The organism is Mycobacterium sp. SA01, from assembly GCF_041287105.1.
Classification (GTDB): Bacteria; Actinomycetota; Actinomycetes; order Mycobacteriales; family Mycobacteriaceae; genus Mycobacterium.
This window is the reverse complement of the sequence record NZ_JBGGNO010000014.1, coordinates 1-56475: the sequence shown is the minus strand read 5'-3', so window position 1 is coordinate 56475 and position 56475 is coordinate 1. Positions and strand designations below refer to the sequence as shown.

Below are 56475 nucleotides of genomic sequence, written 5' to 3'. Positions count from 1 at the left end.
CCGGTGTCGCGACCGGCCAGCAACAACGCGACACCGTCGGAGTGCACATGGACCCCGGCGTCGGCGGCGAATCCGGAGATGTCGCCGCGGCCGTCGTCGAGGCCGAACAGGAACCTTCCCGGCAACCGCGCCAACTCCGCGTCGGCCTGAATGGCGAGATCCAGCTCGATCACCCACGGCCGCACATCCGCCGCGCCGCCGACCCGGCCGGACAACGGCGAGGCGACGATATTGCGCACCCGTTCGTGCGTCGGCGAGGGCAACAGCCCGGCAGCGGCCGAGGCGTCGGCGACCGCCGCGGTATCCCGCACCCCGCGCAGTTGCAGATTGCCGCGTGCGGTGAGCTCCAGAGTGCCGTTGCCGAATTCGGCGGCGGTGTGCGCCAACGCTTCCAACTGCCGGGCGGCGATCATCCCCCCGGGCAGCCGCAGGCGGGCCAGCGCGCCGTCCGCCGCCTGGTGCACCTGCAGCGCACCGGGGCAGGCGTCGTCGTCACGCAAACGCTTCACCCATCCACCGTACGGGCGTATGTTCGGGCCATGGCGACGGCTGCCACACCGAGGGTGGTCGCACTGGTCGCGCTGATCCTGTTGCTCGGCCTCGCGTTGCGCGGGCACCTCCCGGACGCGCCGCGGTCGCCGCGGACCCCGCCGACCGGCGGAACCGGCAGCCTGCTCGCGCTGCTGACTCTGGTGCTGGCCTGTCTGCTGGTGATGATCGTCGCGTTCGTGGCGAAGCTGCGCGACCCGCAGCGCGCCACGCAGGCCGCGCGAACTCACGTACCCGGAGGCGGTGGCGGCATAGGTGTGCGACGGAGCTGGCGCTTCGTGCTGGTTATCGTCGCGGCGGTGCTGGCGTGGTTGATGGTGGCCGCGCTGTTCACTCAGCTGCGCCTCCCGCAACTGAGTGGAGGTCCACCGCCGGCGCCGCCCATCGCCACGCCCACCGGCACCGCACCGCCAACCCAGGCCGCCCCCCGGCCGCCACCGACACCCGAACCCGCCGCCGCCGACCCGCTCTTCTGGTATCTCCTGGCCGCTTTCGCGGCGCTTCTGCTCGTCACGCTGATCGGCGCGATCGTGCTCCGGGCGCGCGAACGACGTCGGGAGCCGGCGCCACCGCCACCTGACGACCGCCCCCGCGACGCGGTGCCGCCCGGACCCGGATCACTCGCGCTGGCCGCCGAGCGCGGTCTGGCCGAAGTCGGCGACCTCAGCCGTGAACCGCGGGAGGCCATCATCGCGTGTTATGCGGCAATGGAACACGCACTGGCCGGCGCCCCCGGCGTGGCCCCGCAGGAGTCGGACACCCCGTCCGAGGTGCTGGCCCGTGCCGTCGACCATCAGGCGATCCACGCCGGCAGCGCCACCGAACTGGTCACCCTGTTCGCCGAGGCCCGGTTCTCCACCCACGTGATGAACGAGGGACACCGCGAAACCGCCGAACGGGCGCTTCGCCTGGTCCTCGGCGAGCTGCGGAGCCCCGCGTGATCCGGCTGGTGGGAGGCGGCCTCCTGCTGGTCGTGGCAGCGGAAGTGCTGGCGATCGTCCTGAATGCCGGGCGGTGGATCATGCCGGTCGCAGGGCTCGCGGTAGCTGCATTTCTCATCGCCGCCCGGCTGACTGTCGTTGCGGCACAAGGCCGGTCGGTACCCGAACTGCCGTCGGACGACCCGGCGGAGGCATTGTGGCGCTGGCGGTCGCGCACCGAGTCGACAGTTCAGTGGGCGGATGCCACCCGGGAAGACTGGGACCGGCATCTGCGGCCGAAGCTGGCCCGCGAGTTCGTGCTCGCCACCCGCCAGCGGGATCCCGTGGCCCTACAGGCGACCGGGCGCATCGTGTTCGGCGACGAGCTGTGGCCGTGGGTTGATCCGAACAACGTCGAGCGAACCCGGAGCCGTGAACCCGGACCGGGGTACGCCACCCTCGAGGAGATCCTGCGACGGATGGAAAACCTATGACCATGCCCGCTCCGGCGATGACGGCGTACTGCGAAGCGGTGCTCGACGAGATCGAGCGTGCGGTGGTCGGAAAGCGGGCCGCCCTCACACTGATTCTGACCACGGTGCTCGCGGGCGGGCACGTGCTGATCGAGGACCTGCCCGGTATGGGCAAGACACTGATCGCCCGGTCCTTCGCCGCGGCCCTCGGCCTGCGGTTCACCCGCGTGCAGTTCACCCCGGACCTGCTGCCCGCCGACCTGTTGGGGTCGACGATCTACGACATGCAGTCGGGCCGCTTCGAATTCCGGCCCGGCCCGATCTTCACCAACCTGCTGATGGCCGACGAGATCAACCGCACGCCACCCAAGACGCAGGCTGCGCTGCTGGAGGCGATGGCCGAACGTCAGGTCAGCATCGACGGCCAAACCCACCGGCTGCCGGCCCCTTTCATCGTGCTGGCCACCGACAACCCGATCGAATACGAGGGCACCTACCCGCTGCCGGAGGCGCAGCTGGATCGGTTCGCGGTCAAGGTGGCGCTGAAGTATCTGTCCGAGGCCGAGGAGGCGTCGATGCTGCGCCGCCGGCTGGACCGGGGCTCGGCCGAGGCGACGGTCAACCAGGTGGTGGACGCCGAAAATCTGCTGGCCATGCGGGAATTGGTGGAGCAGGTGTCGGTGCACGACGATGTTCTGCACTATGTGGTGTCGCTGGCGACGGCCACCCGCAGCCATCCGCAGGTGGCGGTCGGCGCCAGCCCGCGTGCCGAACTCGACCTCGTCCAACTGGCCCGGGCCCGGGCCCTGGTATCGGGCCGCGACTACGTGATCCCCGAGGATGTCAAGGCGCTGGCGGTCCCCGCGATTGCCCATCGGATCAGCCTGCGACCGGAGATGTGGGTTCGTAGCGTGCACGGATCCGACGTCGTCGAACAACTCCTGCGACGCCTGCCGGTTCCCCGCGCCGGCGCACGATGATGGACGGCCCCCGTTCGGTCGACGCTGTATTGCGTTGGCGCGCATCTAAATTGACGGTGACACTGATGACGTGCGTCGGGGTGGGGCTGGTCGCGGCGGTGATTGCGTCGCGCTGGCAGCTGATCGCTTTCGTGGCGCCGATGCTGGGGGTGCTCGCCTCGATCAGTTGGCAGCACAGACCTGTGTCGGTCTCGGTGTCGGGCTACCCGGCGCTGACCCGGTGCTTCGAGAACGAGCCGGTGCAGCTGCGCGCCGAACTGGCGGAGAACAGCGCGAACGCGACACTGGAACTGGGGACGGTGGCCGGCCTGGACATCGAGATCGTCACCGCCGACGCCAGGGGCGCCACGGTGTCCGCGACGGCGGGGAGGTGGGGCCACTACCCCCTGCGCGCCCGGGTCCGGCTCGACGCGGCCGGTGGACTGCTGACCGGCACCGCCACCGTCGACGCCGCCGACCTGTTCGTCTTCCCGGTGGCGCCCCCGCAACCGACCGGGATTCCGCGAACCGAACTGCCCGACCGGTTGGGCACCCACCTGACCCGCCACATCGGGCCGGGCGTCGAGTTCGCCGAGATTCGCCCCTACCTGCCGGGGGATCAGCTCCGCACCGTCAACTGGGCGGTCAGTGCCCGCCGCGGCAGCCTGCACGTCACCGAACGGCTGACCGACCGGGCCGCCGATGTGGTGGTGCTCGTCGACATGAGTGCACAGCCCGCGGGCCCGGCCACCGCCGTCACCGAACGGGCGTTGCGCGGCGCGACACAGGCGGTGCAGACCGCGCTGCGCAACGGCGACCGTGCCGGCATCGTCGGCCTCGGGGGGCGCCGGCCACGGTGGCTCGGTGCCGATATCGGCCGGCGACAGTTCTACCGGGTGCTCGACGCGGCGCTCGGTGTGGGCAGCGAATACCAGCAGACCGCAGGTACTTTGGCGCCGCGGGCCGCGGTCCCGCCGGGCGCCGTCGTGGTGGCGTTCTCGACGCTGCTCGACACCCAGTTCGCGCTGGCACTGATCGACCTGTGCAAACGGGGACACACCGTGGTGGCGGTCGACGTGCTGGAAGGCTGGCCCTTCGCCGACGACGACCAGCCGCTTCTGCAGCGAATGTGGGCGTTGCAGCGTTCGTCGATGTACCGGGACATGAGGGTCATCGGCGTCGATGTGGTGCCGTGGCCGGCTGACGTGGCGCTCGACCAGGCGATGAGCCTGGTGCCCGATCGTGGCCGGCGGTCGTCATGACGGTGCGGCGGCTGGTGGCGGCATCGTTCGCAGTCGCGATGACGGCGGCGACGGCGGTCGGTGCCGATACCCGCTGGCTCGCTGCGGCGGCGGTGGCGTTGATCGCCATCGTCGTCGGTCTGTTCGTGCGTGCCGCGGCGACGGTGGCCGTTCTGGCGGCAACGGCCTCGATCGTGCTGACTGAACCGCACCCGATGCTGGCCGCGACGTCGGGGGTGTGCGCGGCAGCGTATCTGGTGTTGACCTACGCCACCCTGACCCGGATCACGGCGATCGGGATCGCCGGCTTCGCCGCGGCCGGCGCCCTGGCTGCCGCGGTGCCCGTCGACCTGCCGTGGTTGCCGCTGCTTGCTCCGGTGGCCGTGGTCGCCGTGGTCGGTCTTGCATTGAGCCCGTTCTCGGTGGACTGACCCCGACGTCAAACTGGACTTGACAGTACAGTTTCTGGAGTCGACTCTGTAGTGATGGTGCTCGCTCGGGTCAACCCCGGAGATTGCGTCGAAGCTGATGAATTGCGCACCGTCAACGGCGGCATCGTGGTCGTGCCTGATCCAGATCTGCTGGTGCACCTCCAGTTTCGGCGTTTCGCCGGCTGCCCGATCTGCAACGTTCACCTTCAGTCGGTGGTCAAGCGTCATGCCGAGATCACGGCAAGCGGAATCCGCGAGGTGGTGCTGTTCCACTCCACGCCCGAGGAGCTCGCCACCTACGTGGATGATCTGCCCTTCGACCTCGTCGCCGACCCGGAACGCCGGCTCTACCGGAGGTTCGGCGTGGAGACCTCGATCCGAGCGATAGCCGATCCGCGCTCGCTGGTGCCGGTCGTCAAGGGCCTGATGGACCGGTCCCTGGCCGGGAAGTTGAGGCTGAAGGACGGGATGCATCGGGCCAACGGGGGTCATCTCGGTCTGCCCGCCGATATCCTGATCGACACCAACGGCACCGTCATCGACGCCAAATACGGCGCGCACGCCGGCGATCAATGGTCCGTCGACGAACTGCTTCACCACGCCAAGGCGCGGCGCTGACTGGCGGACGCGCCACGCCGGTGCCGCTGACCGCGCGGGGCCGGCGGACACGCGCAGCGATTCTGGACGCCGCGGCGCTGCTGATCTACCAACGAGGTGTCCGCGCTACCAGTCTCGACGACGTGCTCGCGGTCGCGGGTTGCGGAAAGTCCCAGCTTTACCACTACTTCGAGGACAAGGCTGAGCTGGTCGGTGCCGTCATCGACCGACAGCTGGAGATCGTTCTCGCAGCCCAGCCCGGGTTGACGCACATCGATTCCTGGGCCACGTTGAACGCCTGGATGGCCGGCATCGTGGCGATGCACTCGGCTCCCGGTGGCCCGTTCGCGTGTCCGCTGGGCAAGTTGGCCGCCGAGTTGATGGACGACGAGGCCTTTCGGCCGCGCGTCGACGCGGCCTTCGACCGATGGGTGGGTCTGCTCGCCGACGGGCTGCGCACGATGCAGGAACGCGGCGCATTAAGAGCCGATGCCGAACCGGATCGACTGGCCGCCAACGTTATTGCAGCACTTCAGGGCGGCATGCTGGTCGGCCGGGTGCGGGGGGACATCACCCCGATGCACGACGCCGTCGACGTCGCTCGGATGCAGCTTCGGCAGTGGTGTCCCGCCACCGTCGACCGTGAACCACCAACCCGCTGAGGTACAGGAGCACACCAATGGATGTATTGCGCACCCCCGACGAGCGATTCGCCGCGTTGCCGGACTTTCCGTTCGAACCGCGCTACGTCGAGGTCGACTCCGGTGATGGCGGCACGCTACGGATGCACTATCTCGACGAGGGGCCGTCCGACGGCGAGGTGGTGCTGTTGCTGCACGGCGAGCCGTCCTGGAGCTACCTGTACCGGCGGATGATCCCCGTGCTCGTCGATGCCGGACTGCGAGCGGTGGCGATCGACCTGGTCGGGTTCGGGCGCAGCGACAAGCCCACCAGCCGAGACGATTACAGCTATCAGGCACACGTGGATTGGATGTGGGCGGCGATCGAGCAGATCGGTCTCGCCGACGTCACGCTGGTATGTCAGGACTGGGGTGGGCTGATCGGGCTGCGACTCGTGGGCGAGCATCCGGATCGGTTCGCCCGGGTGGTGGCCGCCAACACGATGCTGCCGACAGGTGATCATCACCCCGGTGAGGCGTTCCTGGCCTGGCAGAAGTTCAGCCAAGAGGTGCCGATGTTCCCGGCCGGGCAGATCGTCAACGGCGGGTCGGTTTCGGAGCTGTCGGCCGAGACGATCGCGGCCTACGATGCACCATTCCCCGACGACAGCTATCAAGCCGGGGCCAGGCAGTTTCCCATGCTCGTGCCGACCAGCCCGGACGACCCGGCGGCCCCGGCCAACCGGGCGGCGTGGGCCGCCCTGGGTCGGTTCGAAAAGCCATTTCTGTCAGCATTTTCCGATTCCGATCCGATCACCGGCGCTGCCGAGCCGGTGCTGCGGGAGCACGTTCCTGGCGCACGTGGGCAATCACACGTGACGATCGTTGGAGCAGGCCACTTCCTGCAGGAGGACAAGGGGCCGGAACTGGCCGAGGCCGTCGTCGCGTTCGTGCACGCCAACCCACGATCCGAATAGGGGCAGCGGGCGCCCGTACGGTACGAATGGTGGGTGCCTCCCACCGTGTTGTTGCTGTCGACGTCGGACACCGACCTGATCACCGCGCGCGCCAGCGGAGCTCATTTCCTCCTGCGCAACCCGGCGCGACTGATCGACGGCGAGCTCACCGAGCTCCTCGCCGACGCCGACGCCGTGGTGATACGGATTCTCGGCGGCTACCGGGCCTGGCAGGACGGTATCGACGCGGTGGTGGCCAGTGGACGACCGACCGTCGTCGTCAGCGGCGAACAGGCCCCCGACGCGGATCTGATGGAGCGCTCCACGGTGCCCGCGGGCATCGCCATGCAAACCCACATCTATCTGGCACAGGGCGGGGTGGAGAACCTCCGGCAGCTGCACGCCTTCCTGTCCGACACCCTGCTGATGACCGGATTCGGCTTCAGCCCGCCGTCGGCCACCCCGGCCTGGGGTGTGCTGGAGCCGCGCTGCGAGGGGTGCGACGGCTGCGGGCTGGAGCGCGGGACCGACCCCCGGCCCACGATCGCGGTGCTGTTCTACCGGGCTCAGCAGCTGGCCGGCAACACCGACTACATCCGCGCCATGTGCACCGCGATCAGGGCGGCCGGTGGTCGCCCGCTGCCGGTGTACTGCACCTCGCTGCGCACGCCCGAACCCGAACTACTCGAGCTGCTCGGCACGGCCGACGCGATGGTCGTCACCGTGCTGGCCGCCGGCGGTGCCCAGCCCGCCACCGCCGGGGCAGGCCACGACGACGAGAACTGGAACGTCAAACACCTTGCTGCCCTTGATGTCCCGATCCTGCAAGGACTGTGCCTGACCAGTTCGCGGGCCACCTGGTCCGACAACGACGACGGCCTGAGCCCGCTGGACGTCGCCACCCAGGTCGCGGTGCCCGAATTCGACGGCCGAATCATCACGGTCCCGTTCTCGTTCAAGGAGATCGACGAAGACGGCCTGATCTCCTATGTGCCGGACCCGGAGCGGTGCGCGCGGGTGGCCGGCCTGGCCGTCAACTACGCCACCCTGCGCCGGGTCGCGCCTGCCGACAAACGGTTGGCCCTGGTGTTCTCGGCGTATCCGACCAAGCATTCCCGGATCGGCAACGCGGTCGGTCTGGACACCCCGGCCAGCGCTGTCGCGCTGCTGCATGCCCTGCGCGACGCGGGGTACCAGATCGGCGACATCCCCGGCGTCGAGGCATCCGACGGCGACGCGCTGATGCACGCACTCATCGAACGCGGCGGCCAGGACCCGGACTGGCTGACCGACGGTCAGCTGGCGGGCAATCCGATTCGTATCCCGGCCGCCCAGTACCGGGAGTGGTTCGCCGCCTTGCCCGCTGAGCTCACCGACGCGATGGTCGCCCACTGGGGGCCGCCGCCCGGCGAGCTGTTCGTCGACCGCAGTCGCGACCCGGATGGCGAAATCGTGGTCGCCGCAATCCAATCCGGCAACATCCTGATCCTCGTGCAGCCGCCGCGGGGATTCGGGGAGAACCCGGTCGCGATCTACCACGATCCCGACCTGCCGCCCAGCCACCACTACCTGGCCACCTACCTGTGGGTGCGGCACGGTTTCGGCGCGCACGCCGCCGTGCACCTGGGCAAGCACGGAAACCTGGAATGGCTGCCCGGCAAGACGGTCGGCATGTCGGCGTCCTGCGGGCCGGACGCGGCGCTCGGCGACCTACCGCTGATCTACCCGTTCCTGGTCAACGACCCGGGGGAGGGCACCCAGGCCAAGCGCCGAGCCCACGCCACCCTGGTCGACCACTTGATCCCGCCGATGGCGCGCGCCGAAAGCTACGGCGACATCGCCCGCCTGGAACAACTGCTCGACGAGCACGCCAACATCGCCGCACTCGACCCGGGCAAGCTGCCGGCGATCCGCCAGCAGATCTGGACACTGATGCGCGCGGCGAAGATGGATCACGATCTGGGACTGGCCGAACGGCCCGAGGACGATTCGTTCGACGACATGCTGCTGCACGTCGACGGCTGGCTCTGCGAGATCAAGGACGTCCAGATCCGCGACGGGCTGCACATCCTCGGCGTCGCACCGGCCGATGAGGCCCAACTCGATTTGGTGCTGGCCATCCTGCGTGCCCGGCAGCTGTTCGGCGGTGAGCAACACCTGCCGGGTCTGCGTCAGGCCCTCGGGCTGGCCGAGGACGGCAGCGCTGATCGCACCGAGGTCGACGAGGCCGAGAAGCAGGCCCGCGCGCTGTTGGCCGGTCTGCAGGCCACCGGCTGGGACGCCGACCGGGTCGCGGAGCTGACCGACGATGACGGTGTCGCGGCAATCCTGCGGTTCGCGGCCACCGAAGTGGTGCCGCGGCTGGCCGGAACGGCCCGTGAGATCACGCAGGTGCTGCGCGCACTGGACGGCCGCTTCATCCCGGCGGGCCCGTCGGGCTCGCCACTGCGCGGCCTGGTCAACGTGCTGCCCACCGGGCGCAACTTCTACTCCGTGGACCCCAAGGCCGTGCCGTCGCGACTGGCGTGGGAAACCGGAGTCGCCATGGCGGATTCGTTGCTCGAGCGCTACCGCACCGATCACGGTGAGTGGCCGGCGTCGGTCGGTCTGTCGGTGTGGGGCACCTCGGCCATGCGCACCTCGGGCGACGATATCGCCGAAGTGCTTGCGCTGCTCGGTGTCCGGCCGGTGTGGGACGACGCATCCCGGCGCGTGGTCGACCTGGAGGCCATCTCGCTGGCCGAACTGGGCCGGCCGCGGATCGACGTGACCGTCCGGATCTCCGGATTCTTCCGCGATGCCTTCCCACATGTCGTGACGATGCTCGACGACGCGGTACGGCTGGTGGCCGGTCTCGACGAGCCGGCCGAGCAGAACTTCGTCCGCGCCCACGCTCAGGTCGACCTCGCCGAGCACGGTGATGAAAGGCGAGCCACCACAAGAATTTTCGGGTCCAAACCGGGAACCTACGGGGCCGGTCTGCTGCAACTCATCGACAGCCGCAACTGGCGTGACGATGCGGACCTGGCGGAGGTGTATACCGCGTGGGGCGGGTTCGCCTACGGCCGTGAACTCGACGGCAGGCCGGCGGCGCAGGACATGTCCGCCCAGTACCGGCGAATCGTGGTGGCCGCCAAGAACACCGACTCGCGTGAACACGACATCGCCGACTCCGACGACTATTTCCAGTACCACGGCGGCATGGTGGCGACGGTGCGGGCGTTGACCGGCACGGCCCCGGCCGCCTACATCGGCGACAACACCCGGCCGGACGCGGTGCGGACCCGCACCCTGTCGGAGGAGACCACCCGGGTGTTCCGGGCGCGGGTGGTCAACCCGCGGTGGATGGCCGCGATGCGCAGGCACGGCTACAAGGGCGCTTTCGAGATGGCCGCCACGGTCGACTACCTGTTCGGATACGACGCCACCGCGGGCGTGATGGCCGACTGGATGTACGAGCAGCTCACCGAGTCCTACGTGCTGGATCCGGAGAACCGCAAGTTCATGAACGAATCCAATCCCTGGGCGTTGCACGGCATGTCGGAGCGGCTGCTCGAGGCAGTCGGGCGCGGCATGTGGGAGAACCCGGATCCGGCGACGCTGGACGGGCTGCGCCAGGTGCTCCTGGAGACCGAGGGCGATCTCGAGGCACGCTAGGTTCGGCCGGGCACCAGTAGATTGGTCGGATGGCTCCCAGCTTCGGCGACGTGATCACGTCCCAGTACGTCTCCCTGACCACCTTCACCAAGGACGGCAGGCCCAAGCCGACACCGATCTGGATCGCTCCGGACGGCGACCGCGCTCTGGTGATCACCGGCAAGGACTCCTGGAAGGTCAAACGAATTCGGAACACCCCGCGGGTGACCCTGGCCGTCTGTGACCGCAGCGGCAACGTCAAGGGCGAAGCGGTGGAGGCGGTCGCGAGCATTCTCGACGACTCCCAGCAGATCCAGCGGGTGTACGACGCGATCGGCAACCGGTACGGGCTGCTCGGCAAGGTGTTCAACTTCTTCTCCAAGCTGCGCGGCGGCGCCACGCGCAACGTCGGCCTGGAACTGCGGGCCGCCTGACCGATGGCACCCACCTTCCACGACGTCGCGCAGGCGAAATACCTGCTGCTCACCACGTTCACCAAGGACGGCACCCCTAAGCCGACGGCCATCTGGGGCGTCCCCGACGGTGACCGTCTGCTGGTCATCACCGACCGGGTGTCGTGGAAGGTGAAGCGGATCCGCAACACCCCGCGGGTGACCATCGCCGAGTGCCACGTGCTCGGCAAGCCGAAGGGGCCGGCCGTCGAGGCCACGGCGCGGGTGCTGCCGGATTCGGAGACCCGCGATGTCTACAACAAGGTGCTGCGCCGCTACTGGCAGCACTCATGGTGGTTCTATCTGCACAGCGTGGTTCGCGGCGGCATCGACAAGGTGCACGTCGCGCTCGAGATCACCGCGTAACCGAACTCTCAGGCTGCTATCAGCGGCAACCGGAACCCGGCCGGTACCCGAGTCGTTGCCAGTACATGGTGATGCGGACGTTCTTCCTCTACGCCGTGGTCGAGCTGGCGGTCCTGGCCGCCCTGACCTGGTCGGTCGGCATCGGCTGGACGCTACTGATCCTGCTGGCGACCTCGGTGATCGGTGTCGCGCTGGCCGGCTCGCAGGTCAAAAAGCAGATCCTCAAACTCCAGCGCACCCGGACCGACCCGCAGGGCGCGGTCGCCGACAGCATGCTCGTCGCGCTCGGCACCGTCCTGATGTTCATTCCCGGTATCGTCTCCACCGCGGTCGGCGCGCTGATGCTGCTGCCCCCCACTCGTCGCGTGGTGCGCCCGGTGGCCGGCATGCTGCTCACCCGCGGTATCGCCCGCCGGGTCAGCGTCATCAACCTGACGGCGCCCGGCTACTCGGGCCGCGGCGAGTACATCGACGGCGAGATCGTCGAGGAACAGGTTCCCGGACCGGTCCACGACGCCAACATCGTCCGCCGGTACTGACCCGTTGCGTCTGTCCCGCAGCTGCGGGGGAGACTGACTGACCGTGACCACACTGCTGCTGGGCGGGCGCATCCACAGCCCGACGCACCCGGATGCCACCGCCATGGCGGTGCGCGACGGCGTCGTCGCCTGGCTGGGCAGCGACGAGGTCGGCCGATCCCAGTTCGCGGACGCGAAGATGATCGACCTCGACGGCGCATTCGTCGCACCCGCCTTCGTCGACAGCCACATCCATGTCACGTCGACCGGTCTGCTGATGACGGGGCTGGACCTCACCGGTGCGACGTCCACACAGCACTGCCTGTCCCTGGTCGCCGAGCACGTCGCCGCCCACCCTGGTCAGCCGGTCTGGGCACACGGCTGGGACGACACCGGCTGGGCCCGTGACCAGGCACCCAGCACCGAGGAGCTCGACGCCGTCGTCGGCGCACTCCCGGCCTACCTGGCCCGCATCGACGTGCACTCGGCCGTGGCCTCGACCGGGTTGCGTGAGCTGGTGCCCGGCCTGCCCGCGGTCGCCGGATATCACCCACAGCGGCCGCTGTCGGCGGACGCTCACCACCTGGTCCGTTCCGAGGCGCGCCGCCTGCTGACCGTCCGTCAGCGTGCCGACGCCCGGCGGGCCGCGCTCGACGCGGTGGCAGCCGCGGGCATCGTCGCCGTCCACGAGTGCGCCGGACCCCAGATCGGCGGAGCCGACGACTGGCAGGAGTTGCGCGCGACCGAACACGGTGTCGAGGTGGTGGGCTACTGGGGTGAGGCGGTGTCCAGCGCCGCGCAGGCGACCGCCCTGATGGACACGACCGGCGCGCAGGGGCTGGCCGGCGACCTGTTCGTCGACGGCGCCCTGGGCTCGCACACCGCGTGGCTGTGCGGTCCGTACGCCGACGCCCCGGACAGCACCGGCAACTGCTACCTCGAACCCGAGGTCATCGCCGACCATCTGTTCGCCTGCACCGAGGCCGGCGTGGCGGCGGGATTCCACGTCATCGGCGACGCCGCGGTGACCGCGGTGGTCGACGCGCTGACCCGGCTCGTCGACCGGTTCGGGGCGCCCGCCGTCGCCCGCTGTGGGCACCGGCTCGAGCACCTGGAGATGGTGAACGCCGAGCAGGCGGCCGTCCTGGGCCGCAGCGGGGTGACGGCCAGCATGCAGCCCAATTTCGACGCTCTGTGGGGTGGTTCCGATGGGATGTACGCCCGCCGCCTCGGTATCGGCAGAGCAGCCGCGCTCAACCCGCTCTCGCTACTAGCATCGGCAGGCGTGCCCTTGGCGTTCGGCTCAGATGCCCCGGTGACCAGCATCGATCCCTGGTCGACGGTGCGCGCGGCCAGCAATCACCAGACCGACGGCAGCTCGATTTCGGTACGTGCGGCGTTCGCCGCCGCCACGCGCGGCGCCTGGCGGGCCGGCGGGGTGCGCGACGGAGTCAGTGGAACCCTGGTCCCGGGTGCGCCCGCGTCGTACGCGGTGTGGGAGCTCGGCGCCGGCGGCCTGGACGTGGCCGCTCCGGCCGATGGTGTGCAGCGCTGGTCCACCGATCCGCGCTCACGGGTGCCCGCGCTGCCGCGGTTGGCGCCCGGTGATCCGCTGCCGCGCTGCCGTCACACCGTGCACCGGGGTGTCGCGCTACATGGCTAGCCGACTGCTGAACTGGATCCGCACCGCGCTGCCGCCACGGATGTTCCGGCTCCTCGTCGCGGTGACCGCCGGGCTGCTGTTGTGCATCAGCTTCCCGCCGATCGGCTGGTGGTGGTCGGCGGTGGTGAGCTTCGCGCTGCTGAGCTGGGTGCTGACCCACCCCAAGACCACGCCGGCCGGTGGCCTCGGTTACGGCTTGCTGTTCGGGCTGGCGTTCTACATTCCGCTGATCCCGTGGATCAGTGGGCTGGTCGGCCCGGTGCCGTGGCTGGCGCTGTCCGCCATGGAAGCCCTTTTCCCGGCCATCTTCGGGCTGCTGGCCGTGGTGGTGCGCCGGGTCCCCGGCTGGCCGCTGTGGCTCGCGGTGTTGTGGACCGCCCAGGAGTGGCTCAAATCGACCGTGCCGTTCGGTGGGTTCCCTTGGGGCGTAGTCGGTTTCGGCCAAACGAACGGACCGTTCCTGGCGCTGGTGCAGCTCGGCGGGGTGCCGTTGTTGTCGTTCGGGATCGCACTGATGGGCACCTCGCTGGCGGCGCTGGTGCTCGAGATCGCACGCTGGTGGCAGCAGAGCAGCGCGGCCAAAACGGCCGGGCACGTGTTGCTGCCCGCGGTGCTGATGCCCGGGCTGTGCATCACCGCGGTATTGCTCACCACCGCGGTTGCCGCCCCGCAGGTGCGCCGCGCCGCCGGGGGCGCAGGCAATGAGCCGACGGTCACGGTGGCCGCCGTCCAGGGCAACGTCCCACGGCTGGGGCTGGATTTCAACAGCCAGCGGCGCGCGGTCCTGGACAACCACGTCCGCCAGACCGTGCAGCTGGCCGACGACGTGCGCGCAGGCCGGGCGCCCCAACCTCAGTTCGTGATCTGGCCGGAGAACTCGTCGGATATCGACCCGATGACCAACGCCGACGCAGCCCAGCAGATCAGCGTTGCTGCGCAGGCGATCGGCGCGCCGATCCTGGTCGGTGCCGTCGTCGCGCGCCCGGACTGGACCCCGCAGAATCCGTACGCCTCGAACACCGTCGTCGTCTGGGATCCGGTCACCGGGCCGGGAGAGCGCCACGACAAGCAGATCATCCAGCCGTTCGGTGAGTACCTGCCCTGGCGGGGCTTCTTCCGGCACCTCTCGTCGTTCGCCGACCGGGCCGGCTACTTCGTGCCAGGCAACGGTTCGGGCGTCGTGCACGCCGCCGGTGTGCCGGTCGGCGTCGCAACCTGCTGGGAGGTCATCTTCGACCGTGCGCTGCGCGAGTCCGTGCGCAACGGCGCTCAGCTACTGGCCGTTCCGACCAACAACGCCACGTTCGACCAGAACATGAGCGAACAGCTGCTGGCATTCGCCCGGGCCAGGGCCGTCGAACACGACCGATACGTGGTGGTCGCCGGGACCGTCGGCATCAGTGCGGTGATCGCCCCGGACGGCGCGGAAATCGCCCGCACCCAGTTCTTCACGCCGGGGTATCTGGACCTGACGATGCGACTCAAGACCAGCCAAACCCTCGCCACGCGGTGGGGGCCGCTGGTGCAATGGGTGCTGGTCGGAGCTGCCATTTCGGTCGTGATCGGGGCCATGCTGCACAATGGTTGGTTCATGCGTCCGTTACGCCGCAGGCGGCGGGAACGGGACGCAGGCAGCATGTCCGGGGGCGAAGACGACGGCGAGAACACGCCGGAGCAGGGCGATTCAACCGCCGCCCTGGCCGGGCAGCACGACAAAGGAGAGTCATGACCGACCGGGGAAACACGGGCGCCGTGCGGCCCAGCCAGCGCACCCTGGTGATCATTCCGACGTTCAACGAGCTGGAGAACCTGCCGCTGATCGTGGGCCGGGTGCACAAGGCCTGTCCTGAGGTGCACGTGCTGATCGTCGACGACGGCAGCCCCGACGGGACGGGCGAGCTCGCCGACGAACTCGCGCTGGCCGACACCGACCGGGTTCACGTGATGCATCGCAACGCCAAGGACGGCCTCGGCGCGGCGTACCTCGCAGGGTTCGCCTGGGGCCTGAGCCGCCAGTACAACGTGCTGGTGGAGATGGACGCCGACGGCAGCCACGCGCCCGAACAGCTCTACCGGCTGCTCGACGCCATCGACAACGGCGCCGACCTGGCGATCGGGTCGCGCTACGTACAGGGCGGCACAGTGCGCAACTGGCCGTACCGGCGGCTGGTGCTGTCCAAGACGGCCAACACCTACTCCCGCGTGCTGCTCGGCGTCGGCATCCACGACATCACCGCGGGCTACCGCGCCTACCGGCGTGAAGTGCTGGAGAAGATCGACCTGTCCGCGGTCGATTCCAAGGGCTACTGCTTCCAGATCGACCTGACCTGGCGCACGATCAACAACGGTTTCACCGTCACCGAGGTGCCGATCACGTTCCGCGAGCGCGAACTCGGGGTGTCGAAGATGAGCGGCTCGAACATCCGCGAAGCAATGCTCAAGGTCGCCCAGTGGGGCCTCGGCGGCCGCCTGGACCGCGCCCGCGGTGTCGTCAGGTAGGGCGGTGTCGCCGGATCAGTAGGCGAGCGATCAGCTGCCGCGGCGCTTCGACTTGATCAGATCCAGACGCTCCTTGAGCAGCTCCTCGAGCTCCTCGACCGAGCGGCGCTCCAGCAGCATGTCCCAGTGGGTGCGCGGCGGCTTGACCTTCTTGGGCTCGGGCAGGTCACCGTCGATGAGGGTGCCCTCGAGGCCGTTCTTGCAGGGCCAGGTGCCGGGGATCTCGGCGTCGTCGGCGAACGGAACCTCGAATTCCTCGCCGTTCTCGGTGCGGTACCGCGCAATCTGACGCGGCGCCAGGTCGTGGTTGCGGTCCGTCTCGTAGCTCACGGCTCCGAGGCGACTGCCTCTCAGGACACGATCAGCCATCGTCAACTCTCCTCACAGTGCAAATAAAAGGGCCGGGGCCCTTTGAAGTCCGGGTAGTTAACGCAAGACCACTGCATACGGTTCCCGACTCGACCCCCCATGATACCGGGATCACTTCGCGATGCCGTCTACAGTCACATGACGTGACGCGTCGTTCCCGCTCCCAGCCGTGTCGGTGGTGTGGACGTGAGGTGGCCGACGTCGGGATGGGCCGGCGCAGGCAGTACTGCCGCCAGTCCTGCCGGCAGCGCGCCTACGAGCAGCGCGCATTGGTCAAGGGCAGCGCCATCCCCGAAGATGCCGTGGTGCTCTCAGCCGACGAGGCCGCCGAATTGTCCGATCGGGTGTTCCAGGTGCGGTGCGCGGCCGAAGACGTCGCGACCGCGGTCGACGAGGGTGCGGCCGCAGCCGAGTTGCGGGAATTGTGCGATGCGCTGGTTCGGGCCGCCAAGGCCGCCGACGGCTGGCGCTGACTCCGCGGATCTTTTCGTCACCACGAATCAAACCCTTAACCGATCGGGTGGGGGTTTTTAGGGTCGATGGACGCGTCGAGTTCGTTTGTTGTCGCGTGCCCATAGTCAGCCACCCACGTGTCATCGGGGGACCCAATCGTGACCACATCAGCCGTGCAGGCTTCCGCGCCGGTTCTGCCGGCCGGTTCACGCACGCCGCCACGCCGCCGCCGGCGTACGTGGGCGATCGCCCGGTGGGCGTCGCCGGTGATCCTGCTGGCGTTGTGGCAGGTGGGCAGCGCGTTGGGCATCATCTCTCAAGAGGTGTTGCCCGCACCGTCGCTGATCGCCGAGGCCGGGCTGGAACTGATCCGCAATGGTCAACTCGCCGACGCGTTGCGGGTTTCCGGCGCTCGCGTCGCGCAGGGCCTGCTCCTTGGTGGGATCGTCGGCATCGGGCTGGGGAGCGCAGTCGGGTTGTCCCGCTGGGCCGAGGCGACGGTCGACCCGCCCATGCAGATGTTGCGCGCGCTGCCACACCTCGGTCTGATCCCGCTGTTCATCCTGTGGTTTGGTATCGGCGAACTTCCCAAGGTTCTCCTGGTCGCGCTCGGCGTCAGTTTCCCGCTATACCTCAACACCTTCTCGGCGATCCGACAGGTGGACCCGAAACTATTCGAAACTGCTGAGGTGCTTGGCTTTTCGTTTCGCCAGCGGTTCGCCAACATCATTGCGCCCAGCGCCGCGCCACAGGTACTGGTGGGCCTGCGGCAATCACTGGCGATCGCATGGCTGACGTTGATCGTCGCCGAACAGATCAACGCCGACAAAGGCATCGGCTACCTGATCAACAACGCACGTGACTTCCTGCGCATCGACATCATCATTTTCGGTCTGATCGTCTATGCGCTGCTGGGTATCACGACTGATGCGATCGTGCGTTCACTCGAGCGCCGCGCCCTGAGGTATCGGTCATGACCGTGACCTACGATCGCCAGACCGGGGTGGCCGGATCGCTGCGGCACATCGACAAGTGGTACGGCGAACAGCATGTGCTCAAGGATGTTTCGGTCGCGGTCGGCGCGGGCCAGATCGTCGCATTGGTGGGGCGCAGTGGATCCGGCAAATCCACCGTTCTGCGTGTGCTGGCCGGCTTGTCCCGGGACCATACCGGTGAGCGCATCGTCAGCGGAGCGCCGGCGCTGGCGTTCCAGGAGCCGAGGCTGTTTCCCTGGCGCACGGTGCGCACCAACGTCGGATACGGGCTGACCCGATTCCGGCTTCCTCGCGCCGAGGTGGCGGCTCGGGCCGACCAGGCACTGGCCGATGTCGGCCTGGCCGATCGCGCGGGTGCGTGGCCGTTGACACTGTCCGGTGGTCAGGCCCAACGGGTTTCGCTGGCCAGGGCTCTGGTCGCCGAGCCGCAGTTACTTCTGCTGGACGAACCGTTCGGCGCCCTGGATGCGCTCACGCGGCTCAGCATGCACTCCTTGTTGTTGCAGCTGTGGCGGCGCCACCAGTTCGGGGTGCTGTTGGTGACCCACGACGTCAACGAGGCTGTCGCGCTGGCGGATCAGGTGCTGGTCTTGGACGACGGTGAAGTGAAGTTCCAGACGGCCATCACCGACCCGAGGCTGACTACTGGCAGCTCGTCGACCGCCAATGACAATCACCGTGCCGAATTGCTCTGGCAACTCGGTGTCCAGATCTGACAGGAGCTAGCTTGCCTCTCAGTGTATTTCGTCGCGTGTTCATCGCCCTGACCGTCATCGGGCTGCTCCTGACGGGCTGCGTGTCGCGCCAGCAGAACACGGGTGCATCCCAGGCCCCGGCGACGGTGCCGCTCAGTGAACTCTCGGACCTCACCCTGCAGGTGGGTGATCAGAAGGGCGGGACCGAGTCGCTGCTGCGCGCCGCCGGTGCGCTGGACAACCTGCCCTACCGGATCGCGTTCTCGACGTTCACGTCCGGACCACCGCAGATCGAGGCCGCGACCGCGGGCAAGATCGACTTCGCCATCACCGGCAACACCCCGCCGATCTTCGGTGCCGCATCCAACGCGAAAGTGAAGGTGGTCTCGGCTTACAACGGTGGTGGCGTCGGGGACCAGATCCTCGTCCGGGCGGACTCACCGATCCAGTCCGTGAGCGACCTCCGCGGTAAAAGCATCGCGGTGGGCAAGGGCAGCTCCGCGCACGGTCACCTGCTGGGTCAACTGGACAAGGCCGGGCTGACACCGGCCGATGTGAAGCTGGTGTTCCTGCAGCCCGCGGATGCGCTGTCGGCGTTCAAGGCGGGCCAGGCCGACGCATGGGCGATCTGGGACCCCTACACCGCGCAGGCCGAGCAACAGCTCAAGGTGCGGTCGATTGCGCAGGCCAAAGGAGTGACCAACGGCTATTGGTTCGGGGTGGCGGCCGACGCGGCGCTTGCCGATCCCAAGCGCAGTTCCGCCCTGGCCGATCTGCTGGTCAGGTTCGCCAAGGCTGCCAAATGGGCTCAGGATCACCCTCAGGAATGGGCCGAGAAGTACGCCGCGGCAGTCGGATTGGACCCCAAGGCCGCCCAGGTCGCGCAGAGCCGCAGCCTACGACTGCCGACAGCACTCAGCGATCAGGTGATCGCCTCGGAACAGAAGATCGCCGACCTGTTCGCCAAGTCGGGGCAGATCCAGTCTGCGCCCGACTTCTCGAAGTGGGTCGACCGTCGCTACGCCGGCGTGCTTGAGCCGGTTCTCATTGGTTCACAGTAGGAGGGTTTTCTTGTCTGCGAAGTTCTTGTGGTTCCTGCCCACCAACGGTGACAGCCGTTCGATCGTCGGGGCATCGCACGCGTCGTCGCACCACACGATTCCGGACGGCTACCGGGCACCCACCCGGCGCTATCTCGCCGAAGTGGCCAGGGCGGCCGACCGGCTCGGCTTCGAAGGGGTGCTGACGCCGACCGGAACCTGGTGCGAGGACGCGTGGTTGACGGCCTCAGCGCTGCTGGCCGAAACCGAGCGGCTGAAGTTCCTCGTGGCGTTCCGGCCCGGACTGGTGCCGCCCACCCTGGCTGCCCAGCAGGCGGCGACTCTGCAGCGGTTCTCCGATGGCCGCCTGCTACTCAACGTCGTCAGCGGCGGGGACGACCTCGAGCAGCAGCGGTTCGGCGATTGGCTCGACCACGACGAGCGGTATGCCCGCACCGGCGAATTCCTCCAGATCGTCAAGTCGGTGTGGGGCCAGGAGTCGTACGACTTCGACGGCGACTTCTACAAGATTCGCGACGGCCGAGTGTCCACACCGCCGCACCCGTTGCCGGAGTTCTACTTTGGTGGCTCGTCGGCGGCTGCTCTGCCTATCGCTGCCGAGCATGTCGATGTCTACCTCACGTGGGGCGAGCCGCCGCAGGCTGCGAAGGCCAAGATTGACGCGGTGCGCGAGTTGGCGGCGGCACGTGGTCGCAGCCTGCGCTTCGGGATCCGGCTGCACACGATCACCCGCGATACCTCGGCCGCGGCCTGGGCCGTCGCCGAAGAGCTCGTGAACGAGCTGACGCCGGACCAGATCGAGCGGGCCACCGCGCAGCACGCCAGCTCGGGGTCCGAGGGGCAACGCCGGATGACCGCGCTGCACGGTGGGCGCACGGACAAGCTGGAGATCTACCCGAATCTGTGGGCCGGAGTCGGTCTGGTCCGCGGCGGCGCGGGCACCGCTCTGGTCGGCAGCCACGAAGAGGTGGCCAACCTGATCTGGGAGTACCACACGGTCGGGTTCGACGAGTTCATCCTGTCGGGCTACCCGCATCTCGAAGAGGCGTACTGGTTCGCCGAGGGCGTGTTCCCGATCTTGCGCGCCAAGGGAGTTCTGGCCGCCTAGTCCGCGCTAGGCGGCGATTGCGCACGCCGAGCGTGCGGGTTGTCGGTGTCTTGGTGGGGTTTCTCCACCGACAACCCACACGCTGGGGTGCGTTGCTCCGCTATTATCTGCGTATGAATGCAGATAGGCAGCTTGCTGATGACCACGTGCTGCTCGTCATCGAGGTCTTCCGCATGCTGGCCGACGCCACCCGCGTGCAACTGCTCTGGTCGTTGATCGACGGCGAGCTCAGCGTCAACGATCTCGCCGAGCGCGTTCGCAAGCCGGCACCCTCGGTCTCCCAGCATCTGGCCAAACTGCGCATGGCCCGCCTGGTCCGCACCCGGCGAGAAGGCACGCAGGTGTTCTACCGCCTGGAGAACGACCACGTGCGCCAACTCGTCACCGATGCGGTGTACAACGCCGAGCACGCGGGACCGGGGGTGCCGTCGCACCACAACAGCGAATCCGCCGTCGTGCCCCTCGCACGCGACCGACGAACAGGGACCGGCCGATGACCTGCAGCGAAAAGCACGTTCCGGCAGCACATTCCGGGGTGCACGACCACGACCATGACCATGGCGGTCTGCGCGCGGCGATCACCGAGATTTTCGCCCCGCACTCACACGACTCGGCCGACAGCCTGGACAGCGCGCTCGAGTCCAGTGCGGCCGGTATCCGCGCGGTCAAGATCAGCCTCGTGGTGCTGGGTGTCACCGCGCTGGCTCAGATCGCCATCGTGATGGTGTCCGGGTCGATCGCACTGGCAGCCGACACCATCCACAACTTCTCCGACGCCTTGACCGCGGTACCGCTGTGGATCGCATTCGCGTTGAGCACCAAGGCCGCGACGCGGCGCTACACGTACGGCTTCGGCCGCGTCGAGGATCTCGCCGGGATGTTCGTCGTCGCGATGATCGCACTGTCCGCTGTCGTCGCCGGGTATGAGGCCATCGGACGTCTGATCCACCCGCGCCCGATCGAGCATCTCGGCTGGGTCGCGCTCGCCGGGCTGCTCGGGTTCATCGGCAACGAATGGGTCGCGCTCTACCGGATCCGGGTCGGGCGCCGCATCGGTTCCGCAGCTCTGGTGGCCGACGGATTGCACGCCCGCACAGACGGATTCACCTCGCTGGCGGTGGTGATCGGGGCCGGCGGCGTCGCCCTCGGCTTTCCGCTGGCGGATCCGATCATCGGTCTGGTGATCACTGTGGCCATCCTCGCGGTGTTACGCACCGCGGTCCGGGATGTGTTCCGCCGCTTGATGGATGGCGTTGATCCCGAACTTGTCGAGACGGCACAGGCCGCACTCGCCGCCCGGCCGGGAGTGCGTGCGGTGCGCAGTGTGCGGATGCGGTGGATCGGCCACCGGCTGCACGCCGATGCCGAGCTCGACGTCGATCCCGATCTCACTCTGGCGCAAGCACATCAGGTCGCCCACGCGGCGGAACACGACCTGACCCACGCCGTACCCAAGCTGGCGACCGCGATGATTCACGCCTATCCGGCGCACACGCACTAACAGACGTACTGCACGCCGATGCCCGCAGGCGGGGTGGCCTGGCGGGCGCATGCGAACGCGTCGACACCGTCGGCGGCAAGCCGGACTGCCGACTGCTGGGCGTAATTCACGCATACCAAGGCGCTGGCGTCGGTGCGGCACCGGTAATTCCCGAACGACAGTGACGCGTCATACGGCAGTTCGCGGCCCTGCCCCGCAGCGAATCGGCCCGGATCGCCGTGCGCCGAACCGACTTGGACCGTCGATCCGTCGAAGTCGACCCAGCCGCCCTTCCACTGGCCGTACACATCCGGTGGCCGCGGCGGCGGGCTGGTCAGCTCCACCAGGCAGGCCAGCCCCGGGGAGCCGTGTTTGGCATCCGTCATGCAGGTGGTACCGCCCGGTGTCGTGAACGCGACGTCGTCGCCGAGGTCGGCTGTCACACCGCCGCGAAGAGCGATGTGGTACTGCGCGGCGTCGATCGGGGGAGCCGCCTCGATCCAGCGGATCGCGTCGGCGATCGGCACACCGGCCGCGGGTGCCGGGACCGACGATGTGGCCGTGGTCGAGGTGGACGACGACGGCGCAGCCGACGACGTGGCCGTGCGCGACGGGGTGATCGGTGTCAGCTGAGTTTGGCCCGCTTGACCGCCTGTCGCGCCGGAACATCCCGCGACCAGCAGCGACGCGGTGAACAGCACGGCGATCCGCATCCCGACAGGCTAGCGGGCCGCAGCAGATCGGGTTGTCAGGCGCGTCGGGGAGCGCAATGTTCGATACCGTCGAGTGATGCACGAACACACCGTCCGCGCCACCACGGGCAGCGGCATCGTCGAGGGGTTCGTCCGCAACGGGGTCAACAGGTGGCGTTCGATTCCCTACGCCCGCCCGCCGGTGGGCGCGCTGCGATTCCGCGCGCCGCAGCCCCCGCAGCCGTGGCGCGGCGTCCGCTACTGCCACGGCTTCGCCAACTGTGCTCCTCAGCAGCGCCGCTACACGATGCTGGCCGTGGGCAAGTACCAGCCGATGGGCGAGGACTGCCTGACGCTCAACGTCGTCACCCCGCAGTGGACGGGCAGTGAGCCGGACCACGAACCGTTGCCGGTGATGTTCTTCATCCACGGCGGCGGATACCTGATGGGCAGCTCGGCCACCCCGCTCTACGACGGCGCCGCATTGGCCCGTCGTGGCTGCGTGTACGTCTCGGTGAACTATCGCCTCGGTGCGCTGGGCTGCGTGGACCTTTCGTCGCTGTCCACCCCGGACACCCCGATCGACAGCAATCTGTTTCTGCGCGACCTCGTGATGGCGCTGCGCTGGGTTCGCGAGAACATCGGGGCGTTCGGCGGCGACCCCGCCAACGTGACGATCTTCGGCGAGAGTGCCGGCGCGCATGCCGTCGCGACGCTGCTGGCCGTGCCGGAAGCCGAAGGCCTTTTCGCACAGGCCATTTCAGAAAGCCCCGCGTCGGGTTTGGTGAGCGGCCCGGAGACCGCCGCGACGATTGCCGGCAAGTTCGCCCGCCTGCTCGGGGCCGGCGGAGACGACGGCGCCGAAACCGTGATGCGGGCCCGCCCCCGAGACCTGGTCTCCGCGCTGGACACGCTGCTGGTCGAGAGCATGACCGATATGGATGGTGCCTTCTCGCTCGGCCCCACCTACGGCGACGACGTCCTTCCCGACGATCCGATCGCCGCCATGCGGCGCGGGGCGATCCACAAGGTGCCGCTGATCGTCGGCACCAACGCCGACGAAGGCAAGCTGTTCACCCGGTTCATGAAGCTGCTACCGACCACCGAGCCGGCCATCGAACGCTTGCTGGCGAGCGCGGAACCCGAAGCGCGCCAACGCATCACCGCGGCCTACCCGGGCTATCCACGGCCGGCGGCCTGCGTCCAGCTCGGGGGTGATTTCGCGTTCGGAACCGCTGCCTGGCAGATCGCCGAGGCGCACGGCCAGCACGCGCCGACGTATGTGTACCGCTACGACTACGCGCCGCGGACCCTGCACTGGTCGGGGCTCGGCGCCACTCATGCCACCGAGCTGCTGGCCGTCTTCGACATCTACCGGACCCGGTTCGGCGCCGCGCTGACCGCTGCCATGGACCGGCGCTCGGCGCTCAAGGTCAGCCGAGATCTACAGAACAGATGGCGACATTTCAGCCGCACCGGCGTGCCGGGCGAGGGCTGGCCGCGCTACACCGAGGCCGAACGACCGGTGCTGGTGTTCGACCGGCACACCCGCGTCGATTACGACCCCCATCCGCACCGGCGCGAGGCGTGGGCGGGGTTCTCCCTGGCCGGCCGCTAGCCTGACCAGGACCGATTTGACACCCGTCAAGAGATGGCGGGAAAACCTTTCGGGCTGCCAGGGATGTGTCCTAGGTTGGTCGCGTGCAGACCAACGACATCGTCATCGAGCGACCGAGTGACCTGACCGCCGAATGGCTGACCGCCACCGTCGGATGTCCAGTCACCGGGTTCACCGTCGACCGCATCGGTACCGGCCAGATGAGTGAGTGCTACCGGGTCGGATTGACGTATGCCGACAACGTCGAGGGACCTGCCTCGGTGGTACTCAAGGTCGCCGCGACCGATCCGACGAGCAGGCAGACCGGGATGGCGTTGGGACTCTACGAGCGCGAGGTCAGGTTTTATGCCGATGTCGCCCCGCGCCTCGGCGGTCCGGTGGCCGAGTGCTACTACAACTCGTACGACCCCGAGACGGGGATCTTCGCGCTGCTTCTCGACGACGCGGCGCCCGCCGAAGTCGGTAACGAAATCCGCGGTGCCACAATCGAAGACGCGGTGCTGGCGCTGACCGAGCTGGGTCGGCTGCACGCCCCGGTGATCGGAAACGAGAGCCTGGCCGACGCCGAATGGCTGACCCGGGCCGCGCCGCTGGACCAGGCCTTGATCGGTCAGCTCTGGGCTGGATTCGCCGACCGCTACGGCGATGCGATCACCGCCGAGCAGCGGCAGGTGTGTGAACGGCTGGCGGGTGGTTTCGACGCCTACCTGGCCGACGAGTCCTTGCCGGAGCGGATCAAGGGCCTGGTGCACGGTGACTACCGGCTCGACAACATGCTGTTCGGCCGTCCCGGATCCCGGCGCGACCTCACCGTCGTGGACTGGCAGACCGTCACCTGGGGCCCGGCCATGACCGACGTGGCGTACTTCATCGGATGTGCTGTCACCGTTGACGATCGGCGCGCCCACTACGACGAGCTGCTTCGCGCGTATCACCAAGGGCTGGGCCCTGATTCGGGTGTCACTCTCGACGACGTACGCGAGGGCGTCCGGCGGCAGAGCTTCGCCGGGGTGATGATGGCGGTGGTTTCGTCGATGCTTGTCGAGCGCACCGAGCGCGGCGACGAGATGTTCCTGACCATGCTGGACCGGCACACCAGCCATGTCCTCGACACCGGCGCGCTCGACATTCTGCCGCCGCCTGCACCCGCCGGCGCTCTGACGCCCGACCCGGCCGACGAAGGTGCCCATCAGCCCGGTGACGAGCCACTGTGGAACGAGAGCTGGTACTGGGACTTCGCCGACCCGGCTCAGGGCATCGGCGGCTGGCTGCGGCTCGGCCTGGTGCCCAACCACAACGTCGCGTGGATCAACGCGCTCGTGTGCGGCCCCGATATGCCGACGGTTGCGCTGGTGAACTTCGAGGCGCCGATGCCCGCCGACCCGCTCGTGGCCACGGCGGACGGCGCCGAACTGCGCCACGGTGCCATCACCCCGCTGCAGACCTACCGCGTCGAGGTCCGCGGTACCGCACTGGAATACGACGATCCGTCGGCGCTGCTGCGTGACGAGCCCGGCCGGCCCGTCGAGTTGGCCATGGACCTCACCTGGACCACGGTCGGGACTCCGTACGCGTATCGCATCACCACCCGCTACGAAATCCCCTGCACCGTGACCGGAACCGTCACCATCGACGGGCGGGTGCATCAGGTCGAGGCGGTCCCGGGACAGCGCGATCATTCTCACGGTGTTCGTGACTGGTGGAGCATGGACTGGGTCTGGAGCGCCCTGCACCTCGACGACGGCACCCACCTACACGGTGTCGACCTGCGCATCCCCGGCATGGACCCGATCAGCGTCGGCTACCTACAGCGCGCCGGCGAACCGGTCACCGAGACGACCACGGTGCGTGCCGAAGCGACGTTCTCCGACAACGGGTTACCGCTGACGACGACCATCGATTATTTGCCCGGTCCGGTCCAGACGACGGTCGATATCCGCGGTCACGCCCCGGTGCGGCTGGTGGCACCGGAGGGTCAGGTCAGCTTCTTCCCGCGGGCCTGGGTCACCGTCGACACCGCCGACGGGCGGACCGGGGCGGGCTGGGTGGAGTGGAACCGCAACCTCTGACCGGTTGGACCCGGGACCGCGCGGGTGAAACCTAGAGGCCTGCGCTGTCGTGGTCGAGTTCGTCGCGGCGCAGCGCCATCGGCGTCACGGCGGGTAGGTCACCGCCGGCGACGACCCTGCGGGTGATCGGCGTCAGCGCCCGGAACAGGCGCTCCACCGAGTCGTCGTCGAGAGCGGCCAGCGCAGGCAGCGAAAGGCTGTCGGTGCGCACTTCGATGTGTTCCTTCAGGGTTCGGCCGGCCTCGGTGAGACCGCCTGCGGCAGTGAGCAATCCGCGCTCCCGCAGCGAATGAACGCACCGGTCCCACTCGTCGTCGGAGTAGTCGCGGCTGCGTTTGATGAAGTCGGCAGGCACCGCCCCGGCGCCGACGTGGAATACGTTGGATTCGCGGCCGGTGATACCTTCGCTGACCAATACGGCGATGTGGCCGTCGCCGCGGTGCTCACGCAATAGCGTCGCGGCATGCCACAGGGATGCCAGCGGGGTGTCCGGCCAGGGCAGTGCCCGGTTCGCCGCGAACAGCGGCCGGCCGTCCAGCGGTGCGGTCTTCGCCGCCAGGCCCGCCAGTTCGGCGGCCTCGGCCACTCCCGGGGTGTCGTCACTGAGTCCGTAGCCCTGCAGCGCTGCGACCGCGGTGTCTTGCCGAACCCGGACCATCTCCTCGGGTGCGGCGACATCCCATATTGCCGGTATTGCCTTGGCCACCCTCTCGGCGGAGAAGTTGTAGAAGGCCGCGGTCACCAGCTCTACCGGCACCCGACCCAGCGGTGCCGAACGGCCGGCAAAGTAGCCGCGCCAGAATCCGACGAATCCCATGGCGTCGAACGCACTTCGCACTCCTGGCGCGAAGTAGGTGATGCCGTGCACGGGTTCGTAACGGTCGAAGAAGCGGCGCGCCAGTGCTGGGGTTCTGCTCATTGAAACAGTGAACCACTTGGTATCTTGCTCGCATCGTGCGGCCGCCCGCGCCGCCGGTCGGCTGGGAGGTGACCATGCGTGCCATCACGGGAATCGCGCGACTCGGCGCCGGGCTCACCGCGGCGGGTTTCGCCGCAGCCGCGCTGAGCGGATGCTCGTTCGAGGTCAGCACCGGTGGTCTTGCCGTGTCGAAGACAGACCTGGAGAACGACATCACCCAGCGGCTGCAGAAGGCGGGCGAGAAGCCACAAACCGTGACCTGTGCCGAGAATCTGCGGGGCGAGGTCGGCAAGACCACCCGCTGCGAGGTGCTGCTGAACGGCGCCGACAGCTTCGACCTCGTGGTCACCGCGACGAAGATCGACGGTGAGAAGATCAGCTACAGCATGGTCCCCGCCGCATCGAAGGAACAGCTGGACAAGCTGGTGGCCAAGACCGTCTCCCGATCCGCCGGGACGGCCGTGGACTCAGCCGACTGCGACGGCGGTCTGGACGGCAAACAGGGCGCGGAGGCGCACTGCGACGTGACGGCCGCGGGCCAAACGACGCGGCACACAGTGACCGTGACCAAGGTAGAAGGCCTGATGATGTACTTCCACGTGCAGCCGTCAGACTAGGCCCGCAACCTAATTCCCTTCCGGCACCGAAAGATCACTGGCCAGCGCTGCGGCGGCTTCATCGATGATGGCCCGCATGGCGCGCTCGGCGGCAGCCTCGTCGCGCATCCGTATCGCGCGTGCCACCTCGTCGTGGAGTTCGATCGCGGCGGGGTTCGGACGATCGGGCATCATGCCGTGATGAGTGCGTCCGCCGAGTACCTCCGCCACCACGTCGTTGAGCGCCCGGAACATCTCGTTGCCGCTTGCTTCCAACAATGTGCGGTGAAAGATCTTGTCCGCCAGCAGATATGATTCCAGGTCGCCGGAGCGGCCATGTACCACCATGTCGGATACGGCGGCGGCCATGATCCGGCACTGATGGGGGTCGGCGCGGCGCGCCGCCAATGCCGCCGCGGCGGGCTCGAAGCCGCGACGCAGCTCCGACAGCGACATCAGCTGCGCGGCACGGTCGCCGACATCCAGTCGCCAGCGAATGACTCTGGGGTCGAACACGTTCCATGCGCTCGACGGCTGGATGGTGATGCCGACCCGGCGGCGCGGGGCGACCATCCGCATGGACTCCAGCACCCGGATGGCCTCGCGTGCCACCGACCGGGAGACCCCGTGGTCGGCGCTGACGGCATCGAGGGTCAGTACATGCCCGGGCTGGTAGCGGCCGGAGACGATCGCTTCACCGAGCGCGGTCAGCACACTGCTGTGCAGCTCGCTGACGATTGGCTCGGACCTCACTCATACATGTTGTCATAGATGCCGCATGGCCAGCTAAAAACAGATTCATCACGATTTGGTATTGCAAAGATATGATCATTGATGAATGCTGTGTGACATGCCGAACAGCAGGGTAGACGCAGGCATGACCTCACCTACCGTCGTCATGGGAGTGTCCGGTTCGGGGAAATCAACGGTCGGCGCAGCGTTGGCGCAACGGTTGCGCGTGCCTTTCGCCGACGCCGACGACTTTCACCCGCCCGCCAATATCGCCAAAATGACTGCGGGCCATCCACTCGATGACGACGACCGCCACCCGTGGCTCGAGGCGATCGGGGTGTGGCTGGCCGAGCACCCCGGCGGCGGGGTGATGAGCTGCTCGGCGCTCAAGCGCGCGTACCGCGATCAGCTCCGCAGGCACTGCGCCGACGTGAAGTTCCTGCACTTGAACGGAACCGCGGAAGTCATCGCTCGCCGACAGGCAAGCAGGCCAGGACATTTCATGCCGGCTAGCCTGCTGGCCTCGCAATTCGACACGCTCGAACCCCTCGATGCCGATGAAGACGGCATCAGCATCGACGTCGATCAGAGCATCGATTCGATCGTCGACCGCTACGTATCCCACGCTGAAGGAAAGTGACGCCGATGAACCTGCACGCCACCCTCCTGGCCGAAGCGCCCAAACTGGCGACACCGGTCGCGCCCGGCTGGCAACTCATCCTGGCCTTCCTCGCTGGCATCGCGGTGATCGTCGTTCTGATCACCGTGTTGCACCTGCACCCGTTCCTGTCCTTGATCTTCGGTGCTCTGACCGTCGGAATCGTCGCCGGGGAAAATCTGGAAAAGGTGCTGAAGTCCTTCAGTGACGGCTTCGGTTCCACCGCCGCGGGTGTCGGCATCCTGATCGCCCTTGGCGCGATGTTCGCCAAACTTCTGGCCGACTCCGGTGGCGCGGACGAAATCGTCGACACCATTGTCGGGCGGGCATCGCCGCGCGCGCTGCCATGGGCGATGGCGTTGGTGGGTGCGATCATCGGTCTGCCGATGTTCTTCGAAATCGGCCTGGTCCTGCTGATGCCCGTCATCTACCTGGTCTCGCGGCGCTCCCAGCTGTCTCTGATCACCGTGGGAATCCCGGCACTGGCCGGCCTTTCGGCGATGCACGGCTTTGTGCCGCCGCACCCGGGACCGCTGACCGCGATCAGCCTGTTGAACGCGGACCTCGGTTTGACGCTGGCGCTCGGTGTGGCAGTGGCGATCCCGACGATCATCGTGGCAGGCCCGTTGTTCGGCAAGCTGGCCGGGCGCTGGGTTGTGGTGGAAGCGCCCGACACGTTCGGTTCGGGTGCGTCCGCGTTACGCGCTGCCGGCCCGGAGGCCGAGGTCATTCCCGACGAGAACCGCGGCAGTCGCAGGCCGTCGTTCGGCGTGACCATGTTCAGCGTGCTGCTCCCCGTCGTGCTGATGCTCGGCAAGGCACTCGTCGACATCTTCATCGACGACGAGAACCAATGGTTCCGAGTCGCTTTCGACGTTCTGGGCACCCCGCTGGTCGCGCTGTTGATCGCGGTGATCGTCGGTATCTTCACCCTCGGTGGTGGCGCGGGCATGAGCCGTTCCGAGGTGATGAAATGCGTGGAATCGGGTCTGCCCCCGGTGGCCGGCATCATCCTGATCGTCGCCGCGGGTGGCGGTTTCAAACAGGTCCTCGTCGACAGCGGCATCGGCACCCTCTTGGCCGATTGGGCCAAGACCGCCAACATCTCGGTGATCCTGCTGGCCTGGGTGCTGGCCGTGTTGATCCGGCTGGCGACGGGTTCTGCGACGGTCGCCACCATCACCGCCTCGGCGCTGGTGCTCCAGTTGGTGGAAGGCCTCGGCAACGGCGAGGTGTCGCTGGTCGTGCTGGCCGTGGGCGCTGGTTCGCTGTTCTTCTCCCACGTGAACGACGCCGGATTCTGGTTGGTCAACCAGTATTTCCGGATCACCGTGGGTCAGACGATCAAGACCTGGTCACTGATGGAGACGGTGCTGTCAGTGACCGGCCTGATCGTCGTCCTGCTGCTCGGTCTGGTGATCTGATCGCGGGCGGTCAGCCCTTGACTACCTGGGTTCCGCCGGCGAGTTCGTCGTGCTTGCCCTGCTTGGTCGGGCTGCCGTTGATCGTCACCGCGATCACGATGTAGGCGATGACGCCCAACAGACCGCCGATGTAGGGGATCACCGACAGCAGCGTGAACGAGTTACGGATCGCCGACTGCTGGGCGGTCGGCTTGGGTGCGCCCCCGGGGCCGTGCACGCTCAAGCCCAGGATCTTCTTGGCCGGAGTCCAGCCCTGCGTCACCTCGAAAACCACGAAGTACGCAAACGTCAGCACGCCCGAAAACAGCCCTGTCACAAGGATGTTGCTGGTGGCATCGAGCAGCAAGGCCAGCACGAAGGACACGATGCCGACAATGATGCCGTCGATCAGACGCGCGGCGAACCGAATGCCCAGCCCGCCCGGCTGGCCACCGGCAGGCATCGGCGGCGGAAAACCGCCGCCGTAACTCGGCTGCCCATAGAAATTCTGCGGGGGCGGGGGGTACCCACCGGGCTGCCCGGGCGGTGGCGGGGGATATCCCGAGGGCGGCGGCGGATAACTCCCCGGCTGACCCGTCGGAGGTGGCGGGGGATAACCCCCGGGCGGACCGTACGCGTTCGGATCGTTGTCACCGGTGGTCATTGATTGCTCCTCCCGCTGAAATAAGTCCGGCCCAATCTACCCTCCGGGCCGGACACAGCAGGGGCTACGCCCGCGGTGCGATCGACGAGCCTCAGCGCTTGGCCAGTTTCTTGGCTTCCTTCTTGGCTTTCTTGTTGGCCTTGCGTGCCCGGGCGCGTGTGGTGTCGACGAGTTCACCACTTTGATCCCTCGCCACGTCGACGAACTCGGCACCGCGCTTGCGGGCGACATCGGCCAGCTCCGCGCCGCGCTCACCGGCGATATCAGCGAAATCCGCGCCGCGCTTGCGGGCGACGTCGGCCAGCTCGGCGCTGCGCTCGCTCGCGATCTCGGCCAGTTCGGCGCCGCGCTCACGGGCGATCTCGGCGAACTCGGCGCTGCGCTTACGTGCCGTCTCCAACAGCGGAGTAGCGCGCTCACCGGCGGTCAACGCCAGCTCACGCCCACGCTCGGCGCCGACCTGTAGGCCGTGGCCCACCTTGGGGCCGACCCGATCCAGCAGATCGCTGTCCAGCAGGCTGTGGCTCGAGCCGGGCAGGCTGCCCGAGACAGCCTCGCTGACCTTGCGGGCCGCGCGGCGTCCACGCCAGCCCAGCGACGGCTTCCCGGCGGTGTCGGCCGAGGCGATGATCAAACCACCGAGCAGGCTCATATCGGTCAGGAAAGCGCGGCGCTTCTCGGCCTTGAGTTGTTGGTCGGGCTCATCCCAGAACATGTGCGCACCGAGGTTGGCAGGAATCACAGTGGCCGCCAACGCCGCTGAGGCCACCCGGGGCAGACGACCCGACGCGAGAAGCAGGCCGCCGCCGATCTGAACGGCGGCGGTGATCTTCGCCAGCGTCTCCGGATCGCTGGGCACATTGGCGCTGACCGGTTCGGGGAGCTTCTGCAAACCTTCGAGCGCCGGGCGGGCCGCTTCGGCGGCCGGCTTCGGGCTTTTGAGCGCTTCGAATCCCTGGCCGATGAACACCGCTGCCAACATTGGCCGGGCAACTCTGCGAATCAACATGGCGCCGGTGTTCCCAACCGGCTCGCCTGTCAAACCCGGAGGCTCAGCCGTCGAGGCGGCGCATCCACAGCGGGAACACCACCCAAGCCGCCAGCATCACCACGGCCGTCACGATCCCGGCGAGCACTCCGGCTCCTACGCCGAGCACCGTTCCGAACACCACGATGGCCACGCCGGTGAGCGCGGCGCCCAGCAGCAGGAGCCCGCAGAACGCGAAGCGGTGCGCGATCGCGACCAGGGGACGCAGCCGGTGCCTGCGGAACACCATTCGGTGCATGCCGACGGGTGCGACCAGCAGAACCGTTGCCGCCAGCGAGCAGATCACGGTGGCCAAATAAACAATGCGCAACTCGGTGCCTACTGTGGCGAACCGGTTCTGGAAGGGCAGTGTCAGCAGAAAACCGGTGAGCAACTGAACGCCGGTCTGCGTGACGCGAAGCTCCTGGAGCAGGTTGGACCAGTTGCGGTCCAGTCGTTCGGCCTCGGTCTCGGATCGGGCCGTGGCGTCCCATCGTTGGTCCGCTTCAGGATGGTCGACATCCATTTCGGGGAGATTCCCCACTGTCGGAGGCAGAAAACGTCTCTTGGCCTACGAGTCGTCGTTGTTCGTCGCGTGAACCAGATGAGTCGATTCGGCACGCTCGGCCAGCGCGTCCGGTCCGGGGCCCTCGAATGCGCGTCCACGCCGCTCGGCTTGCGGGCTGCCGGTGAACAACGTGGAGTCGACGCGGCCGCCGGGGCCCATCGGTTCGTGCGTCTGAAGGTTGTCGGACGTGCCGCGAAACTGCTCCACCCGCCAGCGCGGCAGAGCGCCCGGGTTGGTGCGCTGCAGCCATCGGACCATGCCTTCCCGCACCGCGCATCGCAAATCGAAGAGTGCACCGGCGTTGGCGGCACTGACCAGCATCCGGACCCGCAGATGACCACCGACCGCATCGGTCACTTGAAGGACGCCGACACGTCCGTCCCACAGGTCACTTGCCGACAGCAACCGATCCAGTTCGGCGCGCATGCCGTCCAGAGGGACGGTGAAGTCGACGTCGAGTTCGGCGGTCCCGAGCAATTCGGTGGCCTGTCGGGTCCAGTTCTGGAAGGGCGTCGTCGTGAAATAGGTGCAGGGCAGCACGAGCCGGCGCTCATCCCACAGGTGCACGACGACGTAGGTCAGCGTGATCTCCTCGATGCGCCCCCATTCCTCTTCGAGCACCACGACGTCACCGACTCGAATGGCATCGGAGAAGGCGATCTGGATGCCGGCGAATGCCGCTCCCAACGAGGTCTGCGCTGCCAGGCCGGCGACCACGGACAGCACGCCCGCAGAGGCGAACAGTGTTCGGCCGAGGTCGACGAACGACGGGAACGTCATCAGCGCGGCGGCGGTGCCGATCAGGACCACCACGGCAACGGCGATGCGCCGCAGCAGCGTGACCTGGGTCCGGATTTTGCGGCGGTGGCGATCAGCATCGGTCATCTGGGCGTCACCGCCACCGAAACGGGCGATGACCCGCTGTTCGGCGACCATGACCAGACTGCTGACCACCCATGTCACGGCGGCGATCAGCAGGATTACCAGGATTTGGTGGACCATCCCCCGCCACGGTGCGTCGGAGCCGGCCACCCGGTCGAACGCGGTCAGCGCCGCGATCATCACCAGGGTCGCCCGAGCCGGGCCGCGGGTCAGCCGTGCCACGTCCGCGAGCAGCTCGCTTCGTCGGCCGAGCCGCTGCAGTGCCCAGGAGAGCACCATCGCGGCCCCATACGCCACGACGACCGAGCCGCCCACCCAGACGGCGGAGATCGCGAGGTCGGTGGCGGAGGTCAATTCGGTGTGTTCGGACATCGGACGGCATCACTCCCGGGATCGAAGACTTCGTCGTCGGGCGGCGGCGCACCCGCGCCTCGAATGGTGTCGCGTACCCGTCAGGGCCGGATCAAAGGCCCGTCCAACGGTTTTGAGACCGCAGTCACAGCCGAATCAGGTCAGCAGCAGGCGCGCGGACGCCTCGAGCCGGCTGGCGATCTCGGTGTAGGACGCGTAGCCCATGCCGGCCCGCACCAGCGCGCCTGCGTAGAGCTGCTCGAGCGACTCGATGACATCCGCATCCGAATCGCATTGTGCCCCAAGGGCTGTGCTGAGCCGCTGGTGAATCTCACGGCCGATCCGGAACCGCAGATGCTCGACATCGGGATCCTTGCCGAGCAGAGCGGTGGTGACCGCGCCTGCCAATTCCGGCTCGTCGGCCACCAGAAGTGCGATATGCCGAAGCACGCCGACCACGCGATCGACCGGGTCGGGGGAGTCGTCCGGCGGTGCCGGAGTCGAGGCCAGGCGGCGCCAGAACACCTCGGCGACAAGATGCTCTTTCGACGAGAAGTACGTGTAGGCGGTGGCCGCGCCGACCCCGGCCTCGGCCGCGACCATCCGGATCGTCAGCCCGGAGAAACCTTCTCGGCTCAGCACCTCGACCGCGGCGCGACCCAAGCGGTCCACTGTAGCGGCCTGCTTTGCGGTCAACCGGCGTCGCGTTGATTCCCGAGCTACCGGATCAGACACATGTCCGGACGCTACTACAACTGACCTGCACCGACAAGGTGCGCGCTGGCCATGGACCATGCGTAAGGGCTAGGTTCGGATCATGAGCCGCACCGACACTGCCTCTGCAGCGCAAACTTCCCGACTTTTCGAATTGGCGGAGAACGTCGTGGGCTTCATGCCCGCCGACGAGGGACGTGCGCTGTACGACGCGGCGCTGCGCTACCTGGACGCCGGGATAGCGGTCGAGATCGGCACCTATTGCGGGAAATCCACGGTCATGCTGGGCGCCGCGGCCGCGGCGACCGGCAGTGTGCTGTACACCGTCGACCACCATCACGGCTCCGAAGAGCATCAGGCCGGCTGGGAATTCCACGACACCACGATGGTCGACCCGGTCAGCGGACGGTTCGACACCTTGCCCACCTTCCGGCGCACGCTGGACGCGGCCGACCTCGACGACACGATCGTCGCGGTGGTCGGCAAGTCTCCGGTCGTTGCGCGCGGCTGGCGCACCCCTTTGGATCTGTTGTTCATCGACGGCGGGCACAGTGAGACCGCCGCCCAACAGGACTTCGACGGCTGGGCCAAGTGGGTGGCCCCCGGCGGCACGCTGATCATTCACGACGTCTTCCCGGACCCGCGCGACGGTGGCCGTCCGCCCTACAACATCTATTGCCGCGCAATCGAATCCGGCCAGTTCACCGAGGTCGGCTGCACCGGTTCGCTGCGGGTCCTCGAGCGCACCTCGGGAGCCGCGGGAGACGTGGTCAGCGCCTGACGCATTCACAGTCGTACTCGCCCTCCAGGCCGCGCGGCAGGTCGGCGGCCCGGAAGATGGCGCTACCGCCGGTGGTCGACGACAACGCGTCGGCGGCCAGGATGACCGCCGCGGCGGTCCAGGTGGTCCGTTCGACCGGCCAGCGTTTCCCGTCGGCGAAAACCAGTCCGGTCCAGTAGGAGCCGTCCTTTTCGCGTAGGTGCTGCATGGACCTGAACTGGGTCAGCGCGCGCGATCGGTCGCCCATGGCGTCCAACGCCAGCACCAACTCGCAGGTCTCGGCTCCGGTGACCCAGGGCCGGTCGTCGACGCAGCGGATGCCAAGCCCGTCGACCACGAAATCGTCCCAGCGCTGGGCGATTCGGGCGCTGGCCTGCTGGCCGCGCAGCGCACCGCCCAGTATGGGGTAGTACCAGTCCATCGAATGGTGCGGCTTCTCGGTGAAGGCGTCCGGATGTTCGGCGATGGCGTGGCCCAGCCGTCCCAGCGCCACTTCCCATTCGGGTTGCGGATCGTCCAGCCGATCGGCGAGGGCCAGCGCGCAACGGATGCTGTGGTACACGCTGGCGCAGCCGGTCAGCAACGCCTCCTCGAGAACACCGGATGGGCCTTGGGCCCAATAGATTTCACCGGTCCCCGCCTGCAAACCGAGGACGAAGTCGATTCCCGCCCGGACCGTCGGCCACATGTGCTCGGCGAACCGGACGTCGCCGGTCACCAGATAGTGGTGCCAGACGCCGGCGGCGATGTAGGCACAGAAGTTGCTGTCGCTGTTGGCATCCTCGATCACGCCACGCCGGTACTGGATGGGCCAGGAGCCGTCGGCGCGCTGCTCGCGGCGGCACCATTCGTAGGCGGCGCGGGCGGGCTCGAGAAGGCCGGCCGCGGTCAGGGCCATCGCGCATTCGACGTGATCCCACACGTCGGTGTGCCCGATCTCCGACCAGGGGATCTCACCCGAGGATTCCTGAACGGCGGCAATCGATTCCGCTGTCTGACGACATTGCTGCGGCGTGAGGATGTCGGCTACGCCGGGCACACCCTCGAGATCACTGGGGCGTGGCATTCGTCAACGGCTTCTCGAAGTAGAGGGCCACACTCTTGCCGACCAGCGGATTGAGCGCGGATTCGGCCAGTCTGGTCAGCGCCGGCTGCGACATCATGTCCCACACCAGCAGCTGGTGATACGCCTTGACGGCCGGGTGGTTCGGCTTCTCCACGCCGACCGCACATTTGAGCCACCAAAACGGTGAGTGCAGGGCGTGCGCGTGATGGGAGTGGGTGAACTCCAGGCCACCGCGAACCAGTTTGTCGCGCAGTTCGTCGGCCTTGTAAATCCGGATGTGGCCACCCTCGTTGGCGTGGTATTCGTCGGACAGCAGCCAGCAGATCTTCTCGGGCAGCCACCGCGGCACCGTCACCGCGAGCTTGCCGCCGGGCTTGAGCACGCGAATCAGCTCGGCGATTGCGGTGTCGTCGGAGGGGATGTGCTCCAGGATCTCCGAGGCGATCACCACGTCGAATTCGCCATCGGGGTAGGGCAACGCCAGCGCATCGCCGACCACAACCTGAGCCTTGGCCGATGCGGGTGCCTCGCCGGCCTCGCCCATGGCCTGCAGCAAGGTGTCGACTTCGGCAAGTCCTTCGGCGTCCATATCGAAGGCGATCACATCGGCGCCGCGCCGGTAGGCCTCGTAGCTGTGCCGGCCGGCGCCCGCACCGACGTCGATGACCTTGGTTCCCAGTCCGACAGCGAGCCGGTCATAGTCGACGGTCAGCACGATTCGTCCACCGCCTCGACAGAGTTGGTCACGCGCCCGGTCCGGGCGATCGCCCGCTCGTAGACCCGTACGGTCTGAGCGGCCACCGACTCCCAGCTGAACACGTCGAGCGCACGGCGCCGGCCCGCGGTGCCCAGCCACTGACGGCGGGCGGGGGATTCCAGCAGCCGGCCGAGCGCGGCGGTCAGCTCCGTGACGTCGCCCGGTGTCACCAAGTCGGCGCACTCACCGTCGGGGCCCAGGACCTCCGGCAGCGCGCCGGCCCGACTCGCCACAATGGGGGTGCCGCTGGCCATGGCCTCCACCGCGGGCAGGGAGAAACCTTCGTAAAGCGAGGGGATGCAGGCGATTTCAGCCGAGGCGAACAGCCCGGCGAGCTCCTCGTCGGACAAGCCGCTGGAGGTGTGCACGATATCGCTGATACCCAATTCGGCGATCAGCTTCTCGGTCGGCCCGTTGGGCTCCAGTTTGGCCACCAGTTGCAACTCGAGGTCGTGCTCGGTGCGCAGCTTGGCCACTGCGTTGAGCAGGTGCCCGATGCCCTTCAACGGACGATCCGCGCTGGAGATCGCGATGATGCGGCCCGGCACCCGCGGGGCGTCCGAGGGCTTGAACAGTTCGGTGTCCACCCCGAGCGGCACCACGCGCAACTGCTGTGGGCTCACGCCGAAATCGTCGGCGATATCGGTGGCCGACGACGATGACACGGTGAGCAGGTCGGGAATACGGCGGGCGACTTTCTTCTGCATCTGCGCGAAGCCATACCACCTGTGCACCAACGGCTTTCGCCACCATTTGGCCGCGGCGAGGTCGAGAACGCGGTCCCGGGTGATCGGATGGTGCACGGTGGCCACGACGGGCAGACCCATGTCGGCGATGCGGAGCAGTCCGGTGCCCAGGCACTGGTTGTCGTGCACCACGTCGAACTCGCCGAGGCGGGCGGCCAGCAGCCGGGCGGCGCGCAGGCTGAAGGTGCGAGGTTCGGGGAAGCCGGATGTCCACATCGTGGCCAGTTCGAGTGCGTCGAAGCGGTCACGGATCTCGCTGGGGTGTGGCACCCGGAACGGGTCGGGTTCCCGGTAGAGGTCCAGGCTGGGAACCTTGGTCAGCCGAACCCGCGGGTCGAGGATCTCGGGGTAGGGCTGACCCGAGAACACCTCGACGTCATGGCCGAGTTCGACCAGTCCGCGGCTCAGGTGCCGGACGTAGACGCCCTGCCCGCCACAGTGGGTTTTGCTGCGGTAGGACAGCAACGCAATCCGCATGTTCACGCTCCTGCAACGTCCGTGACTGATACGGCTGAACTACCCGCCGAGCTCGCATATGTCATCGTGGAAGTAACCGGACACGGTCAGCGAACTGTCTGGACATGTGTCTGGACTATAATTCGCTTAGCTACACAGTGCAACGTAAGTGCCCGCTACCACCGTAGGCCAGGGTCTATCTTTCCTGTGATGCACCTCCTCTGGGAAACGCTGACCGATGGTGTATACCGCTGCCGGCTGGCCTTTCTCGACGTCACGGTCGGACTGGTTCGAGGCGAGCGTCGAAATTTGCTGATCGATTGCGGTACAACGCTTTCCGAAGCAGCCCAGATTGCCGACGACGTCGTCGACATCACCGGCGCTCCGGTGACCGACGTGGTGATGACCCACCACCATTTCGACCACATCCTGGGCTCGGCCGGTTTCGGTACTGCCGTCTTGTATTCGCCTGCCGCCGTGACCCGTGCGCTGACCACGGGAATCGGCGACGTTCGGGCCCACGCCCTGCGATACGGAGCCGACCCGGACCTGCTGGACCAGGCGATCGCCGGCGTTCGCGCCCCCGACCACACCGTGACAGCCGCCGACCTGGACCTCGGCGGCCGCAGCGTGCACGTCGAACTGCCGGGACCAGGCCATACCGACCACGACCTGGTCGTGGTTGTTCCGCCGGTAGTGGCAGGCGAGCGCCGGGTCGTCTTCTGTGGCGACCTGGTCGAAGAGTCCGCCGACCCGGCGATCGACGCCGGCTCCCATCTGCCGGCCTGGCCGCACGCCCTGGACCGGCTGCTCGAACTCGGCGGCGACGACGCGCTGTACGTGCCCGGGCACGGCGCGGTGGTCGACGCGGCGTTCGTCCGCGCTCAGCGCGTCTGGCTGGCGGCGCGCACCTCGTCGGGCTGACTCACCACCCGGTGTTCAGCACCCGGTCGAGCATGTCGACGAAGAAGTCCGCCGACTCCCGGGTGATGCACATCGGCGGTTTGACCTTCAGCACGTTCTGCCGGTCGCCCGTCGGCTGCACGATCACACCGAGCTCGAGCAGCCGTTCGCAGATCGCCGCGGTCTCGGAGACGGCGGGTTCCAGCGTGGTGCGGTCGCGGACCAGTTCGACGCCCATGTACAGCCCGCTGCCGTGCACGGTGCCGATCAGCTCGTGGCGGGTCGCCAGCTCCTCGATTCGGTCCCTGAGGTGGTCCCCGACGACCAGGGCGTTGTGCTGCAGGCCCTCTTTCTCCAGCTGGTCGAGCACCGTCAGGCCGACCACACAGGACACCGGGCTGCCGCCTGCGGAGGAGAAGAAGTAGCCCTGGGTGCGGTACCGCTCGGCGATCTCGCGGGTGGTGATGACCGCGCCGAGCGGCTGACCGTTGCCCATCGCCTTGGCCACGGTGACGATGTCGGGCACCACGTTTTGCTGCTGGAAGCTCCAGAACCAGCGCCCGGTGCGGCCGTAGCCGACCTGGACCTCGTCGGCGATGGCCAGCCCACCCGCTGCGCGCACCGCGGCGTAGACGGCCGTGAGGTAGCCGTCGGGCAGTGCCATCCCGCCTGCGTTTCCGTAGAACGGCTCACAGATGAACGCCGCCGGCGGATTGCCCTGTGCGGCAAGGCGTTCGATGATCTCCACCGCCTCGGGGGCGTAGCGCGCGGCGTCCGGCCCGCGATACTCGCCGCGGTAGGCGTTGGGGGAGGGCACGGTGTGGACCCAGCTCGGCCTGGTGGCCAAAGCGTTCGGGTTGTCGGCCACCGACGTCGACACGGCGTCGGTGGCGTACGTCCAGCCGTGGTAGGCCTCGGCCATCGAGACCACGTCATGACGCCCGGTCGTGGCCATCGCCAGCCGCAGCGCCAGGTCGCCGGCCTCCGAGCCGGAGTTCACCAGGAACACCGTGTCCAACGGATCGGGCAGGGTGGCGGCCAACCGCTCCGAGAGCGCCACCACCGCGGCGTAGTTGAATCTCGAATTGGTGTTGAGCCGCCGCCACTGGCGCGCGACGGCGTCGGCGAGCACCGGATGACCGTGGCCCAGGAGCGCGACGTTGTTGACCATGTCGAGGTAGCTGCGCGCCTCGGTGGACACCATGTGCTCGCGCCAGCCCCGCTCGATGCGGGGCGGATTGAGGTAGTAGTGCTCCTGGACCGTGGCGAACGAATCCGCCCGGCGCCGCCACAACGCCTCGCCGTCGTCGGCCGCGGCCGCCTCGGCGGGCAGGCCGAGCAGCGCGTTCGGGTTTTCCACCAGGCTCAGCCAGCCCGCGCCGTATTCGGCGCGAACGAAGTCGGGGACCTCGACGTCGGGACCGCTGCGCCACTGGATCCAGGCTCGACCCTCGACGCTGCCGAGCACTGCGCCCGCGGTGACGCTGCCGCCGGACCGGATCTCGTCATCGACGTGCAGGTGCCCGCGCACCTGCACCGTTCCTGCGGTGCCGGTGAGGGTGAGACTGTCGTCGGCGGTTGCGTCGATCACGCAGTCCCAGGGTGCGGTGATCGGTGACGGCACGGCCAGCCACACGTCCAGGCCGGTGCCGACGGTGGCCGACGACTCCGCACTCAGCGGCGCCGAGCGCGTCATACGGGGTTGGCCGAAGGTCGTCACGACCGCAGCGGCGCCGCCGGCCAGCGCCTCGGCAGCCAGAACGTCTTCGCAGTCCGCGCTCAGCCACCGGCCGGCATCCAATGCGTCGGCCTCTGACGACAGGTCCAGTCGCACCACGGAGTCTTGCGCAAGGCCGCCGATCAACGGGGTGGGCACGGGTGGCGGCTCGAGGGGCTGGGCCGCTCCGAGTGCCGCGCGGATGGTGGCGGTCATGACATCGGTGGGTACCTCGATGGCGCGTTCGAAGATTCGCCACTCGTAGTCCAGGGCGCCCGTGGCATAGGCGTTGTCGACGTCGATCGAGGCCTGGTGGACGCCGCTGACCACCAGCACCGCCGCCCGCAGCACGACCAGCGGCCACAGCGCCTCGACTTCGGCGGGGCTCAGCGGACGCACCGCGTGGAAGCCGGCCACGGCAGGCAGGGTCGCGACGGGTTCGCCGCCCTCGTGGCGCAGCAGCGAGGAGACCGCGATGGCCAGTTCGCCGACGGTCCACGACCGGGTGAGGTCGCCCAGGTCGATGACGCCGTCGGGCAGCCGGCCGCTCTCCGGTGGGCCGCACACCACGTTGTCGTCGGTGAGGTCGCCGTGGATCACCTGGACCGGCAGATCATCGGCGAGGTCGGCGACCACCTGCCACGCTGCGGCCGCGGCGGTTTCGACGGCCTCGCGGCGTCCGGGATCGGACATGTGCTCGGCGAGCACCTCGACAGTGCGCAGGGCGTGGCGCAGGTCCCACTGCAACACGCGGTCGACGCCGGCATGGTCGAAGTCGGCAAGGGCGCGGACGGTCCGGCCGGCCAGGGCTCCGAGCGCTGCCGCCCGCGCCGGCGTGAGGTACCCGTCGCCGCTCAAGGTGCCGCCGGCCAGGTGCGCGATGATCCTGGCGTACAGCGCCGCCCCGTTGCCGTCGAGCACCTCGGCGATCGGGTCGACGCCGGCAAACGCGAGGTTCGTCGCGGCGCGTACGTCGCAGCCGGCCTGAGTGAGGTACTCCGCCGCCGCGTCCTGCGCTTCGATCTCGATGCGGGAGAACGCCGGGTTGGCGATCTTGAGCACCCCGATCGGCTCGCCGCCGGGACGGCTCAGCAGGAAATTTGCGTCCTGCTGGCTGCCCAGCGCGGTCACCTCGCCGTCGATCCCGAAGTGCGTCGTGGCGATGTCATGGGCCTGCGCCGCGGTGATCGCCGGCACCGGCAGCTCCTCGGCCTGGAAGAAGTCGAACGGTGTCATATCGCTACGAACTGTACTGCGGGTGGACAGCCTCGGATCTGCCGATACGGTGGGCTGATGCGGGCGTTGATCATCGTCGACGTGCAGAACGATTTCTGCGAGGGTGGATCGCTGGCCGTCGCCGGGGCCGGCGACGTGGTGCGCGGGATCAGCGCGCTGCTGGCGCGTGACCACGGCTACGACCACGTGGTGGCCACGAAGGACTATCACGTGGATCCCGGTGCGCATTTCGCCGACCACCCCGACTTCAAGGATTCGTGGCCCGCGCACTGTGTGGCCGGGACATCCGGGGCCGATTTCCATCCCGAACTGGACACCACCCCGATCGAGGCGGTGTTCCACAAGGGCGCGCACACCGCGGCCTACAGCGGCTTCGAAGGCCACGTCGACCACACCTCGCTGGCCGACTGGCTGCGTACCCGCGGGGTCGACGAAGTCGACATCGCCGGGATCGCCACCGACTACTGCGTGCGCCAAAGTGCTGCCGATGCGACCCGTGCCGGCTTCAAAACCCGTGTGCTGGTTGACCTCACGGCCGGTGTCGCGCCCGGGTCGACCGCCGACGCGTTGGACGAGATGCGCGGTCGCGGGATCGAACTGGTCCACACCGCGTGATGGCCGCGCCCCGATCGACACTCATCGACGTGGTCGACCGCTCCCCGCTGATGGCGGCCGATCATGACCGTGCCGGCTGGGTCGGATTGTTCACCGATGACGGCCGGGTCGAGGACCCCGTCGGATCGCGGCCGCACATCGGCCCGCTGCAGATCGGCCGGTTCTACGACACCTTCATCGCGCCGCGGCGGATCGTTTTCCGGCACGAGGGCGACATCGTGTCGGACACCACCGTCATCCGCGATGTCGTCCTCGATGTGGGGATGGGTCCTTCTGTGACGATGCACATCCCGGCGGTGCTGCGTTACGACCTGCGGGAGGTCACCGATGAGTGGCGCATCGAGCGGTTGCGCGCCTATTGGGAACTGCCTGCGATGGTGGTGCAGTTCGCCCGCAACGGGGCGGCGGCGGCTCCACAGGCGGTGGAGCTGAGCCGCGCTCTGATCCGCAATCAGCGGTGGCGGGGGACGCTGGGGTTCGCCTCCGGGTTCCGGGGCGCCCGGTTCCGGGGCAAGCGAACGGTGCGCGGCTTCCTCGACGCGGTGACGGCCGGAGATCAGTTGCGGGCCTGGCGCGCCCTGGGCTCCGGAGCGCTGATCACCCGCGGTGAGCAGAACCCGATGAAGTTCGGTGCGTTCGTCGACGAGCTGGCCGGGGCATCGTGGACGAAGACCATCGCCGCGGGCTCGTCGGTGACGGCGTCGTTGCGCGGGCCGCGAACCGGCGTGCTGATCGCCGAATTGGGCACCGCCGGTGGGTCGATCACGCGGCTTCGATATTTCGCCGAGTAGCGGGCGCTTGCGCTACATCCGCGCGAAGCGAGACATGACGAAGCAGTACGCGCCGTAGGCGGCGAAGCCGGCCGCCGCCGCAATGAGCAGCACCTTGCCGAACGGGGCCTGGCCCAGACTCTTGACCGCGGCGTCCAGGCCGGCGCCCTTGGCCGGGTCGGCGGTCACGGTGGCAACCACCAGCAGCACCCCGGCACCGCCCAGCACGACGCCCTTGGCGGTGTATCCGGCGATGCCGAGCGGAGTGATCAGCGGGCCACCCCCGGTGACGGTGAGGTCCTCCTCGAACTTCGTCGAAAGGCCCTTATAGACGTGATAGCCGCCGATGCAAATGATCACGACCGCGGCGATGAGCAGAATGCCTTTACCCCAACCTGTTTGGAGCAGCCGCGCGGTCAGGCCGGTGTTCTGCTCCCTGCTCGACCGGCCGCCGCCACTGGCGAATCGCGCAGCGGCCAGTGCGATGCCGACATAGAGGACGGCCAGCGCCGCGGACTTGATCCGGTCGAACGCGTCGGAGGCACCGTCATGTTCGCGACCCGGCTCGGTGGGGTGGGAGCCGAGGATCGCCTCGGCCACCCGCCACAGCGCCAGCGCAACCAGGCCGCCCGCGGCGAGCCACAGCGCGACCGCGCCACCCGGCTGGGCGGCCAGCGTCGCCATCGCACCCGACTGATCGGCGTTTCCCGCCATGCCGAAAACCAGGTGCACGATGATGTAGGCGATCACCAGATGCAACACGCCACTGATCGCGTAACCACCCCTGGCCGCGAGTTCGAAGGGCCTGCTGCCAGTGGCTGCTCGCGCAGCACCGTGCATTGCATTGTCAGCCACGAAATTTGGGTTACCCCCGCGAAGCGCGGGAAAAACCGTCCGGCGCCGCGCCGGTCACCGGGCAGGACCGCGACCGCACACCGGGCACCAGCATCGGCACCTGCTTGCGGTAGTCCCGGTAGCTGTCACCGAGCTCGGCGATCAGATCGCGCTCCTCGAGCTGCAGGGCCATCAGGATGTAGCCGGTCGTACCGATCGCGAACACGAGATGACCCACGGTCATCACCGGAGTCGCCCAGAAGGCGATCAGGAATCCCAGCATCAGGGGGTGACGCACCAGCCGGTACAGCAAGGTGGCCCGGAATCCCGTCCGGCGGGGCGACGAACCGCGCCAGGCCGCGAACACCTGGCGCAACCCGAACAGCTCGAAGTGGTCGATCATGAAGGTCGCGGCCAGGACGGTGGTCCACCCCGCCGCGAACAGCGTCCACAGCAGCACCCGGATCGCCGGCTGGTCCACCTGCCAGATCATCCCGGGCATGGTCCGCCATTGCCAATACAGCAGCAGCAGAACAAGACTGGCCAGCAGAACGTACGTGCTGCGTTCCATCTCGTGCGGCACGAAGCGGGTCCACCACCGTTTGAAGGCCGGTCTGGCCATCACACTGTGCTGGACGGCGAACAGCCCCAGCAGCGCCGTGTTGATCACGAGCGCCAGGTCCCACGGGGTGCCGTCGATGCCATGGTCGACCGTGCGCGGCACAACGATTCCGCCGACGAAGACGACGGCGTAACAGAAGGCGACGAGGAAGACGAGGTAACTCGCCACCCCGTAGCCCGCAATCAGGATGCGGCGGATCCGCTCTCGCGCGGACGCTGGAATGTGTGTCATAGCCATGATGCTCGTCCCGGCGACCGCCGCCATCATGGGGCATTCGCCCCAACTGTCCGGTCAGCCCGATGGTTCCGTCAGGCCGTGGCGCAGCGCGTACATGCTCGCACCGATCCGGTTCGACACCCCGATCTTGGCGTAGGTCCGTTCGACGTGGTTGCGGGCCGTCTTCTCGCTGATCACCAGCGCGGCAGCGATCTCTTTGTTGGAGGCACCACGAGCCACCAGGCGCAGCACCTCGATCTCCCGGGGAGTCAGGCCGTCGGGCCGCGTCGCGGAACGTCGGCTCTGGTGCCCGCCCGCCTGTAGGACGGCCTCGGCCGCGACATCGTCGAGTTCACCGTCACGGATCCGGTCCCGGACCCGTCGAGCGGCCGCAGCGGGACTGAGCGCGGCGCGATAAGGCCTTGGCTCCAAAGCTGATTGGTAGGCGACTGCAGCGGCGAGCACCCGGTCTGGCATGCCGAGTGCGGAGCCCGGCAGGCTGCGCGGATAACCGGACCCGTTGATGTTCTCGTGGTGGTTTCCGGCGATCTGCGCGACCGATTCGAGCCCGTTGATCCGACTCAGAATACGGGTGGTGAGGTAGGGGTGCAGTCGCATCCGTTCGAACTCGGCCGCCGAGAGCCCGGCGGGCTTGGACCAGACCTGGTTGGAGACGCCGATGCGGCCGAGATCGTGGACGTGACCGGCGCGGCGGACACGTGTCACGGTGTCGGCGCCCAAGCCGATCGCCTCGGCGGCGTCACCGGCGAGCTGCGCGACGGCACGCGAATGGCCAAGTGTGAACGGACATTTCAGATCCACGAAATCGCCGAGCGCGACCAGCAGCTCGTCGAGGGACTGCGGTTGCAGCGTTTCGTGGCGATCCGGCGCGCACGACAGGGCGGCGTCCCAGACCCCGCCTGCGGGCGGGCCGGCCAGAATCTCGGCGGCGTATGCGGTGAAGACGTCCACCACATCGGGGTCGAACTGCTTGCCACGGCGTTGCGCGGCCATGTCCACGGCGGCGCTCACCCCGCCTGTCCGATGGTGCACTTCGGCCGTGTCGGCGAGCTGGGCCACCCGCATCTCGATCGGGATGTCCTCGCCACCGGTGCCGCTGGGCAGGCCGCTGCCGTCGAAGCGTTCGAAGCTGAACTCGAGAGCGTTCTGCACGCCGGCACCCAGGCCCATGCGGTCGGCGAGCAGTGCCGCCGACGTGCAGTGCGAGTGAATCATCGCCGACATGTTGCCCCGGGCGTTGAGAAACAACGTCGCGATCGAGGTCAGCCGCTGCGTGATCGGTTCCCCCCGGCCGATATTGGCGGCCAGGAACCGGTAGTAGGGCAGCCCCGCCCAGTCGACGTGGTAGGCGTCGCGGCGCACCGCGATGTCGTCACCGAACCAGCCTGCGAACTCGTGGGAGTCGGCGTGACAGCCGATCCACATCACCAGAGTGCTGTAGTACACGCAATCGCGTTGCTGCCGCTCGAGGCCGAGCCGGTCGGCGATGCGGGTTCCGATCAGCGCGGCCCGCAGCATGTGTTCGGCAGGCTGCCCGAGGCCGAGGTCGATCGCGACCGACAGAGCGGCCAGCATCTCGGCCCGGCTCGGCCCCCGCGACGGCGGCCCGGTGGGCGTCCTCGGCGCAGCCACGACCTCGATTGTGCTCCCTAACACGCTGGGGTGTGGCGCCGTGGGTCGAAACTGTCGAAGCGGGCGGTGCCGATCACGCACAGGCCGCGCTGCGGGAGCCGGAAATCGGCAAGTCTGCTCTGGGTGGCCAGCGGGGCGACCGCGCCGAGGCTGACGCCGTCGAACACAGCCCGCGAGCGACGGACCGCCCAGATCTGGCGCGGCGCCACGCGGAACGCCTGACCGTTAGGGGCGGAGCCGGCCAACCGCATTCCGCCGGTCCGCAACAGCGGGCCGGCGATCCGCCCCATGGCTTCGAGTACCGGGACACTGGTCCAGGCCCGTTCGGGCATGGCGTGGCCGAGTCGGCTGACGGCGTGGGTGATCGGCGTGCTGCGCATGTCGACGGACCACCGCAGTAGCCCGGGGATGGCGATGTCCAGGGACCAGGGGTCGGTCCAGGACATCGTGATGTCGCATTGCACGGCGGGAACCGTTGTGGCTGAACTGAAATAGCGCGAACAGCTCTGCTCGGCGGGTGTGGTGGCGTAGAAGGTCCATCGACCGTCTGGGTCGCGATGCCACACCGATCGGTAGGCGGGGGAGAACGAGGATGCGCTGAAATCCCGGTATGCCAGATAGTGCCCGGTGGCAAACGGCAGGCCCATGATGCCGAAGCCCCTGACCCGGTCGTCGGTGCCGGCCGGCAGACTCGGACGATCTGCGACGGCTCGCAATGCGCTCTGAGGTGTGGTCATCGGCCAATGCTCGCCTCCCACATCGACTTCGGGCATGGGGCAGTTGCCTCACATCACTCGCGCTTGCGCAGGGTCTCCCAATCATGCTCGGATTCGAGTTGGGCGATCAGATTGCGGGTGCGCTCCCGCAGTAGCAGGGTCAGCCCGACGCCTGCGACGATCGCGACGACCAGCGCAACCCAGGAGAACCGCGCCAGCCACTTCTCGGCGGCCAGACCGAGGTAGTAGACCACCGCGGTGGTGCCGCCCGCCCAGCAGACGGCGCCGGAGGCGTTGGCGGCGAGGAAGCGGCCGTAGTGCATGTGCAAGGCGCCCGCCAGCGGGCCGGCCAGGATCCGCAACAGCGCGATGAATCGGCCGAAGAACACCGCCCACACACCCCATCGGGTGAACAGCTGCTTGGCCAGCGCCACATGCCCGGGACCGAAGTGGTTCGGGAAGCGCTTACCGAGCCGCTCGAACAACCCCATCCCGAACCGACGGCCGATCGTGTAGCCGATCGAGTCACCGATGATGGCGCCGATCGTGGCGGCGGCACCCACCCACAACGGACTGATGTCGAGGGTGTGCCGGCTCGCCAGCAGGGCCGCGCTCACCAAGGCGATTTCGCCCGGCAAGGGGATGCCGAGGCTTTCCAGCCCGATGATCAGACCGACGACCAGGTACACCGCCAGCGGTGGGATGGATTCCAGTATCGCGTCGACGCTCACCCGCCAAGGATGCCGTACCCGTGCTGACTAGCGGACCGAACCGGTCGGTTCGCGTGTCGGAACTCAGGTGTCGCGTTTGCGCCGGTACAGCGTTCCCGCGGCCAGCAGGACGAGGCTGATCACCAAGATCGCGGTGGCGAGCACGTTGATCTGCGGTGGCACAGCCGCTTTCGTCGCCGCATTGACATAGAGCGGATAGGTCACCGTTGAGCCACTGACGAAGTAGGTGATGATGAAGTCGTCCAGCGACAGCGCGAACGACAACATGGCGGCCGCCACGATACCCGGCACGATCAGCGGCAGTGTCACCCTGAAGAAGGTGCGCAGCGGACTGGCTCCCAAGTCCAGCGAGGCGTCCTCCAGCGTCCAGTCGAACCCGCGGATGCGGGCCCGGATCGTCATCGCGATGAAGCTGATCTCGAACGCCACGTGGGCGATCAGGATTGTCGTGAAGCCGGTGGGCCAGTTCAGATCCAGGAACAGGGTCAGCAACGAGGCACCCATCACGACCTCGGGCGAGGTCAGCGGCAGGATCAGAAAGGTGTCCACCGCGGTGCGTCCGCGAAACCGTTGCCGGACCAGTGCGACCGCGACCAGGGTGCCGAGCACGGTGGCGATCGCCGTCGACACGGCGGCGACCTCCAGGCTCAGCTTGAGCGCGTCGGTCAGGGCCGGGTACTTGAACGGATGGGCCCAGTTGTCGAGCGTGAAGCCCTGCCAGGTGTAGTTGAACTTCCCGGCCGGATCGTTGAACGAGAATACGATGATCACCAGGATCGGCAGGAACAGGTAGAACAGCACCAGCCCGGCGACGATCCGCAGTGCCACATCGCCGATCTTGAACGAGCCGCGGAAATTGCGGCCGGGCTTGGCAAGCCCACCGTGATCCACCGTCTGCGCGATGGCCAACCCGGCTTCTGTTGTCATGCGCGATCCCGCTTCGCTTCTCGCTGGGAAGTCATGCGCGACCCCGCTTCGCTTCTCGCTGGGACGTCATACCAGATCCTCCGTACCCAGGGCCCGGGTGTACAGCAGCACACCGACCAAGATCAGCGCCATCAGCACGAAGCTCAGGGCGGCGGCGGCCGGATAGTCCTTGACCACCAGGAACTGCTTCTGAATGACGTTGCCGATCATGGTGTTCTGGGTGCTACCGAGGTAATCGGCATTGATGAAGTCGCCGACCGCCGGAATGAACACCAACATGCTGCCGGCCAGCACGCCGGGCGTCGCCAGCGGCAGGATCACCTTGCCGAACATCCTGCGGTTGGTGGCATAGAGATCGCGCGACGCCTCCAGCAGGCGGGCGTCGATCTTCTCCAGGCTCACGTACAGCGGCAGGATCATGAAGATGATCCAGTTGTAGGTCAGGCCTCCGATCACCGCCCAACTCGTCGACAGCAACCGCCCTTCCGGGGGCAGCAGATGCAGCGTGGCGAGTGCACTGACCACCCAGCCGTCGTCGGCCAGGATGGTCTTCCACGCCAGCGTCCGGATCAGGAACGTCACGAAGAACGGCAGGATCACCAGGCCCAGCAACAGGTTCTTGTACCGGCCCGCCTTGAAGGCGATGACGTAGGCCAGCGGGAAGGCCAACAACGCGCACAACACCGTGGCGGCCAGCGCGTAGCCGAACGACCGCAGGATCTGGTCGCGGTACAAGGTGAATGCGTCGCCGTAGTTGCCCAGGTCCCAGGCGAAGGTCAGCGTCGGCAGGTACACCGAGCCTTCCATCTTCGACAGCGATGTCCGGAACAGCGAGACGAACGGCACCACATAGAAGACGACGAGATAGGCCAGCGCGGGCAGGATCATCAAGTACGGAGCGAGTTTGCTCCGCTGCCGGTTACTGGTGGCTACACCGGCCATCAGATCAGGCGCCGGTGACGGCGGCGTAAGCGGTGTTGAACTCCTGGGTCTGTTGATCGGTGAGCGCAGCCCACGTCTTCAACTTGTCGAGGGTCTCCTTCGGCGGGTTGATCAACGGGTTCGCGGCCAGGCCGGGATCGATCTTGTTGAGCTCGTCGGTCATGTCCGACAGCACCGGCACGTATTGGGTGTGCGCGATCAGCTTGGCGTAGTTGGCCCGGTCGTAGACATAGTTGATCCACGCCTCGGCGGCCTTCTGATTCTGCGTGGTGTAGGGGATGACCATGGTGTCGACGAACGTGGTGCCACCGGTCTCGGGTACCACGAACTTCAGATCCGGGTTGTCCTTCTGCAGCTGCACCACATCGCCCGAATACGCTTGAGCGATAACGACATTGCCGGACGCCAGGTCGTCGGCGTAGTCGTTGCCGGTGAATCTGCGGATCTGGCCGGCGTCCTTCTGCTGCTTGATCAGAGCGACCGCCTTGTTCACGCCGTCGCTGGTCGGGTTCTCCACCGAGTTGCCCTGCGACAGCATGATCATGCCGAGCCCGTCCTGGGTGTCGGCGAGCAGGCTGATCTTGCCCTTGAACGCGGGATCCCACAGGTCGTCGATCTTGGTGATGTCGCGACCGGTGGCAGCCCGGTTGTAGGCCAGCGCCGTCATGCCGGACATGTAGGGCGCGCTGAACTTACGGCCCGGGTCGGCCTTGGCGTTGAGCAGGTCCTCACGCATGTTCTTCTTGTTGGTCCAACGGCTTTCGCTGATCCCGTTGAGCCAGCCCAGCCCGTTGAGCCGGGCCGCCATGAACTGGGTGGGCACCACCAGGTCGGCGCCGATGTCCTGCTTACGCGACAGCGGCTCCTTGTTCTTGGCGAACCACTCTTCGTTGTCGTTGTAGTCCTCTTTGTAGTCGACGGTGATTCCGGTCGCGGTCTGGAACGCCGCGACGAATCCGTCGGCCATGTACAGCGGCCAGTTCGAGATGCGGAGCTTTCCGGTGGCCGGCGAGCCGTCATCGGTCGGGGTGGCCGGGCCACTGGAGCTGCTCTTGTTGTCCGACTTACCGCACGCCGCGAGGAAGGACGGTCCGAGGACCAGTGCGGCTGCGGCGGCGGCGCCACCACCGATGAACCGGCGCCGGGACGCGTTCGAGGCAAAGATCCGGGAGTCATTCTCTGTGGCCATGTGCCGTAATGCCTTTCGTAAGGGGGAAGGTCGGAGGAGGAGCGGCGGTAGCGGCGTCGATGCGGTCTAGGAGTCGTCGAGCATGTCTTCGAGGTCTTCGGTGGTGGGGATGTCGGCGGCGGGCAGGACCAGAGATGCGTCGGGGGCCCAGGCCACGAACACGTCGTCGCCGGGACGCAACATGGGCAGATCCTGGTCGGTCCCGACGTGAGCCAGAATCGGGGCACCGTCCGCGCCGGCCAGCGACAGCCGCAGCACCGGTCCCTGGAAGGTCAAGTCGACGACCTTGGCGCTGACGGAGGCCACATCGCCGGTGGGCTGGTCCATCGACACCCGAACGCGTTCGGGCCGGACCATCAGGGTGGCCTGGCCGCCGGGTTCGATGGTGGTGTCACCGGGTCGGGCCTTGAGTTTGGTGCCCAGCACCTCAACTTCGACGAAGTCGCGGTTGACCCGGCCGGTCTGCCGGCCGTGCCAGAGGTTGGCCTGGCCGATGAAGCCGGCGACGAACACGGTGGCGGGACGGTCGTAGATGTCGTTCGGGGTGCCGATCTGCTCGACGTTGCCCTGGTTCATGACCGCGATTCGGTCGCTCATCGTGAGCGCTTCCTCTTGGTCGTGGGTCACGTAGACGAATGTGATGCCGACCTCGCGCTGGATGCGCTTGAGTTCGAACTGCATGACGTGACGCAGTTTGAGGTCCAGGGCGCCGAGCGGTTCGTCGAGCAGCAGGGCGCTGGGGTAGTTGACCAGTGCGCGGGCGAGTGCGACGCGCTGTTGCTGGCCGCCGGAGAGCTGGGCGGGCTTGCGCTCGGCGAAGTCGGTCAGCCGGACGACCTCGAGCAGCTCGTCGACGCTCTTCTTGACGGTGGCCTTGTCTTTCTTCTGACTACGCGGCCCGTAGGCGACGTTGTCCCACACCGTCATGTGGGGGAACAGCGCGTAGTGCTGGAAGACGGTGTTCACGTTGCGCTTGTGCGGAGGCACCCGGGACACGTCGACACCCTCGAGTCGAATCGCGCCCTCGGTGGGCTGTTCGAACCCGGCGATCATCCGCAGGGTGGTGGTCTTTCCGCAGCCCGACGGGCCGAGCATGGAGAAGAACTCGCCTGCGCCGATCGAGAAGTCGGCATCGGCGACGGCGACGTAATCCTCGAAACGTTTGACGACGTGGTCGATCTCGATGACCGGTGCGCCGCTGGCGCGTCGTGGTCCGGTGTGTCCGGGGGTCTGCTGGGTGGCGGTGGCGCCGGTGTCGGTCAGGGCCCGTCCTCCTTCATCCCGCGGGCCGGCGAGACATGACCCGTCGACTCCGCCCCTAAACGATTGCGGATTTGCGTGCTCTTCGCAACCGATTCCGCAACGAAATATGAATTCTTCGATGGATTCGCTCGTCGCGACCCGGTTTGGGGCACGGCTTTCGGCGCGGGCCCAGGTGGCTGAGGGTCCCCGCTGGGACGGATCGTAACCCGGCTCAGGCCGTCGTGAGCCCCCGTGCGATAACCAGGCGCTGGATTTGGTTGGTTCCTTCGAAGATCTGGGTGATCTTCGCTTCGCGCATGTAGCGCTCAGCCCGGTAGTCGCGGGTGTAGCCGACGCCGCCGAGCACCTGGACGGCGTCGGTGGTCACCTTCATCGCGGCATCGGTCGCCACCAGCTTGGCCACGCTGGCCTGTTGCGAGTACGGCAGGCCGGCATCGCGGCGCCGCGCGGCGTCCAGGTAGGTGGCCCGGGCGCTGGCCACCGCGGCGGCCATGTCAGCGAGCAGGAAGCCCAGCCCTTGATGGTCGATGATCTTGCGGCCGAACGTGGTCCGCTCGTTGGCGTAGGCGCACGCGTCGTCGAGCGCCGCCTGGGCGATGCCGACGGCGACGGCCGCGATGCCGAGCCGGCCCGAGTCCAGTGCACTGAACGCGATCTGCAGACCCTGGCCCTCGGCGCCGATGCGGCGCTCGGCATCGATGACCGCGTTGTCGTAGAACGCCGACGTCGTGGGAACCGCGGACAAACCCATCTTCTCTTCGGGCTTGCCGAAGCTCAGCCCGGGCTGATCGGCAGGCACCAGGAAGCAGGAGATGCCGCGCGAACCTTCCCCGGTACGGGCGAACAGGCTGTAGAAATCGGCCCGCCCGCCGTGGGTGATCCAGGCCTTCGAGCCGGTGATGACGTACCCGGGCGCCGCCTCGGAAAATACCGCTTTGCACCGCACGGCGGCGGCGTCCGACCCGGCCTGGGGTTCCGAGAGGCTGTATGCGCCGATCTGCTCACCGGACAACATGCCGGGCAGCCACCGGGCGCGCTGCTCATCGGTGCCGAACGCCAGCAGCGGGTGACACGACAGGCTGTGCACGCTGACTGCCACCGCGATCGCGGCCCAGCTCGCCGCTATCTCTTCGAGGACCTGCAGGTAGACCTCATAGGGCTGGCCGCTGCCGCCCCATTCCTCCGGTTGCGGCAGGCTCAGTAGCCCGGCCGCGCCGAGTTGGGCGAAAACCCCATCGGGGTAGGTCTCGGTCCGCTCGTGCTCGTCGACGATCGGGTTGAGCACGCGAGAGCAGATGTCGCGGGTCAACGCAATGAGATCCGCAGCGTCCGGGTTGGGGAGTAGTCGGTCGACGGGCATGGGCGGGACCTCTCGATTGATACTTAAAACAGTACTGGCTTACATCTATCAGTACTATTACGGCGATGGTCAACCGGTCGAGCTTCGGAACCCGGCGCCGCGGCGAATTGTTCGACTCACTTCTCGCGCTCTTTCTCGCCGAGGGCTTCGCGCACCTCACCCTCGACGACATCGCCGCCCGGCTGCGTTGTTCGAAGGGCACGCTTTACACGCTTGCCGGCAGCAAGGAGCAGTTGGTGCACGCCGTCGCCGTCCACTTCTTCCGGCGGGCCACCGACGATGTCGAGCAGGAGGTTGCCCGGGCCGGCGACGCACGAGCGCGAATCACCGCCTACCTCGCCGCGGTCGGCGCCGCGCTCGAAGTCGCGTCGGACCGCTTCATGGCCGACCTGGATGCGTTTGCGCCCGCGCGGGCCGTCTATGAGCAGAACACCGCGATCGCCGCCCGCCGGGTCAGCGAGCTGATCGCCGAAGGCGTTGCGACGCAAGAGTTTCGAGATGTGCACGCGGCATTCGCGGCGGACCTGGCCGCAGCGATGATGGTCCGCATTCAGCAGGGGATCGTCCGGTCCACCACCGGACTCGACGACGCTGCGGCCTACCGGGAACTGGCCGCCATCCTCACATCCGGAATCGACGCCTGACTCACATGTGGGCGCCGCCGTCGACCCGGACCTCGGTGCCCGAGACGAAGTAGGCATCCGGACTGCCAAGCATCGCAACGACGTTGGCGACCGCATCGGGCTTGGCGAAGATCTCGCCCTTGGGCAACGGCACCAGGGGAGCGACCCGGCCGAACAGGCTGTAGTCGACATCGTCGGGCAGCCCGGGGCCGATGCTCTGCTTCGACTCCCCGGTGCCGTCGGTCATGCCCGACGAGATCGAGCCCGGCTGTACCGAGTTGAACCGAATGCCGTCCTTGGCGAACTCGGCAGCCAATGCGTGCGTCATGGCCTGCACGCCACCTTTGGACGCGGCGTACGCCGACATATAGGGGTGGGCGAACGTCGCCGACGTCGAGCTGAAGTTCACCACGGCGGGGGCGGTGCCGGCCTTGAGCGCCGGGAGAGCTTCGCGGGTGACCAGGAAGGTGCCGACGAGATTCACCCGCAACACCTGTTCGAAGGCGGCGAGCGTGGTGTCCAGAAAGTGGTCCGACCGCAGGATGCCTGCCACATTGACGAGTGTGTCAAGACCACCGAGCGCGGAGATCGCCTCACCCACAGCTGATTTCACCGAGTCCTCGGAACCGACGTCGACGACCACCGTGGTCAGCCGATCGCCGGCGTCGCCGGCTTTGGCCAGGGTGTCCTTGAGTCCGGACTCGCTGATGTCGGCCGCCGCCACCCGGCCGCCTTCGTCGAGAATGCGCAGCACACAGGCCTGCCCGATGCCGGACCCGCCGCCGGTGATCAACACACGACGATCGGTGTAACGCTGCAAGGTCGCCATGGCGGATCTACTCCTGTTCGGTCTGCGATGAAGTCGCCCAACATTGTGGGCTGTGATCATCGGTGTGCGAAGTGGATCCCGCTGACCGGAATCGAGGACGACGGCTCGCGGGACCCTGAACGAGACACTTGCACCCGAGTCGTCTCGAATAGCTGGCGAGAAACAGCCACACCACCAGTCACACATCTCGATTGCCGAGATTCGCTACCGCGCGGGCGGTAAGTGCACTAATCTGCGTTGGCGTCGTTGAAACACGTTCCAGTTTTGGACCGGTTAGTGCCATGACGCTGGGGCGATGAACACGATGACGTTGGAGGTTCTGAAGACACCCATGGCTAATCCCACATCAAGTCGTTGGTCGCCGGGCATTGCGTTGAACGGGCTGTCGGGTCCGATGCAGGCTATTGGTGGCTTGTTTGCGATGTCGGCGGATGCTGTGCGGTTTGTGTTTCGGAAGCCGTTTCAGTGGCGGGAGTTTTTGGAGCAGGCGTGGTTTGTGGCGCGGGTGTCGTTGGCGCCGACGTTGTTGGTGGCGATTCCGTTCACGGTGTTGGTGTCGTTCACGCTGAATATTTTGTTGCGGGAGTTG

General features: G+C 67.7%; 58 protein-coding genes and 1 pseudogene (1 of these 59 only partly in view). 34 read left to right on the top strand and 25 right to left on the bottom strand.

Features of this window, described 5'->3' with window-relative positions; translation table 11 throughout:
• Positions 1-509: the 5' portion of a precorrin-3B synthase gene (gene cobG, locus AB4879_RS04820; protein WP_370506677.1), read on the bottom strand. It extends 613 nt beyond the left edge of the window; the window shows 509 of its 1122 coding nt (coding positions 1-509); the start codon lies at positions 507-509; the stop codon falls past the left edge of the window.
• Positions 510-539: 30 nt separating this feature from the next.
• Here cobG and AB4879_RS04815 point away from each other — a divergent pair, with 30 nt between their 5' ends.
• From AB4879_RS04815 to AB4879_RS04745, 15 genes are all read left to right on the top strand, one after another.
• Positions 540-1490 carry a DUF4129 domain-containing protein gene (locus AB4879_RS04815; RefSeq protein ID WP_370506676.1) on the top strand — a complete coding sequence of 317 codons (951 nt, stop codon included), beginning with the start codon at positions 540-542 and terminating at the stop codon, positions 1488-1490.
• A complete protein-coding gene (locus tag AB4879_RS04810) occupies positions 1487-1963 on the top strand; it encodes a hypothetical protein (RefSeq protein WP_370506675.1) in 477 nt (158 codons plus the stop codon). Before AB4879_RS04815 ends, AB4879_RS04810 begins: the two co-directional genes overlap by 4 nt.
• Positions 1960-2922, top strand: coding sequence for an AAA family ATPase (locus tag AB4879_RS04805; RefSeq protein WP_370506674.1), 963 nt, complete (start codon positions 1960-1962; stop codon positions 2920-2922). Before AB4879_RS04810 ends, AB4879_RS04805 begins: the two co-directional genes overlap by 4 nt.
• On the top strand, positions 2922-4163 hold the full coding sequence (locus AB4879_RS04800; protein WP_370506673.1) for a DUF58 domain-containing protein: 1242 nt from the start codon (positions 2922-2924) through the stop codon (positions 4161-4163). The genes AB4879_RS04805 and AB4879_RS04800 overlap by 1 nt, the downstream gene beginning before the upstream one ends.
• Complete coding sequence (locus AB4879_RS04795; RefSeq protein ID WP_370506672.1) at positions 4160-4573, top strand: hypothetical protein; 414 nt, start codon at positions 4160-4162, stop codon at positions 4571-4573. Before AB4879_RS04800 ends, AB4879_RS04795 begins: the two co-directional genes overlap by 4 nt.
• A 54-nt stretch (positions 4574-4627) precedes the next feature.
• Positions 4628-5191: a peroxiredoxin-like family protein gene (locus AB4879_RS04790; protein WP_370506671.1), complete on the top strand. Its 564-nt coding sequence runs from the start codon at positions 4628-4630 to the stop codon at positions 5189-5191.
• Between the two features lie 20 nt (positions 5192-5211).
• Positions 5212-5832: a TetR/AcrR family transcriptional regulator gene (locus tag AB4879_RS04785; protein ID WP_370506670.1), complete on the top strand. Its 621-nt coding sequence runs from the start codon at positions 5212-5214 to the stop codon at positions 5830-5832.
• Between the two features lie 17 nt (positions 5833-5849).
• A complete protein-coding gene (locus AB4879_RS04780) occupies positions 5850-6767 on the top strand; it encodes a haloalkane dehalogenase (protein WP_370506669.1) in 918 nt (305 codons plus the stop codon).
• 33 nt (positions 6768-6800) lie between these two features.
• Positions 6801-10403, top strand: coding sequence for a cobaltochelatase subunit CobN (cobN, locus tag AB4879_RS04775; protein WP_370506668.1), 3603 nt, complete (start codon positions 6801-6803; stop codon positions 10401-10403).
• Positions 10404-10432: 29 nt separating this feature from the next.
• Positions 10433-10816, top strand: coding sequence for a PPOX class F420-dependent oxidoreductase (locus AB4879_RS04770; RefSeq protein WP_370506667.1), 384 nt, complete (start codon positions 10433-10435; stop codon positions 10814-10816).
• A gap of 3 nt (positions 10817-10819) precedes the next feature.
• A complete protein-coding gene (locus AB4879_RS04765; protein WP_102807618.1) occupies positions 10820-11200 on the top strand; it encodes a PPOX class F420-dependent oxidoreductase in 381 nt (126 codons plus the stop codon).
• Positions 11201-11271: 71 nt separating this feature from the next.
• Complete coding sequence (locus tag AB4879_RS04760) at positions 11272-11739, top strand: FxsA family protein (protein WP_370506666.1); 468 nt, start codon at positions 11272-11274, stop codon at positions 11737-11739.
• 43 nt (positions 11740-11782) lie between these two features.
• On the top strand, positions 11783-13381 hold the full coding sequence (locus AB4879_RS04755) for an amidohydrolase (RefSeq protein ID WP_370506665.1): 1599 nt from the start codon (positions 11783-11785) through the stop codon (positions 13379-13381).
• Complete coding sequence (gene lnt, locus AB4879_RS04750; RefSeq protein WP_370506664.1) at positions 13374-15110, top strand: apolipoprotein N-acyltransferase; 1737 nt, start codon at positions 13374-13376, stop codon at positions 15108-15110. Before AB4879_RS04755 ends, lnt begins: the two co-directional genes overlap by 8 nt.
• A complete protein-coding gene (locus tag AB4879_RS04745; protein ID WP_102807616.1) occupies positions 15107-15880 on the top strand; it encodes a polyprenol monophosphomannose synthase in 774 nt (257 codons plus the stop codon). Before lnt ends, AB4879_RS04745 begins: the two co-directional genes overlap by 4 nt.
• A gap of 30 nt (positions 15881-15910) precedes the next feature.
• Here the strand turns inward: AB4879_RS04745 and AB4879_RS04740 are convergent, their stop codons facing one another.
• Entirely contained in the window at positions 15911-16249 is a 339-nt protein-coding gene (locus AB4879_RS04740) for an RNA polymerase-binding protein RbpA (protein ID WP_102807615.1), read from the bottom strand.
• 143 nt (positions 16250-16392) lie between these two features.
• Between AB4879_RS04740 and AB4879_RS04735 the strand changes: the two genes are divergently transcribed.
• The 7 genes from AB4879_RS04735 to AB4879_RS04705 all read left to right on the top strand — a co-directional run bounded on the left by AB4879_RS04735 (position 16393) and on the right by AB4879_RS04705 (position 22062).
• Positions 16393-16722 (top strand): hypothetical protein, encoded by a 330-nt coding sequence (locus AB4879_RS04735; RefSeq protein ID WP_102807614.1) that lies wholly within the window; start codon positions 16393-16395, stop codon positions 16720-16722.
• Between the two features lie 153 nt (positions 16723-16875).
• Positions 16876-17679 carry an ABC transporter permease gene (locus tag AB4879_RS04730; RefSeq protein ID WP_370506923.1) on the top strand — a complete coding sequence of 268 codons (804 nt, stop codon included), beginning with the start codon at positions 16876-16878 and terminating at the stop codon, positions 17677-17679.
• Positions 17676-18413, top strand: a complete 738-nt coding sequence (locus AB4879_RS04725) for an ABC transporter ATP-binding protein (protein ID WP_370506663.1) — start codon at positions 17676-17678, stop codon at positions 18411-18413. The genes AB4879_RS04730 and AB4879_RS04725 overlap by 4 nt, the downstream gene beginning before the upstream one ends.
• Before the next feature lie 35 nt (positions 18414-18448).
• Entirely contained in the window at positions 18449-19453 is a 1005-nt protein-coding gene (locus AB4879_RS04720) for an ABC transporter substrate-binding protein (protein WP_370506662.1), read from the top strand.
• A 10-nt stretch (positions 19454-19463) separates the two neighbouring features.
• Positions 19464-20561, top strand: coding sequence for an LLM class flavin-dependent oxidoreductase (locus AB4879_RS04715; RefSeq protein WP_370506661.1), 1098 nt, complete (start codon positions 19464-19466; stop codon positions 20559-20561).
• Positions 20562-20674: 113 nt separating this feature from the next.
• A complete protein-coding gene (locus tag AB4879_RS04710; protein WP_370506660.1) occupies positions 20675-21058 on the top strand; it encodes an ArsR/SmtB family transcription factor in 384 nt (127 codons plus the stop codon).
• Complete coding sequence (locus AB4879_RS04705) at positions 21055-22062, top strand: cation diffusion facilitator family transporter (protein ID WP_370506659.1); 1008 nt, start codon at positions 21055-21057, stop codon at positions 22060-22062. The genes AB4879_RS04710 and AB4879_RS04705 overlap by 4 nt, the downstream gene beginning before the upstream one ends.
• Here AB4879_RS04705 and AB4879_RS04700 read toward each other — a convergent pair.
• Positions 22059-22754, bottom strand: coding sequence for a hypothetical protein (locus AB4879_RS04700; RefSeq protein WP_102807607.1), 696 nt, complete (start codon positions 22752-22754; stop codon positions 22059-22061). The two genes, AB4879_RS04705 and AB4879_RS04700, sit on opposite strands and share 4 nt — an antisense overlap.
• A 76-nt stretch (positions 22755-22830) precedes the next feature.
• On the opposite strand from AB4879_RS04700, the gene AB4879_RS04695 reads away from it, so the two are divergent.
• Together AB4879_RS04695 and AB4879_RS04690 are read left to right on the top strand one after the other, a co-directional pair.
• Positions 22831-24351, top strand: coding sequence for a carboxylesterase/lipase family protein (locus AB4879_RS04695; protein ID WP_370506658.1), 1521 nt, complete (start codon positions 22831-22833; stop codon positions 24349-24351).
• Positions 24352-24434: 83 nt separating this feature from the next.
• The gene (locus AB4879_RS04690; protein ID WP_370506657.1) at positions 24435-26420 is read left to right on the top strand and encodes a phosphotransferase; all 1986 of its coding nucleotides are present in this window, start codon (positions 24435-24437) and stop codon (positions 26418-26420) included.
• Between the two features lie 31 nt (positions 26421-26451).
• Here AB4879_RS04690 and AB4879_RS04685 read toward each other — a convergent pair whose 3' ends face one another.
• Positions 26452-27339, bottom strand: a complete 888-nt coding sequence (locus AB4879_RS04685) for a hypothetical protein (RefSeq protein ID WP_370506656.1) — start codon at positions 27337-27339, stop codon at positions 26452-26454.
• A 35-nt stretch (positions 27340-27374) separates the two neighbouring features.
• On the opposite strand from AB4879_RS04685, the gene AB4879_RS04680 reads away from it, so the two are divergent.
• Positions 27375-27956, top strand: coding sequence for a DUF4333 domain-containing protein (locus AB4879_RS04680; protein WP_370506655.1), 582 nt, complete (start codon positions 27375-27377; stop codon positions 27954-27956).
• A 9-nt stretch (positions 27957-27965) separates the two neighbouring features.
• Here AB4879_RS04680 and AB4879_RS04675 read toward each other — a convergent pair whose 3' ends face one another.
• On the bottom strand, positions 27966-28688 hold the full coding sequence (locus AB4879_RS04675) for a FadR/GntR family transcriptional regulator (RefSeq protein ID WP_102807603.1): 723 nt from the start codon (positions 28686-28688) through the stop codon (positions 27966-27968).
• Between the two features lie 124 nt (positions 28689-28812).
• Between AB4879_RS04675 and AB4879_RS04670 the strand changes: the two genes are divergently transcribed.
• Together AB4879_RS04670 and AB4879_RS04665 are read left to right on the top strand one after the other, a co-directional pair.
• Positions 28813-29307, top strand: a complete 495-nt coding sequence (locus tag AB4879_RS04670; RefSeq protein WP_370506654.1) for a gluconokinase — start codon at positions 28813-28815, stop codon at positions 29305-29307.
• A 5-nt stretch (positions 29308-29312) separates the two neighbouring features.
• The gene (locus AB4879_RS04665; RefSeq protein ID WP_370506653.1) at positions 29313-30749 is read left to right on the top strand and encodes a GntP family permease; all 1437 of its coding nucleotides are present in this window, start codon (positions 29313-29315) and stop codon (positions 30747-30749) included.
• A gap of 10 nt (positions 30750-30759) precedes the next feature.
• Here AB4879_RS04665 and AB4879_RS04660 read toward each other — a convergent pair whose 3' ends face one another.
• The 5 genes from AB4879_RS04660 to AB4879_RS04640 all read right to left on the bottom strand — a co-directional run bounded on the left by AB4879_RS04660 (position 30760) and on the right by AB4879_RS04640 (position 34955).
• Positions 30760-31392, bottom strand: a complete 633-nt coding sequence (locus AB4879_RS04660; RefSeq protein WP_370506652.1) for an RDD family protein — start codon at positions 31390-31392, stop codon at positions 30760-30762.
• Positions 31393-31483: 91 nt separating this feature from the next.
• Complete coding sequence (locus AB4879_RS04655) at positions 31484-32401, bottom strand: DoxX family protein (RefSeq protein WP_370506651.1); 918 nt, start codon at positions 32399-32401, stop codon at positions 31484-31486.
• Positions 32402-32444: 43 nt separating this feature from the next.
• Positions 32445-32945, bottom strand: a complete 501-nt coding sequence (locus AB4879_RS04650; RefSeq protein ID WP_370506650.1) for a DUF6328 family protein — start codon at positions 32943-32945, stop codon at positions 32445-32447.
• Between the two features lie 45 nt (positions 32946-32990).
• Positions 32991-34241 carry a mechanosensitive ion channel family protein gene (locus tag AB4879_RS04645; RefSeq protein ID WP_370506649.1) on the bottom strand — a complete coding sequence of 417 codons (1251 nt, stop codon included), beginning with the start codon at positions 34239-34241 and terminating at the stop codon, positions 32991-32993.
• A gap of 135 nt (positions 34242-34376) precedes the next feature.
• Positions 34377-34955 (bottom strand): TetR family transcriptional regulator, encoded by a 579-nt coding sequence (locus AB4879_RS04640; protein ID WP_102807598.1) that lies wholly within the window; start codon positions 34953-34955, stop codon positions 34377-34379.
• A gap of 82 nt (positions 34956-35037) precedes the next feature.
• On the opposite strand from AB4879_RS04640, the gene AB4879_RS04635 reads away from it, so the two are divergent.
• Positions 35038-35715 (top strand): class I SAM-dependent methyltransferase, encoded by a 678-nt coding sequence (locus AB4879_RS04635; protein ID WP_036345352.1) that lies wholly within the window; start codon positions 35038-35040, stop codon positions 35713-35715.
• Here AB4879_RS04635 and AB4879_RS04630 read toward each other — a convergent pair.
• The 3 genes from AB4879_RS04630 to AB4879_RS04620 are packed head-to-tail and all read right to left on the bottom strand — an operon-like array spanning position 35705 to position 38761.
• Positions 35705-36781 carry a prenyltransferase gene (locus tag AB4879_RS04630; RefSeq protein WP_370506648.1) on the bottom strand — a complete coding sequence of 359 codons (1077 nt, stop codon included), beginning with the start codon at positions 36779-36781 and terminating at the stop codon, positions 35705-35707. The genes AB4879_RS04635 and AB4879_RS04630 overlap by 11 nt on opposite strands.
• Positions 36765-37496 (bottom strand): class I SAM-dependent methyltransferase, encoded by a 732-nt coding sequence (locus tag AB4879_RS04625; protein WP_102807595.1) that lies wholly within the window; start codon positions 37494-37496, stop codon positions 36765-36767. Before AB4879_RS04625 ends, AB4879_RS04630 begins: the two co-directional genes overlap by 17 nt.
• Complete coding sequence (locus AB4879_RS04620; protein WP_370506647.1) at positions 37490-38761, bottom strand: glycosyltransferase family 4 protein; 1272 nt, start codon at positions 38759-38761, stop codon at positions 37490-37492. The genes AB4879_RS04625 and AB4879_RS04620 overlap by 7 nt, the downstream gene beginning before the upstream one ends.
• 189 nt (positions 38762-38950) lie before the next feature.
• Here AB4879_RS04620 and AB4879_RS04615 point away from each other — a divergent pair, with 189 nt between their 5' ends.
• Positions 38951-39664, top strand: coding sequence for an MBL fold metallo-hydrolase (locus AB4879_RS04615; RefSeq protein WP_370506646.1), 714 nt, complete (start codon positions 38951-38953; stop codon positions 39662-39664).
• Position 39665: 1 nt separating this feature from the next.
• On the opposite strand, the gene AB4879_RS04610 is transcribed toward AB4879_RS04615, so the two are convergent.
• Entirely contained in the window at positions 39666-42596 is a 2931-nt protein-coding gene (locus AB4879_RS04610) for an aminotransferase (RefSeq protein WP_370506645.1), read from the bottom strand.
• A gap of 57 nt (positions 42597-42653) precedes the next feature.
• Here AB4879_RS04610 and AB4879_RS04605 point away from each other — a divergent pair, with 57 nt between their 5' ends.
• Together AB4879_RS04605 and AB4879_RS04600 are read left to right on the top strand one after the other, a co-directional pair.
• The gene (locus AB4879_RS04605) at positions 42654-43211 is read left to right on the top strand and encodes a nicotinamidase (protein WP_370506644.1); all 558 of its coding nucleotides are present in this window, start codon (positions 42654-42656) and stop codon (positions 43209-43211) included.
• Entirely contained in the window at positions 43211-44002 is a 792-nt protein-coding gene (locus AB4879_RS04600) for a ketosteroid isomerase family protein (protein WP_102807745.1), read from the top strand. Before AB4879_RS04605 ends, AB4879_RS04600 begins: the two co-directional genes overlap by 1 nt.
• Positions 44003-44014: 12 nt before the next feature.
• Here the strand turns inward: AB4879_RS04600 and AB4879_RS04595 are convergent, their stop codons facing one another.
• From AB4879_RS04595 to AB4879_RS04555, 9 genes are all read right to left on the bottom strand, one after another.
• Entirely contained in the window at positions 44015-44836 is an 822-nt protein-coding gene (locus tag AB4879_RS04595; RefSeq protein WP_370506643.1) for a DUF1206 domain-containing protein, read from the bottom strand.
• A gap of 10 nt (positions 44837-44846) precedes the next feature.
• Complete coding sequence (mddA, locus tag AB4879_RS04590) at positions 44847-45635, bottom strand: methanethiol S-methyltransferase (protein ID WP_370506922.1); 789 nt, start codon at positions 45633-45635, stop codon at positions 44847-44849.
• A 93-nt stretch (positions 45636-45728) separates the two neighbouring features.
• Positions 45729-47249: an HD domain-containing phosphohydrolase gene (locus tag AB4879_RS04585; RefSeq protein WP_370506921.1), complete on the bottom strand. Its 1521-nt coding sequence runs from the start codon at positions 47247-47249 to the stop codon at positions 45729-45731.
• A gap of 74 nt (positions 47250-47323) precedes the next feature.
• The gene (locus tag AB4879_RS04580; RefSeq protein ID WP_370506642.1) at positions 47324-48043 is read right to left on the bottom strand and encodes a hypothetical protein; all 720 of its coding nucleotides are present in this window, start codon (positions 48041-48043) and stop codon (positions 47324-47326) included.
• A 53-nt stretch (positions 48044-48096) separates the two neighbouring features.
• Positions 48097-48753 (bottom strand): DedA family protein, encoded by a 657-nt coding sequence (locus AB4879_RS04575; RefSeq protein ID WP_370506641.1) that lies wholly within the window; start codon positions 48751-48753, stop codon positions 48097-48099.
• Positions 48754-48816: 63 nt separating this feature from the next.
• Positions 48817-49680, bottom strand: coding sequence for an ABC transporter permease (locus tag AB4879_RS04570; protein WP_370506640.1), 864 nt, complete (start codon positions 49678-49680; stop codon positions 48817-48819).
• A gap of 66 nt (positions 49681-49746) precedes the next feature.
• Positions 49747-50622 (bottom strand): ABC transporter permease, encoded by an 876-nt coding sequence (locus AB4879_RS04565; RefSeq protein WP_370506639.1) that lies wholly within the window; start codon positions 50620-50622, stop codon positions 49747-49749.
• A 4-nt stretch (positions 50623-50626) separates the two neighbouring features.
• Complete coding sequence (locus tag AB4879_RS04560; RefSeq protein ID WP_102810345.1) at positions 50627-51811, bottom strand: spermidine/putrescine ABC transporter substrate-binding protein; 1185 nt, start codon at positions 51809-51811, stop codon at positions 50627-50629.
• Between the two features lie 66 nt (positions 51812-51877).
• Positions 51878-52996: an ABC transporter ATP-binding protein gene (locus AB4879_RS04555; protein ID WP_370506920.1), complete on the bottom strand. Its 1119-nt coding sequence runs from the start codon at positions 52994-52996 to the stop codon at positions 51878-51880.
• On the opposite strand from AB4879_RS04555, the gene AB4879_RS04550 reads away from it, so the two are divergent.
• Positions 52982-53113: a hypothetical protein gene (locus tag AB4879_RS04550; RefSeq protein WP_286198897.1), complete on the top strand. Its 132-nt coding sequence runs from the start codon at positions 52982-52984 to the stop codon at positions 53111-53113. The genes AB4879_RS04555 and AB4879_RS04550 overlap by 15 nt on opposite strands.
• A gap of 172 nt (positions 53114-53285) precedes the next feature.
• Here the strand turns inward: AB4879_RS04550 and AB4879_RS04545 are convergent, their stop codons facing one another.
• Positions 53286-54434 carry an acyl-CoA dehydrogenase family protein gene (locus AB4879_RS04545; protein ID WP_102810347.1) on the bottom strand — a complete coding sequence of 383 codons (1149 nt, stop codon included), beginning with the start codon at positions 54432-54434 and terminating at the stop codon, positions 53286-53288.
• A gap of 65 nt (positions 54435-54499) precedes the next feature.
• Between AB4879_RS04545 and AB4879_RS04540 the strand changes: the two genes are divergently transcribed.
• Positions 54500-55078 (top strand): TetR/AcrR family transcriptional regulator, encoded by a 579-nt coding sequence (locus tag AB4879_RS04540; RefSeq protein ID WP_102810348.1) that lies wholly within the window; start codon positions 54500-54502, stop codon positions 55076-55078.
• Position 55079: 1 nt separating this feature from the next.
• Here AB4879_RS04540 and AB4879_RS04535 read toward each other — a convergent pair whose 3' ends face one another.
• A complete protein-coding gene (locus AB4879_RS04535; RefSeq protein WP_370506638.1) occupies positions 55080-55886 on the bottom strand; it encodes an SDR family NAD(P)-dependent oxidoreductase in 807 nt (268 codons plus the stop codon).
• Between the two features lie 331 nt (positions 55887-56217).
• Between AB4879_RS04535 and AB4879_RS04530 the strand changes: the two are divergent.
• Positions 56218-56475: pseudogene (locus AB4879_RS04530) on the top strand (ABC transporter permease); the annotation flags it as partial.

Bases quoted from the DNA above. Each gene is read 5' to 3' on its own strand.
- AB4879_RS04580 (WP_370506642.1), bottom strand. From the start codon at position 48,043: ATGACCACACCTCAGAGCGCATTGCGAGCCGTCGCAGATCGTCCGAGT.
- AB4879_RS04795 (WP_370506672.1), top strand. From the start codon at position 4,160: ATGACGGTGCGGCGGCTGGTGGCGGCATCGTTCGCAGTCGCGATGACG.
- AB4879_RS04630 (WP_370506648.1), bottom strand. From the start codon at position 36,781: ATGCCACGCCCCAGTGATCTCGAGGGTGTGCCCGGCGTAGCCGACATC.
- AB4879_RS04700 (WP_102807607.1), bottom strand. From the start codon at position 22,754: ATGCGGATCGCCGTGCTGTTCACCGCGTCGCTGCTGGTCGCGGGATGT.
- AB4879_RS04635 (WP_036345352.1), top strand. From the start codon at position 35,038: ATGAGCCGCACCGACACTGCCTCTGCAGCGCAAACTTCCCGACTTTTC.
- AB4879_RS04790 (WP_370506671.1), top strand. From the start codon at position 4,628: ATGGTGCTCGCTCGGGTCAACCCCGGAGATTGCGTCGAAGCTGATGAA.
- AB4879_RS04740 (WP_102807615.1), bottom strand. From the start codon at position 16,249: ATGGCTGATCGTGTCCTGAGAGGCAGTCGCCTCGGAGCCGTGAGCTAC.
- AB4879_RS04760 (WP_370506666.1), top strand. From the start codon at position 11,272: ATGCGGACGTTCTTCCTCTACGCCGTGGTCGAGCTGGCGGTCCTGGCC.
- AB4879_RS04665 (WP_370506653.1), top strand. From the start codon at position 29,313: ATGAACCTGCACGCCACCCTCCTGGCCGAAGCGCCCAAACTGGCGACA.
- AB4879_RS04655 (WP_370506651.1), bottom strand. From the start codon at position 32,401: ATGTTGATTCGCAGAGTTGCCCGGCCAATGTTGGCAGCGGTGTTCATC.
- AB4879_RS04710 (WP_370506660.1), top strand. From the start codon at position 20,675: ATGAATGCAGATAGGCAGCTTGCTGATGACCACGTGCTGCTCGTCATC.
- AB4879_RS04745 (WP_102807616.1), top strand. From the start codon at position 15,107: ATGACCGACCGGGGAAACACGGGCGCCGTGCGGCCCAGCCAGCGCACC.
- AB4879_RS04725 (WP_370506663.1), top strand. From the start codon at position 17,676: ATGACCGTGACCTACGATCGCCAGACCGGGGTGGCCGGATCGCTGCGG.
- AB4879_RS04615 (WP_370506646.1), top strand. From the start codon at position 38,951: ATGCACCTCCTCTGGGAAACGCTGACCGATGGTGTATACCGCTGCCGG.
- AB4879_RS04535 (WP_370506638.1), bottom strand. From the start codon at position 55,886: ATGGCGACCTTGCAGCGTTACACCGATCGTCGTGTGTTGATCACCGGC.
- AB4879_RS04695 (WP_370506658.1), top strand. From the start codon at position 22,831: ATGCACGAACACACCGTCCGCGCCACCACGGGCAGCGGCATCGTCGAG.
- AB4879_RS04800 (WP_370506673.1), top strand. From the start codon at position 2,922: ATGGACGGCCCCCGTTCGGTCGACGCTGTATTGCGTTGGCGCGCATCT.
- AB4879_RS04545 (WP_102810347.1), bottom strand. From the start codon at position 54,434: ATGCCCGTCGACCGACTACTCCCCAACCCGGACGCTGCGGATCTCATT.
- AB4879_RS04560 (WP_102810345.1), bottom strand. From the start codon at position 51,811: ATGGCCACAGAGAATGACTCCCGGATCTTTGCCTCGAACGCGTCCCGG.
- AB4879_RS04650 (WP_370506650.1), bottom strand. From the start codon at position 32,945: ATGGATGTCGACCATCCTGAAGCGGACCAACGATGGGACGCCACGGCC.
- AB4879_RS04600 (WP_102807745.1), top strand. From the start codon at position 43,211: ATGGCCGCGCCCCGATCGACACTCATCGACGTGGTCGACCGCTCCCCG.
- AB4879_RS04645 (WP_370506649.1), bottom strand. From the start codon at position 34,241: ATGTCCGAACACACCGAATTGACCTCCGCCACCGACCTCGCGATCTCC.
- AB4879_RS04805 (WP_370506674.1), top strand. From the start codon at position 1,960: ATGACCATGCCCGCTCCGGCGATGACGGCGTACTGCGAAGCGGTGCTC.
- lnt (WP_370506664.1), top strand. From the start codon at position 13,374: ATGGCTAGCCGACTGCTGAACTGGATCCGCACCGCGCTGCCGCCACGG.
- AB4879_RS04540 (WP_102810348.1), top strand. From the start codon at position 54,500: ATGGTCAACCGGTCGAGCTTCGGAACCCGGCGCCGCGGCGAATTGTTC.
- AB4879_RS04815 (WP_370506676.1), top strand. From the start codon at position 540: ATGGCGACGGCTGCCACACCGAGGGTGGTCGCACTGGTCGCGCTGATC.
- AB4879_RS04660 (WP_370506652.1), bottom strand. From the start codon at position 31,392: ATGACCACCGGTGACAACGATCCGAACGCGTACGGTCCGCCCGGGGGT.
- AB4879_RS04565 (WP_370506639.1), bottom strand. From the start codon at position 50,622: ATGGCCGGTGTAGCCACCAGTAACCGGCAGCGGAGCAAACTCGCTCCG.
- AB4879_RS04685 (WP_370506656.1), bottom strand. From the start codon at position 27,339: ATGAGCAGAACCCCAGCACTGGCGCGCCGCTTCTTCGACCGTTACGAA.
- AB4879_RS04705 (WP_370506659.1), top strand. From the start codon at position 21,055: ATGACCTGCAGCGAAAAGCACGTTCCGGCAGCACATTCCGGGGTGCAC.
- AB4879_RS04570 (WP_370506640.1), bottom strand. From the start codon at position 49,680: ATGACAACAGAAGCCGGGTTGGCCATCGCGCAGACGGTGGATCACGGT.
- AB4879_RS04605 (WP_370506644.1), top strand. From the start codon at position 42,654: ATGCGGGCGTTGATCATCGTCGACGTGCAGAACGATTTCTGCGAGGGT.
- AB4879_RS04620 (WP_370506647.1), bottom strand. From the start codon at position 38,761: ATGCGGATTGCGTTGCTGTCCTACCGCAGCAAAACCCACTGTGGCGGG.
- AB4879_RS04670 (WP_370506654.1), top strand. From the start codon at position 28,813: ATGACCTCACCTACCGTCGTCATGGGAGTGTCCGGTTCGGGGAAATCA.
- AB4879_RS04780 (WP_370506669.1), top strand. From the start codon at position 5,850: ATGGATGTATTGCGCACCCCCGACGAGCGATTCGCCGCGTTGCCGGAC.
- AB4879_RS04765 (WP_102807618.1), top strand. From the start codon at position 10,820: ATGGCACCCACCTTCCACGACGTCGCGCAGGCGAAATACCTGCTGCTC.
- AB4879_RS04770 (WP_370506667.1), top strand. From the start codon at position 10,433: ATGGCTCCCAGCTTCGGCGACGTGATCACGTCCCAGTACGTCTCCCTG.
- AB4879_RS04585 (WP_370506921.1), bottom strand. From the start codon at position 47,249: ATGCTGGCCGCTCTGTCGGTCGCGATCGACCTCGGCCTCGGGCAGCCT.
- AB4879_RS04610 (WP_370506645.1), bottom strand. From the start codon at position 42,596: ATGACACCGTTCGACTTCTTCCAGGCCGAGGAGCTGCCGGTGCCGGCG.